The following is a 57396-nucleotide window of genomic DNA, read 5'->3' as shown; positions in this document are numbered from 1 at the left end:
AGCAGGGCTCCTGCCAGCACCAGCGTGTACAGGGCCGGAGCGGTGGCGCCCTGGTTGAGGAGCCCGTTCAGGCCCACCGTCAGCGGGAACAGCGTGTCATCGCCCAGCATGATGTACGGCAGCATGAAGTTGTTCCAGATGGCCACGAACTGGAACAGGAAGATCGTCACCAGGCCTGGCAGCATCATGGGCAGCGCGATGCGGTTGAAGATGTACATGTCCTTGGCGCCCTCCGTCCGGGCAGCCTCAATGACGTCCCCGGGAACCGACGCCGCAGCGTAGATGCGGGCCAGGTAGATCCCGTAGGGGCTGATGATTTGCGGCAGGAGAACGGACCAGTACGTGTTGGTCAGGCCCAGCTGGGCCAGCATCAGGTACTGCGGGATGGCCAGGATGACGCCCGGAACCAGCACGCCCATGAGGAGGACCTTGAACACGCCGTTCTTGCCGGGGAAGTCGTACTTGGCCAGGACGTAGCCAGAGAGGGCGGACACCCAGGTGGAGAGCAGGGCACCCACCCCGGCGTAGAGGGCAGTGTTGAGCATCCACCGCCAGAACACGCCGTCGCGGTAGGCGGTCAGCTCCACGATGTTGTTCCACAGGTGGACGCTCGGCGCAAAGGTGAAGGTGGAGAAGAGTTCGTCGCTGCTCTTGCTGGCCGCAGCCACCACCCAGATGACCGGAAACAGGCAGTACAGCGCGCCGAGGATCAGGATGCCGGTGGAAAGGAAGCTTGGCTTCTCGCGGATCTCAGTGGGAGTGGACACGGTCAGTTCTCCTGTCCGAAGGCCCGCTTCTGCACAATGCGCAGGAAGAGGAAGGAAATGGCGAAGGTGGCGAGGGCGATGATGATGCTGGTTGCGGCCGCGGAGTAGATGTCATTGCGGGTGAAAGCATCACGGTAGACGAGCATCAGAGGGGACCAGCTCGTGGAGAGGCTGTTGGCCAGCGGGCGGAGCGTGGTGGGTTCGGCGAAGACCTGCAGCGTGGCGATCATGGAAAACAGGGCTGTCATCACCACGGAGGGGGCAATGATGGGGATCTTGATGCGGAGTGCGGTCTGGATCTCCGAGGCGCCGTCGAGTTTGGCGGCCTCATAGATTTCCTGGGGCACGGCCTTGAGCGAGGTGTACATGACGATCATGTTGAAGCCCACGCCGCCCCACAGGGCGATGTTGGCGATGGCAAAGGTGATCAGGTCCGGGTTCAGCAGTGACGGCAAGGCGATTCCCAGCCTGTCCGCCACGAAGTGGAAGGGGCTGACGCCGGGCAGGTACAGGAAGCCCCAGAGTAGCGAGCTGATCACGGCCGGCACGGCGTAGGGCAGGAAGATGGCCGTGCGTGAGAAGTTTCCGGCGCGGGTGCGCCGCGAGTCCAGGAGGAGCGCGAACAGCAGCGCGAAGCCGAGCATCAGCGGGATCAGGATGGCGCCATAAGTCAGGACACGGAGGACGCTGGCGGTGAATTCGGGGTCAGTCACGGAGCGGATGTAGTTGTCGAACCCGGCAAACACTGTGCTTTGTGCGCCTTTGCCGAGGCCCAGCCCGCTGACCTTCTTCTGCTGGAAGCTCAACACCAGCGTGTAGGCGATCGGCGCCGCCATGAACACCAGGAACAGGACAATACCCGGCGCCAGCATCGCATACGGGGTCAGTGCCCGCTGCTTGAAGCTTCGGGCCTTCCGGGGACTCCCAGGCCCGGCAATGGCGGTCTTGTCCGCCTGGGTTGGCGCGGTGGCTGTCGCTGCCATGTTGCACTTCCTTGGGTGGGGTGGTTTGGGGCCAAAACCGGGAGGGTGCCGCTGCACCCTCCCGGCAGGCGGGACTACTTGACCGTGAATCCGGTCTTCTTGAGGTCGTCAACGGTGACCTGCTGCATGCCGGCTACGGCGTCCAGGAACGCACTCTTGGTTTTGGCCTGGGCAGCCTTGGCGAACTGGTCGTTGTAAGCGTTGTAGGCAACGTTGACGTTGGGGCCGTAGCTGAACGATGTAACGCTCTGCGCAGCTTCGCCCACCACATCGTAGAAGTCGGGCTGGTTGCTGAAGAACTCCGGCGCCTTGGTCAGGGCTGTCTTGGCACCTTCGGTGTCGGCCGGGTAGATGCCGGCCACGTCCACGAGTGCCTTGACGGCCTCCGGATCGGTATTCAGCCACGAAGCGAACTTGGAAGCCGCGGCAACGTTCTTGGACTGAGATGTCACTGCGGTGGAGGAGCCGCCCCAGTTGCCGGTGGCGGGCTTGGCGGAATCCCACTGCGGCATGGGGGCCACCTTCCACTTGCCGGCCGTTGCGCCGGCATTGCCGGACAGCACGCCCGGTGCCCAGGCGGCGCTGAGCCAGCCCACCTGCTTGCCGTTGTTCAGGGCGGCGTTCCATTCAGGGGTGTACATGGGCTTGTTGTCGATGATGCCCTGCTCCACCAGGCCTCCCCAGTAGCCGGCCACCTTCTCTGTGGGGTCCTCGGCGATCTTGACGCTCCAGGCGTCACCGTCGATAGCCCACCACGACGCGCCGGCCTGCTGGGCCAGGCCGGTAAACCAGCCGGCGTCGTTGGACGAGAACGTGCCCAGGTAAGCCTCGGGGTCAGCGTCGTGCACGGTCTTGGCCGCCGCAGCGTATTCGTCCCAGGTTGTGGGGACTGCGAGGCCCAGGCGCTCGAAGATGTCGGCGCGGTAGTAGAAGGCCATGGGCCCGGTGTCCTGCGGAACCGCATAGAGAGCGTCGCCGCCGAGGGTGACGGAGTTCCAGACGGCCTCGGGGAACGCCTCCTTGGTGTCCTTGGCGTCGGTTCCGGAGAGGTCCGCGAGCGCATCTGCTGCCACCAGGGTTGGGATCTTCTGGTATTCCGCCTGGATCAGGTCCGGCGCGCCGGAACCGGCGTTGACGGCGGTCAGCAGTTTGGTGATGGCGGGATCGCCGCCGTCCTGCTTGTTGACCGTGACGTGGATGTTGGGGTTCTTCTCATTCCAGATGTCCACCACCTTGTCCAGGTTCGGGGCCCAGGCCCAGTAGGTGAGTTCCACCTTCTGGTTGGGATCGGTGTTCTGTTCCACGGTGCTGGTGCCCGAACCCGTGGAACATCCTGCGGTAAGCAGGGCTGCTGCGGCCATCATTGCCGCTGCGCCTGCACGAAATGAGCTGCGCATTCCGTCCTCCTTGTCGAAAAAGCTGGCTGTGAAAGAGCTGGCGGGGACCCGGTGGGGGATCCGCTGTGCTGCGGTGGAGGCGAACGGACAACGTCAGCCAAATCCTGTGAGCGGTTCCAGTAATTCACACAGTTGTGATCTATGTCAACAAAATATTGCCTGTATCACTCCAGTAAGAGCTGTGATAATACTGGGAGCGCACACAGTTCTAAGGAGATCACCCGATGACAGACGTCCTGCAGGCCCCAGCACCCGGACTCGCGCCGGCACCGTGGGTCCAGCGCCCGGCGGGCCTTTGCTACGGCGGGGACTACAACCCGGAGCAGTGGCCCCGCGAGGTGTGGGTGGAGGACATCGCCCTGATGCGCGAAGCCGGCATCAATTTGGTCAGCGTAGGGATCTTCTCCTGGGTACTGCTGGAACCACGGGAAGGGGAGTACGACTTCGAGTGGCTGGACCACCTTGTTGACCTGCTGACCGATGCCGGCATCAGCATCGACCTGGGCACCCCCACCGCCGCCCCGCCGGCCTGGTTCTGGAAGAAGTATCCTCAGGCCCGCCCCGTGACGCGGGACGGACTCGCCCTGGGGCACGGCTCCCGGGGGATGGCCGCCCCCAGCTCCCCGGACTACCGCCGGGCTGCAGCGAACATCACCGAACAGTTGGCGCGGCGCTACGGTTCCCACCCCGGCGTCGTCCTCTGGCATGTCCACAACGAGTACGGCGCCCCCGTCAGCGAGTCCTACGACGACGCCTCCGTGGCGGCGTTCCGGACCTGGCTGCAGGCCCGCTACGGCAGCCTTGATGCCCTGAATACGGCCTGGGGAACCCTTTTCTGGGGCCAGAAATACAACGCTTGGGACGAGATCGACGCCCCGCGGACCTCCGCGAGCGTCAGCAACCAGGGCCAGCGGCTGGACTTCGCCCGGTTCACCTCCAACGCCATGCTGGAGTGCTTCATCGCAGAACGCGACGTGATCCGCCGCTACGCCCCCAACGCCCCGGTGACCACCAACTTCATGGCCACCAACTGCCTGTCCCCGGACTACTGGGCCTGGAGCCGGGAGGTGGACATCGTGGCCAATGACCACTACCTCGTGGCGCAGCGGACGGACAACCACATCCTCCTGTCTATGGATGCGGACCTCACCCGCTCGCTGGCCGGGAACAAGCCGTGGATGCTGATGGAGCACTCCACCAGCGCCGTGAACTGGCAGGGCCGCAACATCGCCAAGCGTCCGGGGGAGCTGGCCCGCAACAGCCTGGCACATGTTGCCCGCGGTGCCGATGCCGTGATGTTCTTCCAGTTCCGCGCCTCCAGATTCGGGGCGGAAAAGTTCCACTCGGCCATGCTTCCGCACGCCGGCACGGGCACCCGGATCTGGCGGGAAGTCCTGGACCTGGGCGACGACCTGAAGAAACTCACGGCCGTGAAGGGTTCCACCGTCACTGCCAAGGTGGCCATCCTGTGGGACGTCGAATCCTTCTGGGCCCAGGACCTGGAATGGCGGCCCAGCAACGAGCTGACCCACCGCGAGCGGATCGAGGCCTACTACTCGGTGTTGTGGAACCGTGGCGTTGCCGTGGACTTCGCCCATCCGGAATCGGATCTGTCCGGCTACGACCTGGTGCTCGCCCCCGCCCTGTACCTCGTGGGCGAACCTGCAGCCGCCAACCTGCGCAACTACGTCCGGGGCGGCGGGCACCTCATGGTGTCCTATTTCTCGGGCATTGTGGACGCCACGGACACCGTTCCCCCGGGAGCTTCGCCCGGTCCGCTGCGTGACCTGCTGGGGTTGGAAATCCACGAATTCCTGCCCCTGCGCGAACACCAGGCTGTCCAGCTAAGCACCGGGCGTGGGACCGGCACCATCTGGTCCGAAGAAATCCACCCCACCACCGCCGATGTTGTGGCCCGCTACCAGGACGGTCCGGCGGCTCCGGGACCGGCCATTACCCGCAACGCCTTCGGCAGCGGCACGGCCTGGTACGTCTCCACGGACCTGGACGACGGCGGCCTGGCCGCCATCGTGACGGAAGCGTTGGCCCACGCGGGGCTGGCCACAGGAGACGGACACCCGTCCGGCCTGGAGGTGTCCGTGCGCAGCAACGGCGCAGACCGCTTCACGTTCCTGATCAACCACACCGAGGCTGACTCGTCATTCGCGGTCTCCGGACTGGACATGGTCTCCGGTGAAAGGGTGGACGGCCTCGCCGCCATTCCCGCCGGAACCGTGCGGGTCATTTGCACCCCCGAAGGATCCAGCTAGCCCCAAAGACCGCCGGCCGGGGCCGCCATGGCCCCGGCCGGTTTCCACACCAAGGTTCCACGCAAAGTCGCAAGTCACGGCTCAACGCCAACGATCAACGCCAAAGTTTCACGTCAAGGAGGACGCCCCAGTGATAAATCCCCGCACGACGCGCACTGCCAGCGAAAGACTTACCGGCCGCTTACAACCGTCCGGCCGGGCGTTGCCCTCCGTCCGGGCCCTGGCCGCCGTCACCGCCCTGGCGTTGGCAGGAACGTTGCTGGCTGCCGGTCCTGCCGCGGCCGCCCCGGGCAGGCCGCCTGGCGTTGGACCGGCGTCCGTAGCCAACCCGGGCTTCGAAGACGGGACTGCGGGCTGGTCGGTTGCCGGGCCGGCCGGCGCGGCCACGGTGGAGTCCGGGGGAGCCGACTCGGCGCACCGACTCACCCACTATCTGGCCTCGGACAGCACGGTGACCACCTCGCAGACCGTCACGGGCCTGAAAAAGGGGTGGTGGACCTTCCGCGCCTCGATCAAGTCCGGCGGTCCGGTGGATTCCTCGCGCCTGGTCCTCTCCGGATGCGGCAGCGACGGTTCCGCCGTCCTGCCCTCCACGGAAACCGATGACCAGTGGCTGACCCTCGCCGTCAGCGCCAACGTGGCGGGCAAATGCACCATCTCCCTCACAACCGCGGGCACCGGGGCCTGGGCCAGCATGGACAACGTGACCTTCGCCGAAGGCAGGGTGGAGCGGACCTTCCGCGGCGCCGACCTCTCCGGAGTGCCCAAGAACGAGGACCACGGGGCCGTGTACGCTACGGCGGACGGTACCCGGGTAGACCCGGTAGAGGCTTTTGCCGATGCCGGCGCCAACCTTGTCCGCCTGAAGGTCTGGGTCAATCCGGCCGATGGTTACAACACCCGGCAGCAGGTGGTGGACATGGCCAAACGGGCACAGGCCCAGGGCATGAAAGTGCTGGTGGACTTCCACTACTCCGACCGCTGGACCGACCCCGGGGCGCAGGGCGTTCCCGCCGCCTGGAAGGGCATGTCCGCGGCAGTCATGGCCGACGCCGTGTACGCACACACCAAAGACGTCATGGCTGCCCTGAAGGCCGCCGGCATCACGCCGTACGCCGCGCAGGTGGGCAACGAAATCAACCCAGGCATGCTCTGGCCGCTGGGCCAGACCTGGGACGTTGACCCTGCGGACGGCGTGGACGGCGCCCAGTGGGACAACCTCGCCGCCTTCCTCAAAGCCGGTACCCGTGCCGTCAAGGAGATCAGCCCGGACACCAGAACGGTGCTCCACCTGACCAACATCAACAACGGCATAGGCGGACTGACCTGGTGGTTTGATGAAGCCACCAGGCGCGGCGTGCCCATGGACATCGTCGGCCTGTCCTACTACGGGTACTGGCACGGCACCCTGGCGGACCTGCAGAACGCCGTGACCACCCTGTCCCAGCGGTACGGCAAGGATGTGCTCGTGGTGGAAACTTCGTACCCGTTCACCCTTGAGGACAACCCCAACGCCCCGTGGGAGAACGTGATCGCCAACGGGTCCCAGCTCGTCAAGGGCTACCCGGCGACTCCGGCCGGCCAGGCCGCCAATTTCCGGGCGGTGCAGGACGTGGTGGCATCCGCTCCGGGCGGACGTGGCATCGGCGCCGTCTACTGGGAGCCCGCCTGGACATCGGTACCCGGCAACGGCTGGGATCCGGCCGACCCCTCATCGGGCAATGCCTGGGAAAACCAGGCTGTCTTCGACTTTGCCGGCCGCGCACTGCCGGCGCTCGATGCGTTCGCCGCGGACGACGCCGGCACCTGGCACCGGAAGTAGTCCGTCCGCCCCCTGGGGCGCGGCAGGAAGAAGGACGCCGACGGCGGGAGCCCACCTCCCGCCGTCGGCGTCCTTTTAAATCCTGCTTGTTCCTGTCCGTCCCTGTTTGTTCTGGCGTAACGCTAGTGCGCACCGCCCGCGGCCCACTTGGTGAGGGTGCCGCTGAGGTCCATGTAGGACTGGTCCACGTGCTGCAGCTCCGGGTTGGCGTCGTACCACTGGACGATTTCCCGGGCACCGTCGGCGAACGGGATGGTGGCGGTGTAGTCCGGCACCAGGGACTTGATCTTGGTGTTGTCGAACACCACTGAATGTGACCTGTCGCCCAGCAGGTTGGGCCCGAGCTCCGGGCTGTGGGCCGCGATGGTTTCCGAGGCCACATGCACCAGTTCCGGCTCAGCCACCCCGGCGGCCCGGGCGAACAGCCGGTAGATCTGGTTCCACGGCAGGTACTCGTCTGAGGTGATCGTGTAGCTTTCACCCACCGCCTGCGGCCTGCCGAGCAGGCCCACGAAGGCCTTGGCGAAGTCCCTGCTGTGGGTCAGCGTCCACAGCGAGGTCCCGTCGCCGTGGACCATGACAGGGAGGCCGGCGCGCATCCGGTGGATGTCCGTCCAGCCGCCCACCATGGCGATTTTGGTCCGGTCATAGGTGTGGGAGGGCCGCACCACGGTGAGCGGGAAATCCTCGTCCCGGTAGGCGCGGAACAGCAGCTCCTCGCAGGCGATCTTGTCCCGGGAGTACTGCCAGAACGGGTTCTTCAACGGCGTGGATTCCAGGATGGGCAACCGGGTGGGCGGCTTCTGGTACGCCGACGCGGAACTGATGAACACGTACTGCCCGGTCCGGCCGCGGAAGAGCTCAAGCCCGGCCTGCGCCTGGTCCGGCGTGTACGAGATGAAGTCCGCAACCGCGTCGAACTCCCTGCCACCCAGTACCTCGCGGACCGCCGCCGCGTCGCGGACATCCGCATTCAGGACCTCCGCGCCATCCGGAACCGGGCGGGTGGAACGGCCCCGGTTCAGGATGGTGAGCCGGTGGCCCAGCGCGACGGCGTGCTCAGCCGCCGCCGCGCTGATGACCCCGGTGCCGCCAATGAAGAGGATGCTCCTTGGCGCCACCGTTCCGGCGGCTGCCTGGGCAGGCACCCCGGCACCTGGAGGCGGGGTCACCACGCGTAGTCTTCCGGAGCGGTCTTGTGCCCCGGGAAGATATCATCCAGCCGCTTGAGCGCGTCCTCATCGAGGGTGACATCCAGTGCGCGGATGGCGGCGTCCAGTTGCTCCTGAGTCCTGGGCCCAACGATCGGTGCCGTAACGGCGGGCTGGTGCAGGAGCCAGGCCAGTGCGACGTCCCCGGGTTCGTGCCCCAGGTCGTCGGCGAGGTCCTCGTACTGGCGGATCTGGTCCTCGTGCTTCTTCAGGGTTTCCAAGGCACGCCCCTCGGTGCGGCGGACGCCGTCGCGCTCCTTCTTCAGCACGCCACCCAGGAGCCCGCCCTGCAGCGGCGACCAGGGGATAAGGCCCAGGCCGTACTGCTGCGCTGCGGGGATGACCTCAAGCTCCAGTTCGCGGCGGAACAGGTTGTAGATGGACTGCTCGCTGACCAGGCCGGTGTAGTTGCGGCGGTGGGCTGCCTCCTGGGCCTGGGCGATGTGCCAGCCGGCAAAGTTGCTGCTGCCCGAGTACAGGATCTTGCCCTGCTGGACTGCCACCTCGATGGCCTGCCAGATCTCGTCCCACGGGGTGTTCCTGTCGATGTGGTGGAACTGGTAGACGTCGATGTAGTCGGTCTGCAGCCGCTTGAGGCTGGCATCCAGTGCGCGGCGGATGTTCAGCGCGGAGAGCTTGGACTCGTTGGGCCGGTCCGTCATGGTGCCGTAGAGCTTGGTGGCCAGCACTGTGTGTTCCCGGCGCTCGCCGCCCTTGGCAAACCAGCGTCCGATGATTTCTTCGGTCCAGCCGCGGTGGCCGGCGCCACCATAGACGTTGGCGGTGTCGAAGAAGTTGATGCCGTTCTCCCGCGCGGAGTCCATGATGCTGTGCGCGTCGGCCTCCTCCGTCTGCGGCCCGAAGTTCATGGTGCCGAGGCAAAGGCGGGAGACCTGCAGGCCTGAGCGGCCAAGATGGGTGTACTGCATAGGAAGGTCCTTTCTACATCTGGGTGAAGGCGGCGACGGCGGGATCGGAGCCAATGCGGGCGCCGGACTCCAGTGCTGTGATGCTGGCCAGTTCGTCGTCGGAAAGCTTGAGGGAGGCAGCTGCGAAGTTTTCGCGCATGCGCTCAGGGTTCACGGTTTTGGGGATCACGATGTTGCCTGAGGCGAGGTGCCAGGCAAGCACCACCTGGGCCGTGGTGGCTCCATGGGCGTCTGCGATGGCCGTGACGGCGTTGCCGTTCAGGTCCCCGCCCTGGCCGAGCGGGCTGTAGGCCTCCACCTCGATGCCCAGGCTCCGGCACTTGGCCGCAAGGTCCGCCTGCTGGTAGCTGGGGTGCAGCTCGATCTGGTTCACGGCAGGGACGATTTCGGAAGATTCCAGGAGCGTGTCCAAGTGGTCGGAGAGGAAGTTGGAGACGCCGATGGCCCGGATCTGCTTGTTGTCGTAGAGTCGCTCCAGTTCCTTCCAGGCCTGGACGAAAAGTCCCTGTGACGGGACCGGCCAGTGGATGAGGTAGAGGTCCACGAAGTCCAGTCCCAGTGCCTTGCGGCTGTTCTGGAACGCTTCCTGGGCTTTACCCTGCTCGCCATTCCGGAGCTTGGTGGTGACGAAGATGTCTTCGCGCGGGATTCCCGTTGCAGCGATGGCGGCACCGACGCCTGCCTCGTTGCGGTATCCGGCGGCGGTATCGATATGCCGGTAACCCGCCTCGAACGCGTCCTCGACGATCCGCTGGGTGTCTTCCGGCGGGACCTGGAAAACGCCGAGGCCAAGCTGGGGAATGGTGACGCCGTTGTTCAGTGTCAGCTCTGACATGGTGCTCCTTGGATGATGCTGGTGCTGGGATCGGTGCCGTTAGCTCGACAGAGAGAGAAAGCGGTTTCCGCCGGCTCAGTATTGAGCCTATGCACTTTTGGCCGCCACGTCAGCAGGTAACCGTGATCCTGTTTTTCCTAGGACTGCCAGTCCTACCCTCGGTGCAGGAGGAGTGCGGGACGGACAGGCAGAATAGTCAGCATGGGTCAAAGTGCCGAGTTCGGAAAATTCCTCAAAGCCATGCGGTCGCGCCTGACACCCGAGGACGCTGGCGCCGGGCCCACTACGGGTGCCCGCCGCGTTCCGGGGCTGCGGCGCGAGGAAGTGGCCCGCCTGGCGGGAGTCAGCACGGACTACTACGTCCGGCTCGAACAGGGCCGCAACATCCATCCTTCCCGGACGGTCCTTGACGCAGTGTCGCGGGCTTTGCGGCTGGACGGCAGCGAGCATGCGCACATGATGGACCTGCTGGAGAACTGCGCCGCCAACCCGCGAACGCCGGGCCCGGCAGCCCAGGGAGTGCGGCCGGGGCTGCGGCAGCTGCTCGAGGCTGTGGGCGACGTGCCCGCGCTGCTGCTGGGGCGGCGCAACGACGTCCTCGCCGGCAACAGGATGGCGTTCCTGCTCTTCACCGACTTCCCCTCGCTGCCCGCCGCGGAGCGCAACCTCACCCGCTGGCTTATCCTCGATCCGGCGGCCAGGGAGCTCTTCCGCGACTGGAAGACGCTGGCGGCCGAAGCTGCCGGGGCGCTGCGGCTCGATGTGGGCCGCCACCCGAACGATCCGCAGGCCAACCAGCTGGTGGGGGAGCTGGCGGTTAACAGCGAACAGTTCCGGCAGTGGTGGGCCGGGCACCGGGTGGCCAGACGGTCTGCGGGCATCGTGCGCCTGCATCACCCCACCGTGGGGGACCTTGAACTGAACTTCGAAAGCCTTGCCCTCCCGGACGACCCCGACCAGATGCTGAGGGTGTATTCAGCGAAGCCGGGCTCGCCGTCGTCGGACGCATTGGCCCTGCTGGGCAGCCTGGGTGCGGGTGAGGCACCGTCCGGACAGGAGCGGGCGGCCGAGGTTCCACCATCGGGCCTCGCGGAGCACTAAAACCCTTGTGCGTTTGGCCACACAGGAAAGCATTGTTTGGCCAGAGATCCATTTTGGCGGCCCGTAGGGTTTCGTAGGCTTGGGGAACACACTTCTCCCCAAGGATGGTCTCAACGATGAAACGCATCGCGCTGCTGAAAGAACGCCAGGCCGCTCCCGCCGGCACCGCCTCGACGTCCACCGGCTCGCACTGCCCGGTGTCCGGACTGTGGAGCCCGGACCACGATCCCCATACGGTGCTGTCCTTCTTCGAAGGCCACGTTTTTCCAGCGTTCGACGGCGTTCCCACAGTATGGCGGCGACGCTCGCTGGGTGAGGCGTACTAGACCCACGCTGCAACGGCACGAGGGATGTGCCGCATGAAGAAGGCCGTGACCCCGGGGGTCACGGCCTTCTTCACTATTCGAGGATGCGTCTTACTGTTCTTCGAGGCGGAAACCGATCTTGATGGTCACCTGCCAGTCCGCCACCTTGCCGTCTTCGAGATGGCCCCGGACTTCCTTGACTTCGAACCAGTCAAGGTTGCGGAGGGTCTGGGATGCCTTGGCGATACCGTTCCGCACGGCGTCGTCTACGCCCTCCGTGGAGGTGCCGACAATTTCAGAAATGCTGTACGTGTGATTGGACAACTTCGCTCCTCGTGATCATCGTTGCTCCCGGTTGCGGGCCGTTCCTGAAGACTAGTAGGACTTCAAGAGCCTTGGCCAGACCCTGCTTCCCGGCCAACCCTTTCCCGGGCTGCCGGAGCAGGCTCGATTCGCAGGTGCGGCCCGGCGGTGCCGCTGACTGCAGGGGACAGCGCAGCATCAGGGTTGGCGGTGTTGTAGGCGTCCAGGACGTTGACCTGCCGGCCGTTGACCCAGGTGCCTGCCACGTCGATTCCCGTGCCACCGAAACTTCGGATGATCTGTGCTGCCGGGACGCCGTCCGCAAGTTCAAACGAGTTGTTCCGGGCGATGATGCTGGATTCCACGCCCGCACCCCAGGAGTACTGGTACTGCGCCGGATCCGTCACGCGGTACACGTTGTTGTACACGTGCGCCTGCCCGAACCTGACCCGGGGCGCCCGCTGTCCAAGGTCCACGAATTCGTTGTGGTGGAGGGTGACCCGCAACTTGCCGCGGTCCGCCGTGGCACCGTCTCCGTTGCCCCACAGCATGGACTTGTCGTGTCCCACCAGCCGGCTCCAGGAAATGGTGACCAGGTCTGACTGCCGCACGACGTCCAAGAGGCCGTCATGCCGCAGGAACAGTTCACCGAAATAGCGTGGCTGCGCGGCGTCGGCTGTTTCGCCGTCGTCCAGGGTCAGGTGGTCCAGCCACACATGGGAGGAGCCGGAGACCACCAGGTTGTCCCACTCGGTTTTCCAGGTGTCGCCGTTCCAGCCCGGGAAGCAGTCGTAGGCGTCGGAAAGATGGAGGTTGCGGACGATGACGTTATCCACATTGTCGATGTTCAACGTGAAGCCCGTGAGCTGGACGTCGCCGACGCCCACGATGGTGGTGTTGGCGCCGACATTGACCCGGACGCGCTCGCGCTGCTTCGCGCTGGAGGCCTTGCGGGCATCTTCGAGGGGTCCCGAGGCCGACCCGGTCCAGTGAGCCGGGTCGAAAGCCGCGAGGTAGGCCTCAAGTGAGTAGCCGCCGGTTGCGTAATCCCCGCACGTGATGGCGGTGCCATCCGGGGCGGTGTTTGCGTTGAAGCCCTGCTTCACGTACACGATCTTGGGCTCGTTTCCCGCCACCGCGGCGGCGAGTTCGTCCCTCGTTGAAACTTCGTGGACGTTGGCGGGCACGGCATTGGATCCTCCGGTGGTGCCGCCGTCAGCGGAGGCCCAGCCGTCGCCTGCGGCGAGGACTTGCCGCCCCAGGTCCGGGGTGTTTTGCGAACGCTCGGCGCCGAATGGTGCAGCTGACGGAAGTGGCCCGGCGAGGGCAACCGCGGTGGCCAGTACAACGGATCCAGCCAAGGACATCATCGGGGGTCCTCCTCGAAATAATGGTGGCCGGGCATCTCAACCACGTCCTGCCGGGGTCCAGCCGCCGAGGAAGGCTTCCACGGTCAACTTGGCCGCGTCACCGTCGGACAGTTGCGGGTGGAACTCGTTCACATACGCGCCGGGGCCGGTGTTCCGGTACTCGGCGAACCGTCCCTCCGTCCATGAGTGGCCGCTCATATCCGCCCAGCCCTGGACCGCGATGTGGCTGCCCAGGACCGAATCCCGGATGACCGCCATGGGCAGCGCGTCAGGGTCGCTGCTGGCAAACCAGGGGCGGCCCAGGCTGACGGTGCCGGGTGCGGCATCCGAGGTGAGCGTGCTGTTGACGATCAGGAAGCCGTAAGGGTTGGAGTTCTTGGTGCTCGGGGCCACAATGTAGCCGTTGTTCGTGTCGCTTCCCCGGTCCAGGGAATGGATGGTGCAGCCGTCAAAGACAGCGGTGCCGCGGCCGTAGAGGAAGTCCACGTCGCCTTCGATGTAGCAGTTCTTCAGGTAGGTCCTGGCGGTGGCGTCCCGGCCTGACGTGTCGGCGAGGTAGGTGTCCTGGTTGCCGAGGAAGCGGGTGCCGTCAAACACCACCTTGTCTGCGACGCTGCGCACGGCCAGCGCCTGGCTTGGCCCGTTGGCGGCCTCGTCGTAGTTGTTTTCGACCGTCAGGTTCCGGACGGTGGTGCCCGGGGCAGATACCGTCAGCGTGGCGCTGCCCACGGCTCCCCAGGTTCCGCCGAAGAACTTGGCACCGTTCGCGGGCAGGTCGTAGGTGATGACGACGTCGGCCGGGTTGGCCGAAGCGCCCTGGATGGTGAGGTTGGGGCGGTCCGCCCAGACGTTCACCATTTCGCGGTAGGTGCCGGGCTTGACGGTAATGGTCCGTGGCTGGGTGCTGCCCGCAGGGATAGAGCCGATTGCGGCCTGCAGGCTGCCGAAGTCGCCCGTCCCGTCCAGTGCCACGGTGATGTTTGCGGCCTTGTTCGGTGCATTGTTTTCGCGGGGACCGGCGCCGGCACTGACAATGCCCGGGACCGCCGCGGCGTTGTCCTTGGTATAGGAGTAGTAAGCGGCGGGGTCGAAGGCGGCCCCCACGTTGTCCTTGCGCCCGCGGGTGGAGTCGAAGACGTTATCCCGGTTTACCAGCTGGGTGGCGGGGTCTTTGGCCACAATCGGGTCCTGGACGGCAGTGAAGTAGTTTCCTTCCAGCACCACTTTGGCGTTGTTGCGGCCCATCATGCCGTACTGGCCCACGTCCTGGAGGTAGTTGTTGTAGACGTGCGCGGCAGCGGTGTTGTCCAGGCTGAAGTTCCGCTGGGTGGTGTTTCGGATCCAGTTGTGGTGGATGGTCATCTTCGTGACAGCGTTGTCGGTCCACCCCACACCCAGGGCCTTGTTGTTGTCCGCGAAAACGTTCCATGAATAGGTCAGGTAGTCCGAGTCCTTGCGGGTATCAATCAGGCCGTCGCCCATCCGCTCGAACTTCATGTGGTCCACCCAGACGTGGTGGCTGGTATCGAGCTGGATGCCGTCACGGTCGTTGTCCGGCCGCTTGCCGTCCCAGTCACCCGGAATGTACGAATCCCGGACCGTGAAGTTCCGGAAGATCACGTTGGACACGTTGATCAGCTTGAAGCCGGCGTTGACCACCTCGGCGCCCGCCCCAGTGCCGATGAAGCTCTTGTTGGGCGCCACCGGAATCTTGACGTACTGATCAGCCGTGAGGGAGCCGTTGATGAAAATCACCAGAGGCTCCGCAGCCGAGGCATACTCCTGGAGCTGGGCGATGGTGGAGGCCGTGACAATCCGCCCCGCCTGCCCGCCGGTGGTGCCCGCCAGCCCGTTTCCGGGCAGTGCAGCGAAACCGTCGGGCGTCTGTTTCCACAGCGGCCCGTTGCTTTCGGACAGTGAAGAAGGGGCAACGACGGCGGGTGCCAGGACTGAAGGTGCCTGGACTGAGGGTGCCTGGACCGGCGAGGCCGCGGCAGCGGTACCCTGCAGCGGCGGTGCGGCCGTCGCCGGGGCGCTGGCCAGGGTGGACAGAAGGACGACGGCGGTAGCCGCACCTAAGAACCGACGCAAACTCATGCAAAACTCCTTTGTTCCGGCACCCGGGCAGCCTCCAGCCCGGGCACCGTGCATTGTGTGTTGGTGAGTGGGTGATGCGTGGAGAGACGTGAGCTACTTCAGGCCTGTGGTGGCAATGCCGTTGATCAGGTACTTCTGGCCGGCAATGAAGAAGCCGATGATGGGTGCGATGGACACCACCGACATGGCGAACATGGGTCCCCACATGCTCTGGCCCTCAGAGTCCATGAAGGCCCGGAGCGCCAGCGGGACGGTATAGAGGTCCTGGTTCTGGATGTAGAGCAGGGGGCCGAAGAACTCGTTCCACGTTGAAATGAAGGTGAAGATGGCGGTGGTGGCCATGGCGGGAACGCAGAGCGGCAGGATGACCCGGAGGAACGTGCGGAACGGTCCGCAGCCATCGATCTGCGCGGCGTCGTCCAGTTCCTTGGGCAGGGCCTTCATGAACTGCACCATAAGGAAAATGAAGAACGCGTTGGTGGCCATGAAGTTGGGGACGATCAGCGGCAGGTAGGTGTCCAGCCAGCCGAGCTGGGAGAAGATGATGTACTGCGGCACCAGGAGCACGTGCCCCGGGAGCATCAGCGTGCCCAGCATCAGGGCGAAGAACAGCTTGCGGCCCGTGAACTCCATGCGGGCAAAGGCGTAGGCGGCCAGGGCACAGGAGAAGATGTTGCCGATGATGGAGAAGACCACCACGATCATCGAGTTGATCAGGTAGACGTGGAAGGGCTGGTTGAGCGCGGTCCAGCCTTCGGCGTAGTTGCTGAAATCCCAGTTGTCCGGCCAGAGCCCCAACTGCCGGAAGATGTCATTGCTGGGCTTGAAGGAGCTGGAGATCAGCCACAGCAGTGGGTACATCATCACCAGCCCCACCAGGCAGAGGATCAGGTGCCGGGAAAACCGGGTGCCCCGGGTTCCGGTGAGGGCGTCTTCCGGATCCGCCTGCTTGGGCTGCTTGGCCGGCTTCCCGGGTTTGGTGGCTGATGTGGGAGGTGATTCGAGGAGTGCCATGGGGTTGCCTTAATTGTCGTAGAAGACCCAGAACTTGGATGCGATGAAGTTAATGGCGGTGAAGATCGCAATGATCATCAGCAGCAGCCAGGCCATCGCCGAGGCGTACCCCATCTCGAATTCGGTGAAGCCCTTTTGGTACAGGTAGAGGTTGTAGAACAGCGTTGAATCGGCCGGGCCGCCGGTGCCGCCGCTCATGACGTAGCCCTGGGTAAAGGTCTGGAAGGAGCCGATGAGCTGCATGATGAGGTTGAAGAAGATGATGGGGCTGATCAACGGGATGGTGATGCTGCGGAATTGCCGCCACCGGGACGCACCGTCAATGGAAGCAGCCTCGTAATACATGGTGGGAACCTGCCGCAGGCCGGCCAGGAAGATCACCATGGGTGAGCCGAACGTCCAGACGTTGAGGACGATCAGTGTGCTCAACGAAAAGTCCGGATCCGTGACCCACGCCGGGCCGGCGATGCCGAACAGTCCCAGGAAGCTGTTGACGATTCCGTCGTTGCCGAAGATGTAGCGCCACAGCATCACGATGGCCACGCTGCCGCCCAGCAAGGAGGGCAGGTAGTACACGGACCGGTAGATTGCCAGGCCCTGGAGCCCCCGGTTGAGTACCAAGGCGATCAGCAATGCGACGGCCAGCGAAATGGGCACTGAAACGAACGTGTAGATGAACGTGACCTTCAGCGACTGCCACAGCCGGGGGTCCTCGGTCATCGCCTGGAAGTTCGCCAGTCCCACGAAGTTGGGTTCGGTGAACAGGTTGTAGTCCGTAAACGCCAGGTACAGGGAGGCGAAGAACGGAATGATGGTGAATAGCATGCCCAGGAACCATGGCAGCAGGAACAGGTATCCCGATCGCTGGTTCCTCCGCCGCGCGGTGCCCCGCGTCCGGCGGCCCGGAGGTCCTGCCGCAAGCGAGGCCGCCGCGCCGGGGGCCTGCTTGGTCAGTACTGACATGCGTCAGTTCCTCTCTGCACTCGAAAAGCCTTACTTGTTGATGGCTGCATTGCTCTTCTCAAGGAACGTCTTGGCGGCGTCAGCCGGGGTGATCCTGCCGAACTCCACCTCGGTGGCCAGCTGCTTGAGCGTGTCAGCCACCACGCTGGCGCCCTTGGGGTAGACGTAGGCCGGCGGAAGGTCGTCTTCCTGGATGGCGGCCATCATGTTGACGAAGGTGGTGTCGTCAGTGCTGAGCTTGGATGTGATGGATTCCGCCACATCGGGGTTGATCGGCACACCGCGTTGGGTCAGCGTTTCGGCTGCGCCGTCGGCGTCGTTGGTCAGGAAGTCAAGGAGCTTGGCGGCTTCCTTGGGGTGCTTGGACTTCGCGGCGATGGACCAGAGCATGGTGGGGTCGGCTGAGTAGCCGCGACGCTTCTCAGTGGTTTCACCTGGCATGCGCAGTAGTACCACGTCGCCTTGGACAGCCTCGTTATAGCCTCGGAAGTTGTTGATGGGAATGATCTGGGAAGCTACCGTGCCCTTGGCCAGGTAGGACTGTGCCGGAGAGCCGCCGATCTGCTCGAAGAATCCCGCGGGCGGGTACCCTCCTGCGTTGCGCAGGTCAACGCTGTACTGGAACCACTCGCGGATGGTGTCCTCGCTGACGCCGAGCTTGTTGTCCTCGGTGTAGAAGTCCTCGCCGCGCTGCCGGGCAAGCAGGATGGGGCCGGTTTCTGTCGATACGTCGTAACCTGCGCCGTAGACCTTTCCGCCGGTCTTCTGCGTCACCTCGGTGGCGAACTTCGCGTAGTCCTCCCAGCTCCAGGTCTTGTCGTCAGGGATGGTGACGCCGGCCTGGTCCGTGATGGTCTTGTTCACCACCATGCCGATGGTGGTGACACCGGTGGCCAGCCCGTACAGCTTGCCGTCCACTTCGCCGCGGCTCAGGACCGTTTCCGGGATCTTCTCCAGGTTGAGTTCCGGAAGCCCCTTGAGGTCCGCAAGGGTGCCTCGCTGCGCGTATTCGAGGAGGCTGCGGTTGGCCATGGCCAGGACGTCCGGGGGATTGCCGCCGGCGAACCGTGTGGCCAGCTTGTCCGCGTAGGGGCCGCTGTCCTGGTACTCACTCTTGACGGTGATGCCGGGATTCTTCTCTTCAAAGACCTTGATGGCCGCGTCAGTCATCTTGGCCCGGTTGGAATCGCCCCAGTAGACGAAGTTGAGTTCAACGTTGCCGCCTGCTGCCGGGGAGCCACCTCCAGCGCAGCCGCTCAGGCCGAGGCCCGCTGCCGTGACTGCCGCTCCCAGGAAGATCCTGCGGGAGAACCCGGTGGTTGCTGTCCTCTTCATTGAATGACGCCTCTCTGTGGCTGCCCCCGGTAGGAGCGTTAGCCTGATGTATTTTCCAGAAACTTTCTGATGCCTCTGCAAACGACCTTCGCTGCCCGTGAGCTAGGAACAGGCCCCGAGCAGGGATACGAAAGAAGTGAGTAAACGATTTCTAGCAAGCAGCAGTTGTGACTGTCAACACCTTTTTCAAAACCGATGCTTATCTGGAAGCAGAAAGTTTCTGGAACTATTGCCGATTCTTTTCTGCTTGCCTATGCTGTTCTCCATCGCCATGGATGCCATGCATTGCCCATCGGAAGGAGGCGCCGTTGCCCATCCCCATCCTTGAGTCCGCCCGGCTCATTGCCCTGGTTCCCGGCTTAGGCATTGCGCCGTCCGGTGCACCGAGGCCTTACTTCCACCCGGTGCGCTCCCTGTCCGGAACCGTGCTGACGGACGTCGCCCCAGCTGACCACGTCCACCACCTGGGATTGTCCGTGGCCTTTTCGGACCTGAACGGCACCAACTTCTGGGGTGGGTCCACCTACACGCATGACCGCGGACCAATGGTCCTGCCCAACCACGGCACCCAGGCCCTGGACGGATGGACCGAAGAGGAGGGCCGTTCCACCGGCACCGTGTTGTGGACGTCCAGGCACGGAACCCTCCTGGCAGAGGAACGCCGCACGGTGGAGGTTTCCGCGCACCCCGACCCCGGCACCTGGAGCCTGTCCCTGACATCGGTGATGGTCCCGGCAGGCGGCGTCCCCGCCCTGGAAGTGTCGTCGTCGGCCGTCAAGGGCCGCAGCGGCGCCGGGTACGGCGGCATCTTCTGGCGCTTCCCTGCGGACTGCTCCGGAACCCGCGTCTTCTCCGCGGGCGGTGCTGGTGTGGATGCTGCGCACGGATCCCGCTCACCCTGGCTTGCCATCAGCACCGTCACGGGCGGCGCCCCCGTCACGGTGGTGCTGTCCCAGGACGCACCAGCCCGCCCCTGGTTCATCCGCTCAGAGGGTTACCTGGGAGTGGGTCCCGCCGTCGCCTGGTCCGAAAAGGCGGTGGCCGACGCCGCCCATCCGTTGGTCCAGTCACTGCACGCCGTCATCCACGACGCCGCGGTGGCATCACCGGACCAGGCCCTCCACCTGCTTGAACACCATCCCGCCGTACGCACGCCCAGCCATCCCGACAGGACATCATGACCTCGCGCAACTCCGTCCCCGTGTACGCCAATCCCATCCTCAATGCCGACTGGCCGGACCCCGATGCCGTCCAGGTCCGCGGCACCTATTACATGGTGGCGTCCAGCTTCAACCGCGTTCCCGGGTTGCCCATCCTCAAATCCCGGAACCTCGTGGACTGGGAGCATGCCGGCCACGCCCTGCTGCAGCTTCCGCAGGGCAGCCACTTCTCGCTGGTCCGCCACGGTGGCGGCGTCTGGGCGCCTGCGCTGCGGTACCACGACGGACGGTTCTGGATTTTCTACCCGGATCCGGACCACGGCATCTTCGTGCTGAGCGCTGAGAAGGCTGAGGGCCCGTGGACCGCACCGCACCTCCTGTACGCGGGGCGGGGGCTCATCGACCCCTGCCCGCTGTGGGATGACGACGGCCAGGCCTACCTGGTGCATGGATGGGCGAAAAGCCGGATCGGGGTCAAGAACCGGCTCACCGTGCACCGCATGAGCCCGGACGCCGGAAAGTTGCTGGACCACGGCACCACGGTCATCGACGGCGAGGACCTCCCCGGCTACACCACGCTGGAAGGCCCCAAATTCTACAAACGGGACGGCTGGTACTGGATCTTTGCCCCGGCCGGCGGCGTGGCCACTGGCTGGCAGTCCGTTTTCCGTTCCAGGTCCCCGTTCGGGCCCTATGAGGAGCGCCGCGTCCTCGAGCAGGGGAACAGCCCGGTGAACGGACCGCACCAGGGCGCCTGGGTGACATCGCCGCGGGGAGAGGACTGGTTCCTGCACTTCCAGGACCGCGGGCCCTACGGGCGGGTGGTCCACCTCCAGCCCATGGGCTGGGATGAGGACGGCTGGCCCTGGATGGGGGAGCAGGCGTCCGACGGCGGACCGGGAACCCCCGTGGCCAGCCACCCCTACCCGCGGGGTACTTCGCCCCAGGATGTGGCGCCGCCGGCCAGCGACGACTTCGCCTCACCGTGGCTGGGCCCGCAGTGGCACTGGCAAGCCAACCCCCGGCACTCCTGGTCTTTCCAGCCCGGCGGCGGCCGGCTGATCCTCCGGCCGCAGGCCAACGATCCCGTCAATCTCCGGGAGTTGCCCAACGTCCTGGCGCAGATCCTTCCCGGGACGCCGTCCACCTTCACCACCTCGCTGGAACTGAAGGATGTCCCGGTGGGGACACGGGCCGGCGTGGTGGTGCTGGGGCAGGAATACGCCTGGCTCGGCATTGTCCGGACCGCCGACGGATTCGTCCTGGGAAGCGGGACCGGGGGAGAGGGCCCTTCGGAGCAGGCGCCCGGGCGCAGTATTTCCCTCCCGGCTGCCCGCGTGGAACTGCAGATCCGCACAGACGGCACGCCCCGTTCCACCTTCGCCTGGCGCCTCGGCCCCGGGGAACCGTGGGAGGTCCAGGGCTGGAACTTTGGCGTCGTCCAGGGGAAATGGATCGGCGCTGAACTGGGGATTTTTGCCACGTCGCCGCTGGGATCACAGGAGGGCGGCAGTGTTATCGTGGGACCCGTGCGCGTGGATACGGCGCCCGTTCGCCGGGCTACTGCCGCGCAGCTCGCCGCCGCAACCACATGACCCCAAGGACTGCCCCGTTGACCGCCACCCCGCGTCCCAAGATCGCAGACGTTGCGGCCGCCGCAGGGGTATCCGTCCCCACCGTTTCCAAAGTCCTCAACGGCCGCACCCACGTCTCGGACGCCACCCGCGCCAAAGTGCAGCAGGCCCTGGACGAGCTGGACTACTCCAAGCGGAACGCCGCCGCGGCCCAGCCCGGGATGCTGCAGCTGGTGGTCAACAATTTCGATTCGCCCTGGGTCCTGGCCACCATGGAAGGTGTGGAGGCCGCAGCGGACCGGCTGGGGTATGCCGTGGCGTATGTCCGGGCAGAACATGTGACTGCAGACCGCTGGCGGAAACTGCGTGAACCCTCGGCCAACCGCCTGGACGGGGTCATGCTGCTGGCGCCGCGGAGCGGCTCGCGCCTGGTCACCCTGGTGCGCTCGCTGAAGATCCCGGCCGTAGCCATCGACCCCGAGGGGACCGAAGGCCTGGATATCCCCAGCGTCAGCCCGGCATCGTTCTCCGGGGCGCTCGCCGCCGTCGGCCATCTCCTCTCCCAGGGGCACCGCCGGATCGGAATCATCACCGGACGCAAGCACAGCCCGGGGCACGGCCGGGCGAGGTACGCGGCGTACGCGGCCGCCCTGCACGAGGCCGGCCTGCCGGTCCTGCCGGAGCTTGTCCGGGACGGCGACTTCAGCATCGAGTCCGGCATGCGCCTGGGTGCCGACCTCCTGGACCTGCCCGGGCGGCCCACCGCCATCTTCACCGGCAGTGACCTGCAGGCCCTGGGTGTGATGAATGCGGCGGCGCAGCGTTCACTGCAGGTGCCCGGGGACCTCAGCATCGTGGGGTTTGATGACATCGCCCAGGCTGCGCTGACCTCGCCGCCGCTTACCACCGTCCGGCAGCCGCTGGCCCAGCTGGCCACCATGGCCGTGGGCATGCTCATCGAGCAGCAGGACGGCCAGGGCGTGGTGCCCGCAGCTTTGGAAGTGGCCACCGAACTGGTGGTCCGTGGAACTACGGCTCCGCCGGCAAGCTAGTTCCCGCCGCTACTTGGCGGGGAGCACCAGGTTCTTCAGGTCGTCCAGCGTCTGCTGCATGTGGGCGTCCATGGCCAGCCGGGAGCGGGTGGCATCGCCTGACTGCAGGGCCTCCGCGATGTTCTGGTGGTGGCCAATGGCGTGCTCCTGGATGGCCGGAACGGCGGACGTTTCGGCGCGCCGCTTTTCCAGGACACGGTGCAGCGGCTCGAACAGCACGGAAACGAACACGTTGCCGGAAGCGCGCAGGATCACGTCGTGGAAGGCGAGGTCGGCTTCGACGAAGGACGTGACGTCGTTGATGGCGTGTGCGGCCTTCATCGCCGCAATGTAGGCGAACAGGGATTCGGTATCCGCCTCGGAGATCCGGCCCGCAGCCAGCTCGCAAGCTCCGGTCTCCAGCATGCGGCGGAGCTCGATGAGCTGTACGGAAGCCTCGGCTTCGTTCTTGCCCTCCGATGCCGCGCGGAGCACTGCCTCAAGCGAAGTCCACCGGTTCAGCGGGTTCACAAAGGTGCCGCGGCCGCGCTCAACGCTGAGGATCTGCAGCGCCTGCAGCGTCTTCATGGCTTCGCGGACCGTCATCCGGCTGACTTCGTGCCGGGCACTGAGTTCGTGCTCGCCGGGGACTGTTGACCCGGGCGGAAATTCGCCGTCGATGATGCGGTCCAGCAGTTCGTCGGCCACAACGCCAACCAACGACTTCCTTGCCATGGTTCCCCCGATCCCTGCCCTGGGCGTCTACCCGGCGGATATGTCTGACAAGTCTACTTGCGCGTCTTTTATGTCGTGTGCCACACTAGCATTCAAATGCAAGATGTCAGACATCTTACAGATACATTTACATCTTGATCCGGCCCCCGGATCGCAACACAACGGAGTGCACTGTGACGCTTGAAGCAGACGTCCTGGCCGCCTATCCCGCGGACTTCCCCATCCCCGCAGCACTGGTGGCCAGCACCCTGGCCGCTTCCAACGCGGAGACTCCCCGCGTCCTGGTAGTGCTCGACGACGACCCCACCGGAACGCAGTCCGTGGCAGACCTGCCCGTGCTCACCCAATGGGACGTCGAGGACTTCACCTGGGCCTTCAGCCAGTCCAAGCCCGCGGTCTACGTCCTGACCAACACGCGCAGCCTGGACCCGGCCGAAGCCGCCGCCCGTAACGAAGAAGTGGTCCGCAACGCCCTGGCCGCTGCCGGTTCCAGCGCTGATTCCAACGCTGATTCCAGCCTGCGGCTCGCGTTCGTCAGCCGCAGCGACTCCACCCTCCGCGGCCACTACCCGCTGGAGCCCGATGTCATCGCCGCCACGGTCAGCGAGGTGAGCGGTGAAGCCACCGACGGCGTCGTGCTGGTTCCCGCATTCCCCGACGCCGGCCGCGTCACCATCGGCGGCGTCCACTACATGCGCGGCACGGCTGAGGCCGCCGGCACCCTGCTCCCGGTCTCCGAGACCGAATTCGCCAAGGACGCCAGCTTCGGCTTCGCTACCTCCGTCATGGCGGAGTACGTGGAGGAAAAGTCCAAGGGCCGGTTCGCCGTCGACTCCGTGATCGTCCTGGACCTAAACATCATCCGCGCCGGCTCCGCCGCCCAGGACCCCGCCATCTCCGCCAAGGCCATCGCCGATGCCATCGAGGGAGCTACCAACTCCACCCCGATCGTGGCTGATATCGTCACCGAGAACGATTTCCGCGCACTGGCCCTCGGCCTGGAAGAAGCCGAGCGCCGTGGCAAGAAACTCCTCTACCGCGTGGGCCCGCCGTTCGTCCGCGGCCGCATCGGCCAGGAAGTCCGCACGGCCCTGACCGCAGAGGAAGCCTACGAAGGCAACACGCCCTCCACCGCCGGCGGCCTGATCGTAGTGGGCTCGCACGTGGGCGTCACCACCCGCCAGTTGAACGTCCTCACGGCCGAGCACAGCTCCGCAAGCATCATCGAGATCAACGTCGAGAAGCTCCTCGCCGACCCGACGGAAGCCGCAACCCACCTGGACCAGACTGTGGACACCGTGGTCGAGGCCCTCCGCGGCGGCGACGTCATCGTGCACACCAGCCGCCTGCTGATCAAGACCGACGACGCCGCCGAAAGCCTGCGGATCGCACGCACCGTGTCCGCCGCCGTCGTAGCCGTGGTCAACCGCACCCTGAAGACCTTCCCGCCGCGGTTCGTCATCGCCAAGGGCGGCATCACCTCCTCGGACGTCGCAGCCCACGGCCTGGAAATCCGCCACGGCATTGTCCGCGGCCCCATGCTGCCGGGCATTGTCTCCCTCTGGGAACCGGTGGACGGGCCCGCCAAGGGCATCCCGTACATCGTCTTCGCCGGCAACGTGGGCGACGACGACTCCCTGGCCCAGGTCACCCGCAAGCTCAGCAACACGTTCTAGTCCCCACCGGCTCCCCACCCTCGCAAGCTCGGGCCGGGGCCCTCGCCGGCGTGGGCCCACCCACCGGTGGTTGAGCTTGTCGAAACCGGATTTCGACAGGCTCAATCCCGGGCTTTTCACAGAATTAAACGGAGAACACCATGACCAGCAACTACACCGTCACCGTCCTGGGCCTTGGCGCCATGGGCCTGCCCATGGCCACCCGCCTCGCCTCGCAGGTGACCGTGCACGGCTTCGATATCGCCGAACCCCGCCTGAAGCTCGCTGAAGAAGCCGGCATCGCCACCTTCGGCACCGCCCGCGAGGCAGCCAAGGGTGCCGACGCGGTGCTCCTCGCCGTCCGCAACGGCGAACAGCTCAACGACGTCCTCTTCGGCGGGAACGGCGTGGCCTCCGTCCTGGAGCCTGGCGCCGTCGTGATCCTCGGCAGCACCGTGGGTACCGAAGCCATCCCCGCCACCGTCGAGAAGCTGGCTGCCTACGGCGTCGAACTCGTTGACGCGCCGCTCTCCGGCGGACCCAAGCGTGCCGGCGAAGGCGACCTGCTGATCGTCGTCGGTGCTTCCCCCGAAGCCCGCGAAAAGGCAGCCCCCGCCCTGGAGCTCCTGGCCTCCACCCTCACCGTGGTGGGCGACAAGCCCGGCGACGGCCAGGCCCTGAAGACCGTCAACCAGCTCCTCTGCGGCGTCCACATCGCCGCCGCTGCCGAAGCCCTGGCCCTGGCGGACGCCCTCGGCCTGGACCAGGCCAAGACCCTCGCCGCCCTCGAAGCCGGCGCGGCAGGTTCCTTCATGCTCTCCAACCGCGGTCCGCGCATCCTGGAGGCCTACAACGAAGAGGGCGCCGAGGTCCTCTCCCGCCTGGACATCTTCGTCAAGGACATGGGCATCGTGGGCAAGGCCACCCGCGCCGCCGGCCTGGCGGCCCCGGTTGCCGCCGCAGCGGAACAGCTCTACCTGCTGGGCCAGGCCCAGGGCCTCGCCGCCGCCGATGACTCCGCGGTCATCAAGGTGGTAGCCCCCGCCAAGCGCACCAACTAAGCACCAACCGGCAGCACCCTCCCCAATACGTACGACGGCGGCGGTCCCCCCTCCGCCGCCGTCGTACTTCCCGCGTTACTCCCCTTAGAAACAACCGGCGCCTTATTGCCCGTCTTCTGGAAGACTGGCACGTCAAAGGAGACACCCATCGTGAACCACCTCATTAGCCCGCTGATGGTGCGGGCGGCCGACGCTCCGGCCATCAAACCCGCAGTTGAGCTCGGCACCCCGCTGCTGCTGACCATCGCCGCGCTCGGCATCGCCGTGCTGCTGGTGATGATCATCCGCTTCAAGATCCAGGCCTTCGTGGCCCTGCTGACCGTCAGCATCCTGGTGGCCGTGGCCTCCCAGATCCCGCTCAAGGACGTGTTCACCGTTGTGGCCAACGGTGTGGGCAGCACCATGGGCAAGGTGGCGCTGCTGATCGCCCTCGGCGCCGTGCTGGGCCGGATGATCGAGGTCTCCGGCGGCGTGCAGTCGCTGGCCGCCCACTTCACCGAGAAGCTCGGTGCCAAGCGCGTGGCAGTGGCCCTCACCGCGGTCGGCTTCCTCGTGGCCATCCCCGTGTTCTTCGAGGTGGGCGTCATCGTCCTGGTGCCGATCGTCTACGCCTTCGCCAAGATCGCCAAGGTCCACCCGGTCAAGTTTGGCCTGCCCATGGCCGGCATCATGCTCTCCATCCACGTTGCCGTCCCGCCGCACCCCGGCATCGTTGCCGGTGCAGGCGTCTTCGGCGCCGACATCGGACTGATCACCCTGATCTCGCTGGCCATCTGTGTTCCGCTCGGCTTCCTGTCCTACTGGGTTGCCAGCATCATGAACCGCAAGGAATACGAACTCCTGCCCTCGGTCAAGGCCCAGGTTGAGGAGTTCGGCTCCGACTCGCTGGTCAAGGTGGGCCACGACGGCCCCGGTGCCTCCGCCATCGCCCCGCCGCGTCCCGGCCTCATCATCTTCCTCATCGCCGCCCCCATCGTGCAGATCCTGCTCGGCACCCTGGGCACGCTCACCATCCCCAAGGACAACTCCTGGTACGGCCTGGCCGCCTTCATCGGCAACCCGTTCTTCGCGCTCCTGGTGGCCGTGGCGCTCTCCTTCTTCCTGCTGGCCGTGCGCCGCAACTGGTCGTTGAAGGAAACCGGTGAAATCTTCGAAGGCGCGCTGCCTCCCATCGCGTCCATCCTGATGGTGGTTGCCGCCGGCGGCGTGTTCGGTGAAGTCCTGCGGACCTCCGGCATCGGTGCAGCACTTTCCCAGACCCTGGACCACCTGGGCCTGCCCGTCATTGCCCTCGGCTTCGTGATCTCGCTGGCCCTGCGTGCCGCCCAGGGTTCGGCCACCGTTGCGATCGTGACCACCACCGGCCTGCTGACCTCCGCAGTCATGGAGGGCGGTTACAGCCCGGCCCAGATCGCCGTAATCGTCATTGCCATCGGCTTCGGCGCACTGGGACTTTCCCACGTCACTGATGCCGGCTTCTGGACCGTGGTGCGCTACTACGGCCTCACCGTCTCCGACGGCCTGAAGACCTGGACCGTGCTCACCACCGTCCTGGGGCTGGCCGGCTTCGCCCTGACCTTCGTGGCCTGGATCCTGGTAGGAGGCCTGGGCGTCTGATGCGCACCCGACTCGACCACCTGGTCACCTCCGCGCTGCAGCAGGGCTCAGCCGTTCCCGCTTTCACCTGCTATGACTTCACCACTGCCCTGGCCGTGGTGGGCGCGGCCGAGGAGTCCGGCCGCGGCGTCATCCTGCTGGTAGCCCCCAAGACGGCTGCCACCCCCAACGGGCTCCGCCTGATCGCGGCCCTCCGGGGCCTGGCGGACGCGGCCTCCGTGCCGGTCGCCGTGCAGCTTGACCACGCCACGGACCTTGCAGTGATGGCCGACGCCGTCGCAGCGGGGGCGGATTCGGTCCTCGCCGATGGTTCGTCCTTGCCTTACGAGGAGAACATCGCCCTGGTGGTGGCCGCCCGGGAACTCCTGGCGGCTAACGGGCATCCCGATGTGGTGCTCGAGGCCGAGCTCGGCGGCCTGGCCGGCGATGAGGACCGCGCCTTCTCGGCCGATCAGCCCGCAGACCAGTCCGTCGTTGCCGTGGCAGGGCTGACCGACTCCGCACAGGTTGAAGACTTCGTGGCCCGTACCGGCGCCCAGCTCCTTGCGGTTGCCGTGGGCAACGTCCATGGCAAGTACAAGGGCGAGCCGCAGTTGCGCTGGGACGTGCTGCAGGACATCGCCGTGCGGACCCACATCCCGCTGGTGCTGCACGGCGCCTCAGGCATCCCGGCGGAGGAACTGGTTAAGGCGGCCGCCATGAACGTAGGCAAGGTCAACTTCAACACCGAGCTGCGCACCGGGGTGCTGGCCACGCTGCAGGAGCAGCTCCCGGCGCACCGCGCCGACGGTGAAAACCTGCAGGCGCTCCTGGGCCACTGGAACCGGTCGGCCGGAGAGTTCGCCGGCGCCACGCTGGCCACGCTGACCCGCTAAGCGCAAGACGCGGGGAAACCCCGGGGAGGGAGGCTAGGATCGAGCAATGATCCTGGCCTCCCTCCTTTTCGCGTTCCTTGCTGCCGCGCTGCATGTCTTCATCTTCACGATGGAGTCTTTGACCTGGACCAAGCCGGCAACGTGGAAGCGTTTCAGCATCGAGTCCCAGGAAAACGCGGAGATCACCAAGCCACTCGCCTACAACCAGGGCTTCTACAACCTGTTCCTGGCCATCGGAGCGCTCGTTGGCCTGGGCCTGGTGGCTTTCGGGCCAGACGGCTCGGCGCAGGACGTAGCCGGCTGGACCCTCATCTTCGCCAGTTGTGGCTCCATGTTGCTGGCGGCGCTGGTCCTGGCCCTGTCCGGGCGCAAGTACCTCCGCGCGGCCGCAACCCAGGGCGCCACGCCGTTGCTCGCCGTCGTACTCGGCCTCCTGGCTGTCTCACTCTGACCGGGACGCTGACCTGCCCGGCACTCTATCTCCGGCCGCAGCCGCCCAATCCTTCTCCACCCCAGGGGGCAGGCGCACAATAGTGCTGTGAACAGCGCCGGGACGCTCCGGGGTGCGCCGTGGCTACGGCCGGCAACCTGAGCGGAAGCCTCCGGACGGGAACGGCAGGCCGTGACCCGGTGATCGACCTTGTCCGGTTCGCCTGCCTGGCCCTGGTGGTGGTGGGACATTGCATGATGCTGAGCCCGGTGCTGCACCAGGACGGGACTGTGACCACCCAGAACACCCTGGCGGAGCAGCGCTGGTTCGAGCCTGTCATCTGGATCTTCATGGTCATGCCGCTGTTCTTCGTCACCGGAGGGATGACCGGACTGGAGTCCTGGCGGCGGCTTTCGGGGAGCGGCGGTACGGCTGCCCTGTTCATCCGGGCACGCCTGCTGCGGCTGGTCAGGCCCGCCACGGCCCTGCTCGCCGTGATGTTCCTGGGGCTCGGCGCCGCCCAGCTGCTCGGCGTGCACCCCCAGGTCGTCGGGCTGATGGCGGCCGGTGCCGGGATGCCGCTGTGGTTCCTGGCCGCGTACCTCGCAGCACAGCTGAACATCCCCCTGCTCGCGGCCCTCCATACCCGTGCTCCCTGGCGGACCTTCCTCCTGCTCACGGCGATGGTAGTGGCCGTCGATTGCCTGCGCGGCAGCCTGCCTCTCCTGGCCAACATCAATCTGCTGTTCCTCTGGTGTGCCGTCCAGCAGCTGGGCTTCCTCATCGCCGACGGCAAACTGGCCGGGCTCCCACGGTCAGGGCTGGCAGCGGTGGCCCTGGCAGCGAACGTCCTCCTGGGCGCAGTGACGGGCCTGGCGCTTTACCCCGGGAACATGCTGGTCAACCTCAACCCGCCCAACCTGACCCTCCTCCTGCTCGGCGTATCCCAGGCCGCCCTGATGGAGGCCGCGCGGCCGGTCCTGGAAGGGGTGGCTTCGTGGCCGTGGCTGGGCAGGGTGCTGAAGGTCGCCGGTGCCCGGTCCCTCACGGTGTATCTCTGGCACCTGCCCCTCCTGGCGGCAATGTCCGGGCTGCTGCTCCTTGCGCCTTTTCCGAAACCGGAATCAGGAACGCCCGAATGGTGGTGGGCGCGCGCCGTGGTCCTGCCGGCGCTGCTGCTCCTGCTCCTGCCCGTCATCGGCGCCTTCGGGCGCCTCGAAGATACCCCGACGGCGACTCCGGGCTCCGGCGCCAGGCCCGCCGCGGTGGGGGCCGCCGTCGTGGTGGTCTTCCTGCCTGTGGCGGACGCTGCCCTGGGCGGACTCACGCTCGCCCTGCTGGGGACAGGAGCTGCCTTCTTTGCCCTCACCCAACTGATCCTTGGTGCGGTGCCCTGGCGGAGCCCTGTCCCTCGACGCAGGACGGCCGCCCCTGGCGCGCACTGGCGTGCCGGGCGCAGGAGGGGGCGGAAGGGCATTGCCAGCGGGGTGAAGTAGTGCCACTGTCGAACCATGACCGAGAACACGTTGTCCACCGAGGATAGGTTCGCCCCCGATGTCACGCTGCGGCGCAACGACGCCGAGCACCGGTATGAACTGCTGGTGGGCGGCCGGCTCGCCGTGCAGTCCTTCTTCCGTGACCTGCCGGGCCACATCGACTTCACCCACACCGAGACGGGCCAGGAGTTTGAAGGCCGTGGCTTGGGTAAGGTGCTGGCGCACTTCGCCCTGGACGACGTTGTGGCCACCGGCAAGCGGGTCATCCCGCACTGCCCCTTTATCTCCAGCTACCTCCGCAAGCACGAAGGGTACGAGCAGTTCGTCGACTGGCCCGAGGGGTAGCGCGGCCGTTATGTAACGGCGCCGCGGCGGCCCCGCCAGCGGGTGACGGCCTGGATTCGCCGCAGCCCTGCAGTTGACGGGAGCGGCCCGCTTCCTGTGACTGCTGGCGTCAGCTGGCCAGGGCCTGGTCGCTGACCGTGGCACTGAAGGCGGGATCGTCCAGGGTAAAACCGCACGCGCAGCGGTAGGTCACAGCGGTGCCCGGCTCGCTCCCGGGGCCGGCAGGCAGCACTCCGGTTCCGTCAACGTAGACGGGCTCCCGGACTGGCAGGTCCTGCGGGTCGATCCGCTGCATGGGCATGCGGCAGTGCATGCGCGAATTCAGGGTGACCAGGAGCCCCAGGTCCAGGGGCTCGGCTGTGTGGCCGGCTGACTCTGTGCGCTCCCCGGACGCTGGCAGCCGGTGTTCCATTGCGGTGGTCATGCGATATTCATCCTTGGGCTTCTTCACGAGGCTGGCCTTCCAGCCCCGCCGCGAACTGCTTGCGGAGGTCATTTATCCCCACAAGCAAAGCATGCTTACTAAAGATGTGACAAGCCAGACATTCCCGGCTGCAGCCACTCCTGCCCCAGTTGAGCGGCGGAAATTGTGCACCATGTGCCCGCGCGGGCGCCAGTCAATGACCTTCCGGATAGCTGGAAAACCCCGGGATTCCGCGGCCAAAGAGAAATAGGGCACAAAAGTTTGATTAAAAGGTGAGCCTAAGTAAGGCTTACCTACGCAACTCCCCAATTTGTTGACCGAAGGAAGACCCGTGCCGCTGATGCCCCGACTCGATGAGACGCAAGTGGACCACTCCGCCCGCCAGTACCTAGCTCACCAGGACCCGTCCCGCCAGCACCCGAACAGTGCGGTCCCGCAGGGAGAAGATTTCGGCTCCCGCGTGGAACTGGCCCTCGGGGCAACCAACCACCTCTTCAATGCCCGGAACTCGCCGCGCTACGTTGCGCAGGTGCTGCAGGGCGTCACCACCGTGGCAACCAAGCTGGAGCGCACCGCCCGGCCGTTCACCGGCGTCGGGCCCGCCGAAATGCGGGACCGCGTGGGGGCGGTGGACCTGGATACCCCGTTGCCGGACACCGCTGCGGCCCTGGAAGAACTCGAAGACGTCTACCTCCGCGACGCCGTCTACTTCCACGACTCCAAGTACGCCGCCCACCTCAACTGCCCCGTGGTGATCCCGGCGCTGGTAGGTGAGGCCATCCTGTCTGCAGTCAACTCATCGCTGGACACCTGGGACCAAAGCGCCGGGGCCACCATGATCGAACGGCGCCTCATCGACTGGGCCGCCGAACGGCTCCACCTGGGCACCCAGGCGGACGGCGTCTTCACCTCCGGTGGCAGCCAGTCCAACCTCCAGGCCCTCCTCATCGCACGGAACCACGCCGTGGCAGGCCTCCGCCAGGATCCCGACCTGGCCGGCCGCCGCCTCCCGGCGCTGCTGGACACCCTGCGCATCTTCACCTCCGAGGACAGCCACTTCAGCGTCCAGAAGTCCGCCTCCATGCTGGGCCTCGGCTTCGATGCCGTCATCACCGTCCCGTGCTCCGCGGACCACAGGATGGACCCGGCGGCACTTGCCACGGCCATGGCGGAAGCCCACGGCGCGGGCCTGACAGCCATGGCAGTGGTGGCCACCGCCGGGACCACGGACTTCGGCGCCGTAGACCCGCTCGCTGAGCTCGCAGCCCTTGCCCGGGCCTACGGTGCCTGGTTCCACATTGACGCTGCCTACGGCGGCGGCCTGATGGTCTCCGGGCGGTACCGGCACCTGCTGGACGGCAGCGGCCTCGCGGACTCGGTCACCGTGGACTTCCACAAGACCTTTTTCCAGCCCGTCAGCTCCAGCGCCCTGCTGGTCCGGGAAGCAGCGATGCTGCGCCACATCACCTACTACGCCGACTACCTGAACCCGGAAAGCGCCGCCCTGGCGGAGATTCCCAACCAGGTGGACAAGAGCATCCAGACCACCCGCCGCTTCGACGCCCTGAAGCTCTGGCTCACCCTGCGCATCATGGGGGCCGATGCCGTCGGCGCGCTCTTCGACGAGGCCATCGACCTCGCCGCCCGCGTTGGTTCGGTCCTCGAAACCGACGATGACTTCGAGCTCGCCGCCGCACCACAGCTGAGCACCCTGGTGTTCCGTTACCGCCCCGTGCTGGACTCCGGCGCACGCCTCTCCGATGAAGACGCCGATGCGCTCAACCCCGCCATCCGGGCAGCCATCTTCGCCTCCGGTGAGGCGGTGGTGGCGGGCACCAAGGTGGGCGGACGCCACTACCTCAAATTCACCCTCCTCAACGCTGAGGCCACCCTCGGGGACATCACGGACATCATCACCCTCCTGCGCAGCACCGGCGCCGGACTCCTGCAGAAGGAAGCCACCGCATGAGCACCCCCACCAACGGCACCATCTTCGACTTCGCTGCGATCGGCGTCGGACCCTTCAACCTGGGCCTCGCCGCCCTCGCCGAACCCGTGGAGGGCCTCAACGGAGTCTTCCTCGAACAGCGCGATTCCTTCGACTGGCACCCCGGCATGATGCTCGAACCCGCCCACCTGCAGGTCCCGTTCATGGCGGACCTGGTGACCATGGCGGACCCCACTTCGCCCTATTCCTTCCTAAACTTCCTGAAGCAGACGGGCCGGCTCTACCGCTTCTACATCAGGGAAAACTTCTACCCGCTGCGCGCTGAGTTCAACCAGTACTGCCAGTGGGTGGCCGGGCAACTGCCATCGGTGCGTTTCGGCACCGCCGTGCAGGAGGTGGCGTACGACGACGGCGTGTACCGGCTGTCCGTGTCAGGTCCGGAAGGGCCTGCGGTGCTTTCCGCGCGGCGGCTGGTGCTGGGCACCGGCACCTCCGCGTACGTGCCGGCGGCCGCCGATGGGATCCTCGCTTCCGCGGCCACAGGCACCGGGGGAGTGGCCTTCCACAACGCCGACTACCTGGCGCGCAAGGCCGAACTGCAGCAGCAGCGCAGCATCACCATTTTGGGCAGCGGCCAGAGCGCGGCGGAGATCTACTATGAGCTCCTGCAGGAGGCCGACGCGTACGGCTACCAGCTGAACTGGGTGACCCGCTCCGGGCGGTTCTTCCCGCTGGAGTACACCAAGCTGACCCTGGAGATGACCTCGCCCGAGTACGTGGACTACTTCCACGGCCTCCCGCCCGGGCAGCGCGACCACCTGAACAAGACCCAGAAGAACCTTTACAAGGGCATCAACTCGGACCTGATCGATGCCATCTACGACCTCCTCTACACCAGGAGCCTGTCCGGCATGGTGGACACCCAGCTGCTTACCCACTCCACGCTGACGGCCGCCGAATGGGACGCCGCCGCGGGAACCCACCGGTTGCACCTGGAGCATGGCGAACAGGGCACCTCCTACACCCTGGACAGTGAAGCCGTGGTGCTGGCCACCGGGTACGGCTACCGCGAACCGGCGTTCCTTACCGGAGTGCAGGACCGGATTGCCCGCGATGGCTCCGGCCGCTTCGCCGTGGACCGGAACTACAGCACCGGCGTTGAGCCGGGCGAGGTCTTCGTCCAGAACGCCGAACTGCACACCCACGGGTTCGTTACCCCGGACCTGGGCATGGGCGCCTACCGCAACTCCTGCATCATCCGCGAAATGGCCGGCCGCGAGGTGTACCCGGTGGAGCGGAGCATCGCCTTCCAACAGTTCGGGGCGCCACCTTCTCTCCCGGGACTGCAGCCGGATCCGGCAGCGGGGAACGCGTCAGTGGGGGTGCCGGCATGAGGTTCACGTTCCGCTGCGTCGACCCCGTGGCCGACGCACCCCTCCTGCACAGCTGGGTCACCCAGCCGTACGCCTCTTTCTGGGGAATGCTGTCCGCCACCGAAACCGACGTCATTGACGAATACGCGAAGATCCAGGCGAGCGGACACCACCACGCCCTCCTGGGGCTCGACGGCGGCGTCCCCGCCTTCCTGATGGAGGAGTACCTTCCGGCATCCTCGCCGCTGGCCGCCGTGTACCCCGTCCTTCCCGGCGACGCGGGGATGCACCTGCTGGTGGCCCCGCCGTCGGGCGATCCGGAGCCGGGCTTCACTGCCGCCGTCATGGACGCCGTCCTGGCCCGGCTGTTCGACAGGCCGGACGTGGAGCGGATCGTGGTGGAACCCGACGCCCGCAACACCAAAATCCACGCCCTCAACGAACGCCTGGGCTTCCGGGCCGAGGGTGTGGTGGCGCTGCCGGACAAGGACGCGCTCCTGAGCTTCTGCACCCGGGACGATTATCGTGCCGCCCGTGACGCCCTTCCCTTCACCGGGGACACCGCCAGCAATTCCATCGCCCGCACCGAAAACCTGCAGGGAGCCGCAGCACTATGACCGTCCAGTTTGAATCCACCGTCACGGCGTCCGGGCCAGCCGCAGCAGCACCACACCTCGAAGCGGACCGGTGGGATGCCGCCAACCGGCACCTGCTCCGCAAGGCGCTCGCCGAGTTCTCGCACGAACGGATCCTCGTCCCCGAGCCCGTTCCGGGTGAGCCGGAAGCCAACACTTACCGCCTGGCCAGTGCCGACGGCTCCCACGAATACCGGTTCACCGCCAGGATCCTGGAGCTGGAGCACTGGTCCATCAGCGCCGAATCCATCCGGCATGTCCAGGACGGCACCGAAGCGCCGCTGGACGTGCTGGAGTTCATCACGGTGTTCCACGAGACGCTCGGCATCAACCTCCAGATGCTCCCGGTCTACCTGGAGGAGGTCAGCAGCACTCTGGCCAGCCATGCCTACAAGCAGTGGGCCGGCCAGCCGACCGCCGGTGAACTGGCTGTTGGGGTGACGGGCGGGCAGGACGTTGCCGCCGACTTCCAGGCGATCGAGCGGAGCATGACCGAGGGCCACCCCTGCTTCGTGGCCAACAACGGCCGGCTGGGGTTCGGCATCGGCGACTATTTGTCCTTCGCACCGGAAACCGGGGCCCCGGTGCTGCTGGAATGGATCGCCGTGCACCGCAGCCACGCCGTGGTGAGCACCAGCAGCGGGCTGGACTACACCGCGCACCTGGACGCCGAACTGGGCCCGCTGGCCGGCAGCTTCACCAGCGAACTGCTGCTGCAGGGCCTGGACCCGGACCAATACTTCTTCATGCCGGTCCACCCCTGGCAGTGGGAGAACAAGCTCACCGTCACCTTCGCGGCTGAAATCGCCCGGCAGCGCATCGTCTACCTGGGAACCGGAACCAATTCCTACCAGGCACAGCAGTCCATCAGGACGTTCTTCAACACCAGCCAGCCCTCGCGGAACTACGTGAAGACCGCCATGTCCGTGCTGAACATGGGGTTCATGCGCGGCCTCTCACCCCAGTACATGAAGGCCACACCGGCCATCAACGACTGGCTGCGGAAGCTGATCGCCGCCGACCCCGCACTGCAGCAGCGCGGGTTTACCATGATAGGCGAGATCGCGGCCATCGGCTACCACAACAGGACCTACGAGGCCGCGTCCGCCAACGGCTCGCCATACCGGAAGATGCTCTCTGCCCTGTGGCGGGAAAGCCCGCTGGCACTCCTGGAAGACGGGCAGCAGCTGACCACCATGGCCGCGCTGCTGCACGTGGATTCTGCCGGAAAGCCTATGGTTTCGGCGCTGATTGAGCGCTCCGGCCTCGCCCCGGAGGACTGGCTGCGCCGCTACTTCGAGGCCTACCTGGTGCCGCTGGTGCACTGCCTCTACAACTACGAGCTCGCGTTCATGCCCCACGGCGAGAACGTCATCCTGGTCCTTGAAGACGGTGTTCCGGTGCGGGCCATCATGAAGGACATCGCCGAGGAGATCGTGGTGATGGGGGGCCGGCTGGACCTCCCCGAGGAGGTGTCCCGGATCCGGGCGGACATCCCCGACGGCGAGAAAGTGCTGGCCATCTTCACCGATATTTTCGACTGCATCTTCCGATTCCTCGCGGCACTGCTCGACGACGACGGGACGCTTCCGCAGGAAGCCTTCTGGCGTGCCGCCGCCGACGCCGTCCGGGACTACCAGGCACAGCACCCAGAGCTGGCCGGACAGTTCGCCCGGCACAACCTGTTCGCTGCCGGCTTTGAGCTGTCCTGCCTGAACCGGCTGCAGCTGCGGAACAACCAGCAAATGCTGGACCTCACGGATCCGTCCGGCGGCCTGCAGATGGCAGGCCGCCTGGCCAACCCGCTGGCACGCTTCGCTGGTAAAACCACAGGAGAAGCTGAGTGAAAGACGGAGCCAAGTAGGGGCAGCGGTGGCTAGGCTGGCTGCATGACGCAGACCACTTCACGGACCACTGCCCTGGTCACCGGAGCCAGCGCAGGCCTGGGCGCCGAGTTTGCCCGCCAACTCGCCGCCGAGGGCTGCCACCTGGTGCTGGTGGCGCGCAACAGGAGCCGCCTGGAGGAAGCCGCGGCGGAGCTGGAACGGCGTTACGGGGCCACGGCGGAGGTGCTCCCCGCGGACCTGACGGATGACTCTGCCGTGGCCGCCGTCGTCGAACGCCTGTCCGATCCGCAGCGGCCGGTGGGCATCCTGGTCAACAACGCCGGCATAGGGCTGCTGCACAACTTCGAGGACAACCCGGTGGAGGAGGAGAAGAGGCACCTGAAGCTGCACGCCGAAACCGCTCTGGTGCTTTCGCACGCGGCGCTCAAGGGCATGCTGGACCGTGGCGAGGGAAGGATCATCAACGTGGCCAGCATCGCTGCCTTCCTGCCGCGCGGAACCTATTCGGCGGCCAAGGCGTGGCTGCTCAGCTTCAGCCGCTGGGCCAACCTGGCCTACCGGACCCGCGGCATCAAGGTGACGGCGGTGTGCCCTGGCTTCACGCACACCGAGTTCCACGATCGGATGGGGATGGACAAGTCAGTGGCTCCGAAGTGGACCTGGCTGGCGGCCGAGCGCGTGGTGCGGGAGGGGCTGGCGGACAACGCCAAGGGCAAGGCCGTCTCTATCCCGTCCAAGCGCTACAAGGTGGTGGCAGCCCTGGCCCGGATCGCCCCGCCCAGGCTAATGGCGGGCCCGCCGCGCAAGCCCCAGCAGGAGCGCGGGGGAGCGTGACCCCTGCCGGCGGACGGCCACCACAACGGCAATGCCCATCAGCGCCCCCACCAGGGTCTCGATGGCTCGCTCCAGGATCAGGACGCCGGGATCAGCGGGTGCCGCGAGCTGGGTCATCAGGAGGATCACCGGGGTAAAGGACACCATGGCCAGGCCGTAGTGCCGGGTCATGAACAGCTCGGTGGTGAACTGGAACAGGATCACCAGCAGCGCCAGGACCACGGCCTGCTGGCCCGGGAACAGCCCGGGCAGGGTCCAGGGGGCGGGAAGGATCACGACGGCGGTCACGCCCAGCCCCACGAACGTCCCCACGATGCGGTGGATACCGCGGCGGACGCTGCTGGGTAGGTCCGCGCCGGCGAGCGGAACAGCCGCGGCAGCCATGGCCCAGTGCGGGTGGCCGCTTCCGGTCAGCACGCCGATGGTTCCGGCGGCGCCGACGGCCAGCACGTAGCGGGCGGCGTGGATCAGCATGGCGCGGCGGTCCACGGGCTGCGATGCGGCTGGGACCCTAACGGCCCCGCGCTGCCACTGGCGCCGGCGGACCCACCCGGCGAATCCCACCACGATGGCGAACGCCGCCGAACCCACAGCGATCAGCAAGGCGGTGTACCAGGGGACTGCCATGGGCACGGACGCGCAGGCGCCCAGGGCCTGGATGCCGAAGAACGGGCCGTTGGGCTTGAGCTGCACACGGTCCGAGTAGAGCGAGCCCAGTCCCGCCAGCGCAGCTTCGATGGCCACCAGCGCCCAAGAATGGATGTGGTTGGCGGATAGGAGCACGCCCACCGAAACGCCGCCCAGGAGCACCAGGGCTGCCTGGGACTGGTGGAGGATCCGCAGCTGGTGTGGTTCGGACCGGCCGTACATCCCTGTAAGGGCGCCGAAGACGGCGTAGATGATGAGGTCCGTCCGGCCTGCGGCCAGCAGCAGCAGGGACGGGACGGCGACGCTGAGGGCGACCCGCAACGCGGCGAGGTGGTCCGCGTTGGCGGGCTCTAGCCGGTGGAGGGCGCGCACGTGCTGCAGGACGCGTTCCATGCCGTGCCACCTCCTTCTTGCTTCCGGCCGCTTTGCGGACGACTCAACCTTAAACGCCCGGACCGCCGCACCCGGTATGGGTACGGCGGTCCGTGTAACGGAGCGGAACAGTTGGCCGGTTAGGCGTTGACCGGGGCCTTCCCGCCGTTGTGGTGCGGGTGGGTGTCGAACGGCAGTTCGTCCACGTTGATCAGCGGGTTCTCGTCCTGGGTCTTGACCAGTTCGCGAGCCTCCGCCTCGGTGTCCACGCTGGGCATGGATCCCGGCAGCGGGCGGTTGGCCGATTCCTTCAGGAAGTAGATGGCCACGGCGCCCACCAGGGAGGTTGCCATCAGGTAGTAGGCAGGCATCATGTCGTTGCCGGTCGACTTGATCAGCGCCTCAACGATGAAGGGAGTGGTTCCGCCAAAGATCGCCACCGCGAAGTTGTAAGCGATGCCCATGGCGCCGTAGCGGCTGGACGTGGGGAACTGCGCCGGCAGGGCAGAGGCCAGGTTGGCCACATAGAACGTGACCGGGAAGGCCACCAGGGACAGCCCGGCCAGCGTGGACCAGACCTCTCCAATCCCGATCAGCAGGAACGCCGGGATGGCCAGCACGACGGTGCTCACCGCGCCGATCCACAGGACGGGACGGCGGCCGATGCGGTCGGAGAGCCTGCCCGTCAGTGGAATGCAGAGACTCATGATCACCAGGACCGGGATGGTCAGCAGCGTTCCGTGGACTTCGTCGTAGCCCTTGGAGTCGGTCAGGTACGTGGGCATGTAGGACGTCAGGGCGTAACCGGCGGTGTTGGCGGCGGCAACGACGATCATGGCCACCAGGATGGGGCGCCAGTAGGCCTTGACGATCCCCACAGGGCCCTTGGCAGCGGCGGTGTCGCCGGCGGTGGCGTTCTTGGCGTTCTCTTCCTGGGCATCCAGGGTGGCCTGGAACTGCGGGGACTCCTCGATCTTGCTCCGGAAATACACAGCAATCAGGCCCAGCGGACCAGCCACGAGGAACGGGATGCGCCAGCCCCAGTCCTCCATGGTGTCCTGGCCCAGGGTCAGCTGAAGTACCGAAACCAAGGCGGCGCCGATGGCGAAGCCCATGTAGCTGCCCAGATCCAGGAAGCTGGCAAAGAAGCCGCGGCGCTTGTCAGCGGCATACTCGCTGACGAACGTGGTGGCACCGGCGTATTCGCCACCGGTGGAGAAGCCCTGGATCAGTTTGAGGACGACGAGCAGGGCCGCGGCCCACAGGCCGATCTGCGCGTAGCCAGGCAGCAGGCCAACGGCAAAGGTGCTCGCGGCCATGATCATCAGCGTGGTGGCCAGGATCTTCTGCCGGCCGATCTTGTCACCGAGCCAGCCGAAGACGACGCCGCCGAGGGGACGGGCAATGAACGTGGCGGCAAAGGTTCCCAGCAGGAACAGCGTTTGCGTTGTCGGATCCGATTCGGGAAGGAAGACGGGACCCATGGTGGTGATGAGGTAGCCGAACACGCCTACGTCGTACCACTCCATGGTGTTGCCCACGATCGTTCCGCCGAGGGCCTTCTTGAGCATCGGCTGGTCAACGACGTTGACGTCTGATTCCTTGAGCCGGCGGCGTTGAAGGCGCTTGGGCTTCTTGGCGGCTTTTACTGTTGCTGGGTCAGTTCCGCGGGCGTTCCTGGCGCCTGCTGAAGAGTCGGTGTTGCTTTGGTCTGTGGGCATTTGGTCAGCTCCTGTGGAGGTCATTTGCTTGCGACTACTTGCTGCCCCGCTCCGGGCAGGCCTTCAATTTTACGCCGATTTTGTAGCGTTCGCCCGTTTGATGCCGTACTGTCTACCCCTTTAGGCGCGTTTCAGACCAACTTTTACGGGTTGATTTCTCCGGTTTTCCCTTATGGATACTGGGAAGCATGCTGATTGTGTCCACCGTCACCGAATCTTTTTCCACAACCGTTCGTTGGGGCACCTTTTCGGCCGTAATACGGCGCTGGATGTGACGGCGGACACTGTTGCAGCGGAGGATTTTCGCTGTCCTTTTTGGCGCCTTTAGGCGGTCTCGGGGGTTCACAGGCGCCGGGCCGTTGCCTATGGTTGACCAATGGACACACTGCTTTTCGAATAGTCGGACGCGTGCGGCCGGGATCTCCCCGCTGCCCGGACACCGAGCCAGTCACGCCGGCGCTGCTGCGCCTCACAGCGCCGACCTCACGAACGTGCCGGCATTCCCGGCTATCACGGAGGCCCCGGTGCCTCTTTTCAGGACTTCGTTTCATCGTGGAAAGGAAGAAAAAATGGCTGACGAAAACCGCAAATCCCACCTCAATCCGGAGATGGCGGACCATCTGGCCGCGGCTATGGACTCCCCGGACCTGCCGGCAGCGGCCACCACTGCGCCGGGCGGCATGCCGAGGCAAAACTCCTGGCCTGACGGCAACGGCAAGCGCCGCCACCCGAAGGACCGGGGATCCGGCCACGGGCGGATGGGCCACGAGGCATCCGTAGTGGCCGTCCACCGGACCGGGAAGCCGCAGATGCCGCACTCGTCCTAGGACGGGCGAACCACATATTCACCACCGACACGGAAATTCCCTGGCGCACCCCATATACCCGGTGCGACAGGGAATTTCCGCGTCACGGACGAATTTGCGCGTCACTGGTGAACCAGCGCGTCACTCGAGCCTCCGCATCGGCAGGCAGAGGGCCGTCAATCCTCCCTGACAACCTCTGACGGGTCTTTGTCCAGCCGCCAGCCCCGCCACCGGGGATGCCGCAACCGCCCGGGGCCTGTCCACTCCCCGTAGGTCACCTCACCTACGAGCTGCGGCGTGACCCAGTGCGCGTCCGCAGAGTCGGGCCGGGGAACGTCATGAAACGGTGACGTTTTCCGGGCCAACTGGTCCACCGTCCGCCGCAGTTCGGCCAGTTCGCGGCCACTGAATCCGCTGCCCACCCGGCCCACGTACTGGAGCTTGTTCCCGTCGGGGATGCCCACCAGCAGCGATCCCACCGATTCCTGGCGGCCGCCCTTGCCCGGGCGCCAGCCGCCCACCACCACTTCCTGGGTGCGCTCGGTCTTGAGCTTGATCCAGGTCCGGGTGCGCTGACCGCTGACGTAACGGCTGTCCGTGCGCTTGGCCATTACGCCCTCGAGCCCCAGCTCCCGTGCGCTGTCCATGATGTGTTCCACGGGATCCTCCAGCACCATGGACAGTTCCACTGGGCAGTCCGAGGGCCGGAAGAACTGTTCAAGCCGTTCGCGCCGCGTGCTGAGTGGTAGCCGCCGGAGGTCTGTGCCGCCGTCGGACAGGAGGTCGAAAAGCATCAGCCGGACTGGAATGGTTTCCCGCGCTTTGGCGACGTCGGCGGCCCGGGTGAGTTTCATCCTGCCCTGCAGCAGGCCGAAGTCCGGCCTGCCGGAGGGCCCGACGGCGATGATCTCGCCGTCGGCCACGAACGGCTGCTCCGGCCAACACCGCCGGTCTGTGAGCTCGGGGTAGGTCCTGGTGACGTCGTTGCCGTTGCGGCTGAAGATCCGCACCGTGGCCTCATCCGCCACGAGGATGGCGCGCACCCCGTCCCATTTGAGTTCAACCTGCCAGTCGCTGCCGATCAGGTCTGCGGGGACCCCCGCGGTGGCCATCATGGGGCGGAAATCGTCGGGGGAAACATGCTGGGCGCGGGCCGCCTGCTCGGCACTGCCCACTTCTTCGGCACTCCCCGCAGGGTCCGTGGGCGCAGGTGCGTGCCGCCGTCGTGCGCCCTGGTCTTCCTTGTCCATCAGGTGGATCAGCCATTGCTTTTCGGCGTCGCTGCCCTGGCCGCGGCCGGTATGGATCAGGGCTACTTTCCTGGTTCCGCCCAGCCCGCCGCCCTCTGAACCGGTGAGGGTAACGATCACCTCCTTGCCGTTGATCCACTTGTGCAGCTCATAGGTGCCGGTGTCCCAAATGGTCATCTCGCCGGCGCCGTATTCACCCTTGGGGATGGTGCCGTGGAAGGTGAGGTAGTCCATGGGATGGTCCTCGGTCTGGACGGCCAGGTGGTTCTTGCCGCCCGACTCCGGCACGCCCTTGGGGAGCGCCCAGGATGCCAGGACACCCTCGTGCTCCAGCCTGAGGTCCCAGTGCAAGCGGCTGGCGTGGTGTTCCTGGATCACGAAGGCATCGCCGCCGCGCGGTGCGCCACTGAACGGCTCGGGCGTGGCCCCTGGGTCGCGCATCGCACGGTACTTCACCAGGCGGGGATTGCCGTCGTGGTGCGTGCCGTCCTGCGCTGTGCCGGAGTCACCTTCCGCAAGCTCTCCGGCTCCTCGGACGACCGCGGCGAACGGGTCCTTGCCCTCCTGCACCCGGCGCAGCACCTCCTGGTAGTCGAGGTGCCTGAGCTTGGGGGAGCTGACCTCCCGCCACGTCCGCGGCGCCGCGACCATCGGGGTGGGCCGGCCGCGCAGGGAGTAAGGCACGATGGTGGTTTTCGCGGCGTTGTTCTGGCTCCAGTCCACCAGGACCTTGCCCTTGCGGAGGGTCTTCTTCATGTCGCTGACGGCGAGGTCCGGGTGGTCGGATTCCAAGGCGCGTGCCAGTTCCCGGGCGAATTCGGAGATCTGGTCCGAGGTCTGCGTGCCGTCCAAAGGCGCGTATAAGTGGATGCCCTTGCTGCCGCTGGTGACGGGGACGGGGTCCAGGCCAACGTCCTGCAGGATGTCGCGGGCCAGCAGCGCCACTTCCCGGCATTCGGCGAGGCCGGCACCCTCGCCGGGGTCCAGGTCCAGGACCAGCCGGTCCGGGTTCAGCTGGTTGCCCTGGGAATCCACCCGCCACTGGGGCACGTGGATTTCGAGGGAGTTGATCTGCCCGAACCAGGTGAGGACGGCGGGGTCGTTGACCATGGGGTAGTGGATGGTCCGGTCCTTGTGGGTGATGGCAGCGCGGGGAAGCCACCCCGGGGCCGAGTCCTCCAGGTTCTTCTGGAAGAAGACCTCGCCGGGCTTCTCCGCGGTGCCCACGCCGTTCACCCACCGCTTGCGGGTGGCGGGCCGGTTGGCCGCCGCCGGGATCAGGACGTGGGCCACGGCGGCGTAGTAGGCCAGCACATCGGCCTTGGTGGTGCCGGTTTCCGGGTAGATGATTTTGTCCAGGTTGGTGAGTGTCAGCTCGCGCCCGGCCACACGGACACGTTCCTTAGAGGCCATGGGTCTTCACCTCCGGCCCGGTGTGCTGTTGACTGTAGGGATGAGAGCCATCTGGAAGGGTGCCATCGCATTTGGGCTGGTCAACGTGCCCGTCAAGGTCTACAGCGCCACAGAGGATCATGACATCAGTCTGCACCAGGTCCACAACGCCGACGGTGGAAGAATCCGGTACCAGCGGCGTTGCGAGGTCTGCGGGCAGGTGATCGACTACTCGGATATCGAGAAGGCCTTTGAAGAGGACGGCCGCACGGTGGTGCTGTCCAAGGATGAACTGAAGGCCATCCCGGCGGAAAACAGCCACGAGATCGAAGTGGTGCAGTTCGTCCCCTCCGAGCAGCTCGAACCGATGATGTTCGAGAAGAGCTATTACCTGGAACCTGACTCCAAGTCGCCCAAAGCCTATGTGCTGCTGCGCCGGGCCCTCGAGGACACTGACAGGGTGGCCATCGTCCAGTACGCCCTCCGTGAGAAGACCCGGTTGGGGGCGCTGCGGATCAAGGATGACGTCCTGGTGCTGCAGTCCCTGCTGTGGCCGGACGAGGTCCGTGAGGCGAACTTCCCCGCGCTGGATACCGCCATCAAAATCTCGGCGCAGGAACGCGACATGTCCGCAGCGCTGGTCGAATCGATGGCCGCGGACTTCGAGCCGGAGTCCTTCACCGACGATTACCAGGTGCAGCTGCGGAAACTGATCGACGCCAAGCTGGAGCAGGGCGAGTCGCTGGACACAGATGAAACGTTCGGTGTGGAAGCGGGCGACGGCGGCAAGGGCGAGGTCATCGACCTGATGGAGGCCCTGAAACGCAGCCTCGACCGGAAGCGCGGCGGCGCGGCAGCGGCCTCGGGCGCAGCGGATTCAGACGAGGAAGAGTCCGACGACGGCGGGACGGAGGATGGGGATAAGCCCGCCAAGCCCGCACGGAAGTCCTCCGGCTCACGGTCGTCAGGAACGGGGACTGCCGCCGCTTCGAAGACATCAACGTCCAAGGCCACGGACACCAAAACCGGTACCCGCTCCACGGCTGCCAAAGCAACGGCATCCAAGGGCGCTGCAGCCAAGAGCACTTCAACCAGGAGCACCACGGCGAAGTCCACCGGTAGCCAGTCCACCGCTGCGAAGACCACCGCCGGCAAATCCACCGGAACTACGGCAGCCGCGTCAAAGAGCACCGAAAAACCCGCCGCCAAGTCAACCACCACGAGGGCACGCAAGCCCGCCTAGGACGGCTCGCGGAACCTGCAGCGGCCCCCAAAATAGCCGCACCACCTTTACAGCCGGTTCCCGCGCGGCCAGAATGAGTCGCATCGCAGCGCCCGCTGTGCCCGCAGCGCGCTGAAACCCAACGGCTCGATGAGGAGCGCGGACCCATGAATGACCAGACCGATGCGGCCGAGGCGGACCGGGCGCTGAAACAGAAGCACCGTGCCATGTGGGCTTCCGGGGACTACCCGGCCCTGGCGGATGAAATGCTCCTGGAGCTCGGTGCCATCCTGGTGGAAGCGTGCGGCGTGCGTTCCCGCCACCGAGTGCTGGACGTCGCCGCCGGGTCAGGAAATGCGGCCATCCCGGCGGCCATGATGGGCGCCAAGGTGGTGGCCTCGGACCTCACCCCTGAGCTCTTCGAAGCCGGGCGGCGCGAAGCCGCCAACCGGGGCGTCAGCCTGGAATGGAAAGAAGCCGACGCCGAGGCGCTGCCCTTCGAGGACGCCGGGTTCGACGTCGTAATGTCCTGCCTCGGTGCCATGTTCGCACCGCGCCACCAGGCGGCGGCGGACGAGATCCTCCGGGTGTGCAAACCCGGCGGCAGCATCGGGCTGCTCAGCTGGACCCCGGAGGGCTTCATCGGCCGGATGTTCGCCACCATGAAGCCCTTCGCTCCGCCGCCACCGCCGGGCGCCCAGCCTGCACCCCTGTGGGGGAGCGAGGACCACGTCAGGGAACTGATGGGGGACAGGGTCATGGAGGTGTCCACCCGCAAGCAGACCCTTGCCGTGCGCAATTTCCACCAGCCCGGCGACTTTGTCCGTTACTTCAAGTCCCACTACGGGCCCACCATCGCCGTCTACAAGTTCATCGGCGCCGACGCGGACAAAGTGAAGGAACTCGACCAGGCGCTGACCGACCTCGCCGAGTCCTTCGGCGACGCCCACGGTGACACCCCGTTCCAAATGGAATGGGAATACCTGCTGTTTACCGCGAAGAAGGCCTGACATGCCCGGAGACTTCACGGCAACATCCAGCACCACCATCGGCGCCCCGCGGGACCGCGTCTGGAGCGTCATCACGGATCCCGCCGCCGCCAAGGAGTTCATGTTCGGGACCGACCTGGAAACGGACTGGGCGGAGGGAAGCCCCATCACGTGGAGCGGCGAATGGGAAGGCAAGCCGTACCAGGACAAGGGCAAGGTGCTGGAGGTGGATCCCGGCCGGAAACTGGTGCACACCCATTTCAGCGCCCTCAGCGGCGAGGAGGACGTCCCGGAGAACTACCACACCCTGACCTGGACGCTGCAGGACGGCGACGGCGGCACCCACCTCACGCTTGCGCAGGACAACAACCCGAATGAAGAGGCGGCAAGCCACTCGAAGGGGATGTGGGACAAGCTGGTGGCCGACGTAAAAGCCATCGCCGAACGCCCCTGACCCCCTTCCTCCCAACCAGGTAGCAGCAGATGTCGTTATGGACCCTCAAAACGACATTAAGTGCTACCTAGTTGGGTGGGGACGCGGGGGAGGTGGCCCGGACGCTAAAAAGCCAGCGGCCGCCGTCGTGCCGTTCCCTTGAAGGGAAGGCGCGACGGCGGCCGCTTGGCTTGGTCCGGCTGCCGGGCAGCCTGCCTGCTACTCGGCGTCGTGGTCCGTTTCCAGGATCTGCACCAGGCGCTCCAGGGCGTCGTCGGCGCCTGCACCTTCGGCGCGGAGCACCACAACGTCGCCGTGTGAGGCGCCCAGGCTCATGAGGGACAGGATGCTGGCTGCGTCCATGGCCTCGTCGGCGGGCTCGCCTTCACGGGCGATGGTGATGTCCAGGTCGAACTCGCCGGCTGCCTCGGCAAAGATGGCGGCGGGACGGGCGTGCAGGCCCACGCGGCTGGCGACGGTTGCGGTGCGTTCTGGCATTGTTGCTCCTTTGTCTTTCGGCGAGCTGACGGTTCAGCGCCGGTGAGGTGTGTGGGTGGGGCCGCGGTCAGACCGTTGCTGGGACGCTCTCCACGGTAGCAGTGGTCTTCGGGGCTGCCCAGCGCTTCAGCGCCACGACGGCCAGGGCACTGACCACCGTGCCGGCGATGATCGAAACGATGAACATCAGCACGTTACCGATGGCGAAGAACACGAAGATACCGCCGTGGGGTGCCTGCGACGTGACGTTGAAGGCCATGGTGAGGGCGCCGGTGAGTGCGCCGCCCAGCATGCTGGCGGGGATGACGCGCAGCGGGTCGGCAGCGGCGAACGGGATGGCCCCTTCGGAGATGAAGGAGGCGCCCAGCAGCCAGGCTGCCTTGCCGTTTTCGCGCTCAGCCAGGCTGAAGAGCTTCTTGTCCAGGACGGTGGCCAGGGCCATGGCCAGCGGCGGGACCATGCCCGCTGCCATCACTGTGGCCATGATCTGCCACGGTGCCTGGTTGGTGGCGCTGCCGGCACTCAGGCCGGCCACGGCGAACGCGTAGGCCACCTTGTTGACCGGGCCGCCCAGGTCGAAGCACATCATGAGGCCCAGGATGATGCCCAGGACCACAGCGGAAGCACCGGTCATGCCGGACAGCCAGCTGTTCAGTGCGGTGGTGAGGCCTGCGATGGGGCCGCCGAGGACCAGGAACATGAGGCCGGACGCCACGATGGAAGCCAGCAGCGGGATGATGACCACGGGCATGAGGCCGCGCAGCCAGCGGGCCACCTGCCAGGTGCCGATCAGGTGCGCGATGTAGCCGGCCAGGAGGCCGCCTACGATGCCGCCGAGGAACCCGGCGCCCATGAATCCGGACACTGCGCCTGCCACGAAGCCGGGCGCGATGCCCGGGCGGTCGGCGATGGCGTACGCAATGTAGCCTGCCAGCGCCGGGACCAGGAAGCCCATGGACAGGGCACCGATCTTGAAGAAGACAGCGCCCAGGTAAATGGCCAGGCCGCCTTCGGGGAGGTTGGCGAAGCTGTTTTCCAGCACCACCTTGTCCGCCACGCCGGTGATGTCATAGCCGCCCAGCAGGAACCCGAGGGCGATCAGCAGGCCACCGCCGGCAACGAACGGGATCATGTAGCTGACGCCGGTGAGGAGTGCGCGCTTCAGCTTCTGGCCGATGTGCTCGCCCTTCTCGGCGGCCGCCTGCTCAGCCTGTTCCTCGGCACCGAAGTGCGGAACGCGGCGTGCGTGGGGATCGTCCGCGGCGGCCAGGGCTTCCTGGACCATCTTGGCGGGCTCATCGATGCCGCGCTTGACGGGAGCGTTGATCACCGGCTTGCCGGCGAAGCGCTCCTTGCCGCGCACATCCACGTCAACGGCGAAGATCACGGCGTCCGCTGCGGCGATGACGGCGGGGTCCAGGGCCTTGGCGCCGGAGGAACCCTGCGTCTCCACCTGCAGGTCCACGCCGGCTTCCTGGGCGGCAGCCACGAGCGAGTCCGCCGCCATGTAGGTGTGGGCGATGCCGGTGGGGCAGGCGGTGACGGCCACGAGGCGGCGGGTGCGGGCGGGTGAGCCTGCGGAAGTCCCGGTGGCTGAGCCTGCCGGAACCGAGCCTGCAGCAGCGCCAGCGGCGACCGTCTCCGCCGGTGCAGTGGCGTGCGCGGCCGGCTTGTCGGCGAGGGCGCCGTCCACCAGCTCCACGATCTCTGCCTCGGAGGAGGCGTTGCGGAGGGCAGCCGTGAAGTCCTTTTTGATGAGGGACCGGGCCAGCTTGGAGAGCAGCTTCAGGTGGGCCTGGTCGGCACCGTCCGGAGCGGCAATGAAGAACACGAGGTCCGCGGGGCCGTCCTTGGCGCCGAAGTCCACCTTGGGGGAAAGGCGGGCCATGGCCAGGGTGGGCTCCACCACCGCAGCGGAGCGGCAGTGCGGGATGGCGATGCCGCCGGGAATGCCGGTGGCAGTCTTCTGTTCGCGGGCGTAGGCGTCGGCAAAGAGGCCTTCAACCTCTGTTGCGCGTCCGGTGGCAGCAACCTTGCTTGCCAGGTGCCGGATCACCGCCTCGGGGTCGTTGCCCAGGTTCCGGTCGAGCTCGACCAGTTCCGTGGTGATGAGCTGAGTCACTGTCAATCCTTTCGAAGGGCCGTGATGGTTACGGCTTCCGGGGTGGTTTGGTGCACTGCCGGAACCGTTGAACCGGGCAGGGAGGCGGCGGCGGCTCCATGGGCCACCGCCTGACGCAGGCAGTCAGCCGGGGCGGCGCCCTGGCTGTGGGCGAGCAGGTAGCCGGCCAGTGCGGAATCTCCCGCACCCACCGTGCTCACTGCGGCGACCGGCGGATGCGTGGCCAGCCACGCGCCGTCGGCCGTTACGAGGACAGCTCCCTTGGAACCGAGAGTTGCCAGCACAGCACCCACACCGGAACGCACGACGGCGGACGCGGCCTCGGCGGCAGCCGCCGGGTCCGCTTCCAATTCGTCAGCGGCGGCCGTGGCGAACCCGGCTGCAGCAGCCAGTTCCGCCAGTTCCTCGGCGTTGGGCTTCAAAAGATCCGGCATGCCCTCTGCGCCGCCGGTCAGGGCGGCGGCGAGTGGCTGGCCGGACGAGTCGACGGCGATCAGCGGCGTACGCCCTGGGGACCCGCCGTCGGCGGCTGAACGCAGGCGGCGGGCTGCCGTCGCGTAGAAATCTGATGGGAAGCCCGGCGGCAGCGAACCTGCCAGGACCACCCAGCTGGCACCCCGGGAGCTTTCCAGCAGCAGCTTGAGGAGCGCCTCCTGCTGGTTGTCGTCCAGTGCGGGGCCGGGTTCGTTGATCTTGGTGGTGACCCCGCCGGGTTCGGTGAGGGCAACGTTGGTGCGCAGCGGCTCATCGATGGGCAGGGACACGAAGGGCACGGAGGTTGCCCGCAGTCCCGCCAGGACGGGGTCGCTGTCCGCGCCGGGCAGGACGGCCAGGGACTCGAGGCCGGAAGCCACCAGTGCCCGGGAGACGTTGACTCCCTTGCCGCCCGATTCCTGGGTGACGGACACCGCGCGCTGCACTTCGCCACGCTCCAGCGGGCCGGGCAGGGCGACGGTACGGTCCAGGCTGGGATTGGCCGTGAACGTGACAATCATGCGATCACCACGTCTACGTCTGCCTCTTCCAGGGCTGCGGCGAGTTCAGGACTGGGTTCGCTGTCTGTAATCAAGGTGTCCAGGTCTTTCAGGGAGGCGAACTGGACCAGCGTTTCCGCGTCCAGCTTGGAGGAATCGGCCAGCACCACGATGCGGCGCGCCGAGCGGACGAAGGCAGCCTTCACTGCGGCTTCTTCAGGATCGGGAGTGCTGAGTCCAAAGGTGGGGTGGATGCCGTTGGTCCCCACGAAGGCAATATCCGGGCGGATCCGTGCCGCAGCGTCCACCGTGGCCTGGCCGACGGCCACCTGGGTGATGCCGCGGACCCGGCCGCCCAGGATGTGCAGCGCGATGCCGGGAACGCTGGAGAGCCTGCCGGCGATCGGGACAGCGTGCGTGATGGCCACCAGTTCGGTGCCGGCTGCGCCGGATTCGGGAAGTTCGACGGCGGTGCGCCGGGCCAGCATGTCGGCCAGGACTTCGGTGGTGGTTCCGCCGTCGATCAGGACGCTGCCGGGCTGGTTCCGGGGGATGAGCGCCAGCGCTGCTTCGGCGATGCGGCTCTTCTGGTCCGGCCGGCGGATGGCGCGTTCGGTGACGCTTTCCTCGGTGGTGCTGAAGCGGTCTGCCGCGACCGCACCGCCGTGGACGCGGCGGACTGTGCCGGCGTTCTCCAGGGTGGCGAGGTCCCGGCGGACGGTTTCGGTGGTGATGCGGAAGCGCTCAGCCAGCAGGGTCACGCTGACCCGGCCGCTGCCGGCAACAAGCTCGGCAATCTTCTGCTGGCGTTCCTCGGCGAACACGTACCCTCCGTTGCGTAGCTTGCTGGTGTTGTGGTGTCCGGCGCCCTGCTCGGCGTGACTGGCATCACATGATGTTGAGTTACTTGACTTTATCTTTGCTTATGTTGGTTTGTCAACGGAAACCAACACGAAACAATATCCAATACCCACCGCGCAAGTTTTTGGGCAGATAACGGGACTATGGACGCACTGATGTCCCGTTATCTGCCCAAAAACTCCTGGCGGGTGTGGGGGCTCTGTGGGTGCGAAAAAGCCGGACCGGACGCTGTTGTCCGGCCCGGCTTCCCGGATTCATGGTCTGTGCTGGTCCTGATGACCCGCACGCGGCTGGCTAGATGGTTCCGTCGCGGCTTTCGTTCCGGGTGATCCGCTCGCCCGTGTTCGGATCCACGACGGACCGGGTCTCACTGACGCGGCGGGTCCGGCCGGGGGAGGCCAGGACCAGGGACGCAATCAGGCCGATGACGCCTACGGCCATCAGGATGTAGCCCACCAACGCCTGGTCCACGAAGGGGATGAGTCCCGGGGCCACCGCCCAGGCGAGGATGGCGCCGAGGGCGATGAGGAAGATTGACGAGCCGATTCTCATGACTTGCTCCTTTTGCTGGCCGCGGGTTGCGGCTCCTGTGGGGCGGTGCACGGTATTGCGGGTAGGTCACTGCCCTGCTTTTGATACTGCTGTGTCTTTTCACTGCTTGCAGAGCCACTGGTCAGCATGCTGATAGTAGGCGTCACGCTACAGGGCGCCCACACCCGATTCAATGAATGATGCCGAGTCGTTGCCGGGGAATTCTGCGTTGCTGCTGTGATTGCCGTGGCGCGTGGGTTCAGCAAAAGTGTGGCGTAGGCGCCCGGCTGCCTCGCTAGTCTGGTCCGATGGAAACAGTTGTGTGGTCCAAGCCTGAGGACCAGCGCGCCGGGACGCCCCTGCTGGTGATGATGCACGGCTACGGTACGGATGAATCCCGCATGGTCCGGCTGTTCGAGTACCTGCCTGCGGAGTTCACCTTCGCGGCCCTCCGGGCGCCGATGCCCATTGGGGACCACTATGGCTGGTTCCTCCTGGACTATTTCCTTGCCAACGACTTTGCCGACGTCATTTCGGTCACCGGCACCGTGCATGGCTGGATCAACTCCGTCCGCGGCCAGCACACCAGCGTGAGCCTGATGGGCTACTCGCAGGGCATGGCCATGGCAAGCACCCTCCTGCGGCTCCACCCCCGCGACTATGCCGCCGTCGTTGGCCTTTCCGGATTCGTGCTGGATAACGACCTCCTGGCCCTCACCGATGAGTTCGATGCCAGGCCGCCGTTCTTTTGGGGGCGCGACAAGGCGGACCTGGTGATCAACGAGAATGCCACGGCCTATACGGGCGAGTGGCTTGAAGCCCACACGCTGCTGACCGCCCGGACGTATCCCGGGATGGGTCACGCCATGTCCAAGGCTGAGATGGCGGATGTCGGCGCGTTCCTTCGGTACTACGTGCTCCGTGCCGGTGCCGCCGGAGCCTGAGGCGCCGTCATATTCGGCCGGCTTGGCGGGGCGGGCGCAAAACAGTTGCGGGCGAAATATGCAAGCGTTTACACTCATCCTCGGCGCTGCCGTACGCCGCCGCCGGGTTGTCCTGTGCGGGCAATAAGTTCAAGATGGAAGACGAATGTAGATCAGCAAGGCCCCGGAAATGGCGCCGGTTCCCCCGCCGGCACGGCCCGCTGCATGTGCAGATTCGACTGGCGCCGACGCCACATCTATCCCGCGCCCGTCGTCTTCGCTGCCCGCTGCTTGAGAGGATCCCCACCTGCCGATGAACAACTCCGCCCACGAAGCACCCGCCAACGAGCCCTCCACCGCAACGGCCCCCGGAAAAAACGCCTGGACTGGCGCATCCGCCATCCTGTTCGACCTTGACGGTGTGCTGACCCCCACGGCCACCGTTCACGAGCAGGCCTGGAAGGAACTCTTTGAAGGCTTCCTTGCCGGGCACCCCGAGGTCCAGGGCTACCGCGAAAGCGACTACTTCGACCACATCGACGGCAAGCCGCGCTTCGACGGCGTGCGGGACTTCCTCGCCTCACGCAGCATCGAGCTTCCCGAAGGGCCGCTGGACGACGATCCCGCGAACATCACGGTCCAGGGCCTCGGCAACCGCAAGAACCGGATCTTCAACGACATCGTCAGCACCGGCGTCGCGCCGTTCGAAGGCTCGGTGCGTTTCCTCGAAGCCGCGCTGGACCGCGGACTGAAGGTCGCCGTCGTCTCCTCCTCCCGCAACGCCCCCGCAGTCCTGGCCGCGGCAGGCCTCAGCCACCACTTCCCCGTGGTGGTGGATGGCGTGGTGGCCGCCCGCGAAGGAATTCCCGGCAAACCCAGCCCGGCGACCTACGCCTACGCGGCCCGGCTCCTGGAACTGCCCAGCGAGGAATGCGTTGTGGTTGAGGATGCTGTCTCCGGAGTCCAGGCCGGCCAGGCGGGACAGTTCCATTCCGTCATCGGCGTGGACCGCGGCGCAGGGCGCGAAACCCTCCTCGAAGCCGGGGCAACCCTGGTGGTCAACGACCTTGGAGAGCTCCTGCCCTGACGGCAACCCCCGTTCCACACCGGAGACCGCTGCCACCCCCGGGCAGCACCCATCCGGGCAAACCTTCACTTCGAATCCCCTATGCCGGACTTGTGCCGGCTGCACAGCATGCCTAAAGGACCCAACACCATGGCTATCATCTCTGCGGACCGCGAACGGTTCCCCAATACTCCTTGGCAACTGGTGGAAACCCGCCACGAGCCGGGAAACGCAGGGACGCTTGAAACGCTCTTTTCACTGGGCAACGGCCACCTCGGAATCCGTGGCGCCCACTGGGCAGCGGCGGATACCGAACTCCCCGGCAGCTTCATCAACGGGCTGCACGAAATCTGGGACATCAAGCATGCCGAGAACGCCTTCGGATTCGCGCGGACCGGCCAGCGCATCCTCTATATCCCTGACGCGAACAACTTCAGCGTCGTGGTGGACGGGGAATCCTTAAGCCTCGCCGAATCGGAGGTCCTGGACTACCGGCGGAGCGTTGACTTCTCCACCGGCATCTACGAGTGCCGCATCACCTGGCAGTGCCGCTCCGGATCCGTGGTCACCACCACCGAGCAGCGAGCGGTGGGGTACGAATCCCGCGGCAGCCTGGGCCTTTCCCTCGAGGTTGCGGCGGACCGCGACATTTCGCTCGACGTCACTTCGTCCGTCATCAACCGGCAGGACCAGCCGGTAGAGGACCACTCCGTCCACGATCCCCGCCGCGCCGGCCGCCACGCCGGGCGGGTCCTGCTGCCCCTGCGCGTGGATGGCGGCGACGGATCGCTGCGTCTCTCCTGGGAAGCCGCCGAATCCAAGCAGCGCGTGGGCCTGGCCGTGGACCACTGGACCTCCGCCGGCCACCAGCCCTTCGAAACCGTGGTGGACCAGGACGACAGCAGCGTCCGCTACGTGCTGGCCGTCAGCCCCGGGGAACCCTTCCGCCTCGAGAAGAGCGTCAGCTACGCCGCCGGCCGGACCATGCAGGACGAGGGCGTCGATGCCGCCGCCGTGGCCGAAGCGGGCCTGCGGTCTGTGGCGGACGTCTTCGCCGAAAGCGAGGCGCATTACCGCGGCTACTGGGCAACCTCGGACATTGTGGTGGATGGCGGCAAGCCGGAACTGCAGCAGGCCATCCGCTGGAACCTGTTCCAGCTGGCCCAGGCCACTGCCAGGGCCAACGTGGCCGGCATCCCGGCCAAGGGCGTGACCGGATCCGGCTACGAGGGCCACTACTTCTGGGACCAGGAGGTGTACCTGCTGCCCTACCTGACGTACACCAACCCCGACGGCGCCCGCCAGGTCCTGGAATTCCGCCATGCCATGCTGCCCGAAGCCAAGGTCCGGGCCAAGGAACTCAGCGTGGACGGAGCCCTGTTCCCGTGGCGGACCATCAACGGCCTGGAAGCCAGCGCCTACTACGCCGCGGGCACCGCACAGTTCCACATCGCGGCCGCCATTGCGTTCGCCACCAACCGCTACCTGTGGGCCACCGGCGATTCCGCGTTCCGCGAGGGCATGGGGGCTGAGCTGCTGATGGAGACAGCGCGCATGTGGGTTTCGCTGGGATTCTTCGGCAAGGACGGCCTGTTCCACATCCACGGCGTCACAGGCCCGGATGAGTACACCGCAGTGGTCAACGACAACCTCTACACCAACGTCATGGCCCGGTTTAACCTGCGGGCTGCCGCTGCGCTGGACCACCCGGGCGTCACCCAGGAGGAGCGGCAGCTATGGGCGGCGGCAGCCAACCTGATGCACCTGCCGTTCGACAGCCGCATGCAGGTCCACTCCCAGGACAACGACTTCATGACCCTGGAGCCATGGGACTGGACCACGCCGCGGTCCAAGTATCCGCTCCTGCTGCATTTCCACCCGCTGGTGATCTACCGCCACCAGGTGCTCAAGCAGGCAGACACGGTCCTCGCCATGTTCCTGCAATGGCAGGATTTTACTGCGGGCGAGAAGCAGCGCGCCTTCGATTTCTACGATCCCATCACCACCGGCGACTCCACGCTGTCCGCATGCGTGCAGGGCATCATGGCGGCCGAAGTGGGGTACTCCGGGGAAGCCCTGAAGCACTTCACCAACGCGGTGTTCATCGACCTTGACGACACCCACGGCAACACCATTGACGGTGTGCACATCGCCTCAACGGGCGGGGTGTGGAGCTCCCTGGTGTGCGGTTTTGCGGGCCTGCGTGACCAGGGCCCGGTGCCGTACTTCGATCCGCGCCTGCCGGAGGAGTGGGACGGACTGACCTTCCATCTCAGGATCAGCGGCCGGCTTTTGCTGGTCCGGCTTTCCACCGGCGCCATCACCCTCACCGTCCAGGAAGGGGGCCCGCTCGACGTCAACGTGCGGGGCCAGGTAGTGGCCGTAGGCTCCGCTCCAGCCAGGGTGGAGTTGGAGCCCGTCGCGGAACCGGAGCCCACCGTCTTCCCCAGCGGACTTCCGACGGCGAGCATTCCGGTGGTCCTCGCCAACAGCTGATCTGCCCCGAAGCTAGGACACGGCAGCTTCGGCCGCCGTGTCCAGGGGGTGGGCCAGTTCGTCGCAGGGCATCCGGGCAGCGGCGGATGCGATGACGGCCATGACGGGGCAGACCACGCCCGCCACCAGGAAGATCAGCCAGATGGGCAGCACCTCAGCTGCAGGCCCGGCCAGCGCCATGGACACCGGCATCAGCGCCAGGGACACGAAAAAGTCCAGGCTGGAGATGCGGCCCAGCAGGTGGGGCGGGACGCGGCGCTGGAGCAGCGTGCCCCAGATAACCATGCCCACGCTGCCTGTGGCGCCCCAGATGAACAGGGCTGCTGCCATCAGCCAGAAGTTGTCCATAAGGCCGACGGCGGCAATCGGCAGGCTCCCTACGCCCCAGGACACCATCATCACCGTGAGGTAGCGGCGGGGCAGGCGGAGTGATGCCGTCACGAGGGATCCAAGGGCTGCACCGACCCCCATGACCGCCAGCAGGAAACCGAACATGCTTGAATCCCCGCCCAGCTGGTCGCGCACCAGGAATGGCAGCAGGACCTCGATGGGGCCGATCAGGAACAGCACCGAAATGCAGGCCCAGATCAGCGTCCAGAGCAGCCAGGGCGTCCTGATGGTGTAGCTGACTCCTTCGCGCAGGTCCTGGACGAGCGACGATTTTGGCCGGGGCCCGCCGTCGGCTCCGGCTGCCAGGGCGTGCTGGCCCAGGAAGTTCAGGACAATGAAGGCCAGCAGGTGGCACGCAGCCACCCCGGTCACTGCGAGCGACGGCGAGAGGGCTGCCACCAGGATGCCGGCCACGGCCGGTCCCGCCGCCTGCTGCAGGACGGGGCGCATGGTCCCCTCCATGCCGTTGGCGGCCAGCAGGTCCTCGGCCGGAAGGATGCGCGGCAGGATCGCGGAGTAGGCAGGGAAGAAGAAGGCCGCACCCACGCCCAGCACGAAGGCCCCGGCCGCTACATGCCACAGTTGCAGCCAGCCGGCCATTGCCAGGCCGCTGACCGCCGCGATGACTGCCAGGTTGGCGCCCTCGACGGCGATGATCAGGCGGCGCTGGGGGACCCTGTCCGCCGCGATCCCGCCGGCCAGGACAAAGGCCACCAGCCCCACGCTTCCGGCGGCTGCTACCAGCGAGAGCTCCAGGGGACCGCCGCCCAGGTGGATCACCTGGTAGACCATGGCTACGGCCCACATGCCGGAGCCGAAGATAGAGATGGCCAGCGCTGCAATCAGGACCCTGTACTCGCGGTGGATGAACGGGCGCAAGGCTTTGGGGGCGGGCATAACCCCCAGTTTAAGCCCGGACGGCGGCCGGCCTGATGCCCCCCAATCAGCATCAGGCCGGCC

The 57396-nt window shown here is 66.3% G+C and carries 49 protein-coding genes (1 of these 49 only partly in view); 26 read left to right on the top strand and 23 right to left on the bottom strand.

Annotated elements, in window-relative coordinates; genetic code table 11:
- The 3 genes from UC32_RS15555 to UC32_RS15545 all read right to left on the bottom strand — a co-directional run.
- Positions 1-767, bottom strand: the 5' portion of a protein-coding gene (locus tag UC32_RS15555) for a carbohydrate ABC transporter permease (RefSeq protein ID WP_412178028.1). 85 nt of this gene lie to the left of the window's left edge; 767 of the gene's 852 nt are visible here — the first part of the coding sequence; the start codon lies at positions 765-767; its stop codon lies off the left edge, out of view.
- 2 nt (positions 768-769) lie between these two features.
- The gene (locus UC32_RS15550) at positions 770-1750 is read right to left on the bottom strand and encodes a carbohydrate ABC transporter permease (RefSeq protein WP_082072166.1); all 981 of its coding nucleotides are present in this window, start codon (positions 1748-1750) and stop codon (positions 770-772) included.
- A 74-nt stretch (positions 1751-1824) separates the two neighbouring features.
- Positions 1825-3147, bottom strand: coding sequence for an ABC transporter substrate-binding protein (locus tag UC32_RS15545; RefSeq protein WP_045732101.1), 1323 nt, complete (start codon positions 3145-3147; stop codon positions 1825-1827).
- Between the two features lie 224 nt (positions 3148-3371).
- Here UC32_RS15545 and UC32_RS15540 point away from each other — a divergent pair, with 224 nt between their 5' ends.
- Both UC32_RS15540 and UC32_RS15535 read left to right on the top strand, forming a co-directional pair.
- A complete protein-coding gene (locus tag UC32_RS15540; RefSeq protein ID WP_045732100.1) occupies positions 3372-5417 on the top strand; it encodes a beta-galactosidase in 2046 nt (681 codons plus the stop codon).
- Between the two features lie 130 nt (positions 5418-5547).
- Complete coding sequence (locus tag UC32_RS15535; protein ID WP_235423685.1) at positions 5548-7239, top strand: glycoside hydrolase family 53 protein; 1692 nt, start codon at positions 5548-5550, stop codon at positions 7237-7239.
- A 122-nt stretch (positions 7240-7361) separates the two neighbouring features.
- On the opposite strand, the gene UC32_RS15530 is transcribed toward UC32_RS15535, so the two are convergent.
- The 3 genes from UC32_RS15530 to UC32_RS15520 are packed head-to-tail and all read right to left on the bottom strand — an operon-like array spanning position 7362 to position 10214.
- Positions 7362-8411, bottom strand: coding sequence for an SDR family oxidoreductase (locus UC32_RS15530; protein ID WP_412178027.1), 1050 nt, complete (start codon positions 8409-8411; stop codon positions 7362-7364).
- A complete protein-coding gene (locus UC32_RS15525; protein ID WP_045732097.1) occupies positions 8408-9379 on the bottom strand; it encodes an aldo/keto reductase in 972 nt (323 codons plus the stop codon). Before UC32_RS15525 ends, UC32_RS15530 begins: the two co-directional genes overlap by 4 nt.
- Before the next feature lie 13 nt (positions 9380-9392).
- Positions 9393-10214, bottom strand: coding sequence for an aldo/keto reductase (locus UC32_RS15520; RefSeq protein ID WP_045732096.1), 822 nt, complete (start codon positions 10212-10214; stop codon positions 9393-9395).
- A 201-nt stretch (positions 10215-10415) separates the two neighbouring features.
- Between UC32_RS15520 and UC32_RS15515 the strand changes: the two genes are divergently transcribed.
- On the top strand, positions 10416-11315 hold the full coding sequence (locus UC32_RS15515) for a helix-turn-helix transcriptional regulator (RefSeq protein ID WP_045732095.1): 900 nt from the start codon (positions 10416-10418) through the stop codon (positions 11313-11315).
- Positions 11316-11431: 116 nt separating this feature from the next.
- Positions 11432-11641: a hypothetical protein gene (locus UC32_RS15510; RefSeq protein ID WP_045732094.1), complete on the top strand. Its 210-nt coding sequence runs from the start codon at positions 11432-11434 to the stop codon at positions 11639-11641.
- 90 nt (positions 11642-11731) lie between these two features.
- Here UC32_RS15510 and UC32_RS15505 read toward each other — a convergent pair whose 3' ends face one another.
- The 6 genes from UC32_RS15505 to UC32_RS15480 form a co-directional block, all read right to left on the bottom strand.
- A complete protein-coding gene (locus UC32_RS15505) occupies positions 11732-11944 on the bottom strand; it encodes a dodecin (protein WP_015935720.1) in 213 nt (70 codons plus the stop codon).
- Between the two features lie 62 nt (positions 11945-12006).
- A complete protein-coding gene (locus UC32_RS15500; protein ID WP_052690602.1) occupies positions 12007-13293 on the bottom strand; it encodes a pectate lyase family protein in 1287 nt (428 codons plus the stop codon).
- Between the two features lie 36 nt (positions 13294-13329).
- Positions 13330-15390 carry a pectinesterase family protein gene (locus tag UC32_RS15495; RefSeq protein WP_045732093.1) on the bottom strand — a complete coding sequence of 687 codons (2061 nt, stop codon included), beginning with the start codon at positions 15388-15390 and terminating at the stop codon, positions 13330-13332.
- Between the two features lie 93 nt (positions 15391-15483).
- Positions 15484-16404 (bottom strand): carbohydrate ABC transporter permease, encoded by a 921-nt coding sequence (locus UC32_RS15490; RefSeq protein WP_045732092.1) that lies wholly within the window; start codon positions 16402-16404, stop codon positions 15484-15486.
- Between the two features lie 9 nt (positions 16405-16413).
- Complete coding sequence (locus UC32_RS15485; RefSeq protein ID WP_045732091.1) at positions 16414-17367, bottom strand: carbohydrate ABC transporter permease; 954 nt, start codon at positions 17365-17367, stop codon at positions 16414-16416.
- Positions 17368-17397: 30 nt separating this feature from the next.
- Complete coding sequence (locus UC32_RS15480) at positions 17398-18702, bottom strand: ABC transporter substrate-binding protein (protein ID WP_045732090.1); 1305 nt, start codon at positions 18700-18702, stop codon at positions 17398-17400.
- 308 nt (positions 18703-19010) lie between these two features.
- On the opposite strand from UC32_RS15480, the gene UC32_RS15475 reads away from it, so the two are divergent.
- Genes UC32_RS15475 through UC32_RS15465 form a run of 3 tightly spaced genes read left to right on the top strand, consistent with a single transcriptional unit; the run spans position 19011 to position 22488 of the window.
- Complete coding sequence (locus UC32_RS15475; protein ID WP_052690601.1) at positions 19011-19883, top strand: DUF6807 domain-containing protein; 873 nt, start codon at positions 19011-19013, stop codon at positions 19881-19883.
- Complete coding sequence (locus tag UC32_RS15470) at positions 19880-21457, top strand: glycoside hydrolase family 43 protein (RefSeq protein WP_045732089.1); 1578 nt, start codon at positions 19880-19882, stop codon at positions 21455-21457. The genes UC32_RS15475 and UC32_RS15470 overlap by 4 nt, the downstream gene beginning before the upstream one ends.
- A gap of 17 nt (positions 21458-21474) precedes the next feature.
- Positions 21475-22488, top strand: coding sequence for a LacI family DNA-binding transcriptional regulator (locus tag UC32_RS15465; protein ID WP_235423684.1), 1014 nt, complete (start codon positions 21475-21477; stop codon positions 22486-22488).
- A 9-nt stretch (positions 22489-22497) separates the two neighbouring features.
- On the opposite strand, the gene UC32_RS15460 is transcribed toward UC32_RS15465, so the two are convergent.
- Positions 22498-23202 carry a FadR/GntR family transcriptional regulator gene (locus UC32_RS15460; protein ID WP_045732087.1) on the bottom strand — a complete coding sequence of 235 codons (705 nt, stop codon included), beginning with the start codon at positions 23200-23202 and terminating at the stop codon, positions 22498-22500.
- 173 nt (positions 23203-23375) lie between these two features.
- Here UC32_RS15460 and UC32_RS15455 point away from each other — a divergent pair, with 173 nt between their 5' ends.
- From UC32_RS15455 to UC32_RS15425, 7 genes are all read left to right on the top strand, one after another.
- A complete protein-coding gene (locus tag UC32_RS15455; RefSeq protein ID WP_045732086.1) occupies positions 23376-24878 on the top strand; it encodes a four-carbon acid sugar kinase family protein in 1503 nt (500 codons plus the stop codon).
- 140 nt (positions 24879-25018) lie between these two features.
- Positions 25019-25918: an NAD(P)-dependent oxidoreductase gene (locus tag UC32_RS15450; RefSeq protein WP_045732085.1), complete on the top strand. Its 900-nt coding sequence runs from the start codon at positions 25019-25021 to the stop codon at positions 25916-25918.
- Positions 25919-26068: 150 nt separating this feature from the next.
- A complete protein-coding gene (locus UC32_RS15445) occupies positions 26069-27535 on the top strand; it encodes a GntP family transporter (protein WP_045732084.1) in 1467 nt (488 codons plus the stop codon).
- On the top strand, positions 27535-28410 hold the full coding sequence (locus tag UC32_RS15440) for a class II fructose-bisphosphate aldolase (RefSeq protein WP_045732083.1): 876 nt from the start codon (positions 27535-27537) through the stop codon (positions 28408-28410). Before UC32_RS15445 ends, UC32_RS15440 begins: the two co-directional genes overlap by 1 nt.
- 46 nt (positions 28411-28456) lie before the next feature.
- Positions 28457-28861 carry a DUF1304 domain-containing protein gene (locus tag UC32_RS15435; protein WP_045732082.1) on the top strand — a complete coding sequence of 135 codons (405 nt, stop codon included), beginning with the start codon at positions 28457-28459 and terminating at the stop codon, positions 28859-28861.
- Positions 28862-28980: 119 nt separating this feature from the next.
- Complete coding sequence (locus tag UC32_RS15430) at positions 28981-30336, top strand: acyltransferase family protein (RefSeq protein ID WP_082072161.1); 1356 nt, start codon at positions 28981-28983, stop codon at positions 30334-30336.
- A 15-nt stretch (positions 30337-30351) separates the two neighbouring features.
- A complete protein-coding gene (locus UC32_RS15425; RefSeq protein WP_045732081.1) occupies positions 30352-30681 on the top strand; it encodes a GNAT family N-acetyltransferase in 330 nt (109 codons plus the stop codon).
- Positions 30682-30790: 109 nt separating this feature from the next.
- Here the strand turns inward: UC32_RS15425 and UC32_RS15420 are convergent, their stop codons facing one another.
- On the bottom strand, positions 30791-31105 hold the full coding sequence (locus UC32_RS15420) for a hypothetical protein (protein ID WP_045732143.1): 315 nt from the start codon (positions 31103-31105) through the stop codon (positions 30791-30793).
- Positions 31106-31436: 331 nt separating this feature from the next.
- Here UC32_RS15420 and UC32_RS15415 point away from each other — a divergent pair, with 331 nt between their 5' ends.
- The 5 genes from UC32_RS15415 to UC32_RS15395 are packed head-to-tail and all read left to right on the top strand — an operon-like array spanning position 31437 to position 37742.
- Positions 31437-33074, top strand: a complete 1638-nt coding sequence (locus UC32_RS15415) for a pyridoxal phosphate-dependent decarboxylase family protein (RefSeq protein WP_412178026.1) — start codon at positions 31437-31439, stop codon at positions 33072-33074.
- On the top strand, positions 33071-34447 hold the full coding sequence (locus tag UC32_RS15410; RefSeq protein ID WP_045732080.1) for a lysine N(6)-hydroxylase/L-ornithine N(5)-oxygenase family protein: 1377 nt from the start codon (positions 33071-33073) through the stop codon (positions 34445-34447). The genes UC32_RS15415 and UC32_RS15410 overlap by 4 nt, the downstream gene beginning before the upstream one ends.
- A complete protein-coding gene (locus UC32_RS15405) occupies positions 34444-35043 on the top strand; it encodes a GNAT family N-acetyltransferase (protein ID WP_045732079.1) in 600 nt (199 codons plus the stop codon). Before UC32_RS15410 ends, UC32_RS15405 begins: the two co-directional genes overlap by 4 nt.
- Positions 35040-36908 (top strand): IucA/IucC family protein, encoded by a 1869-nt coding sequence (locus tag UC32_RS15400; RefSeq protein WP_045732078.1) that lies wholly within the window; start codon positions 35040-35042, stop codon positions 36906-36908. Before UC32_RS15405 ends, UC32_RS15400 begins: the two co-directional genes overlap by 4 nt.
- Before the next feature lie 42 nt (positions 36909-36950).
- The gene (locus UC32_RS15395; protein ID WP_045732077.1) at positions 36951-37742 is read left to right on the top strand and encodes an SDR family NAD(P)-dependent oxidoreductase; all 792 of its coding nucleotides are present in this window, start codon (positions 36951-36953) and stop codon (positions 37740-37742) included.
- Here the strand turns inward: UC32_RS15395 and UC32_RS15390 are convergent.
- Both UC32_RS15390 and UC32_RS15385 read right to left on the bottom strand, forming a co-directional pair.
- Positions 37692-38783 carry an FUSC family protein gene (locus UC32_RS15390; RefSeq protein ID WP_045732076.1) on the bottom strand — a complete coding sequence of 364 codons (1092 nt, stop codon included), beginning with the start codon at positions 38781-38783 and terminating at the stop codon, positions 37692-37694. The genes UC32_RS15395 and UC32_RS15390 overlap by 51 nt on opposite strands.
- A 119-nt stretch (positions 38784-38902) precedes the next feature.
- Complete coding sequence (locus UC32_RS15385) at positions 38903-40483, bottom strand: MFS transporter (protein ID WP_045732075.1); 1581 nt, start codon at positions 40481-40483, stop codon at positions 38903-38905.
- A 569-nt stretch (positions 40484-41052) separates the two neighbouring features.
- Here UC32_RS15385 and UC32_RS15380 point away from each other — a divergent pair.
- Positions 41053-41310: a hypothetical protein gene (locus UC32_RS15380; protein WP_045732074.1), complete on the top strand. Its 258-nt coding sequence runs from the start codon at positions 41053-41055 to the stop codon at positions 41308-41310.
- Between the two features lie 155 nt (positions 41311-41465).
- Here UC32_RS15380 and UC32_RS15375 read toward each other — a convergent pair whose 3' ends face one another.
- Positions 41466-43952 carry an ATP-dependent DNA ligase gene (locus UC32_RS15375; protein ID WP_045732073.1) on the bottom strand — a complete coding sequence of 829 codons (2487 nt, stop codon included), beginning with the start codon at positions 43950-43952 and terminating at the stop codon, positions 41466-41468.
- A gap of 40 nt (positions 43953-43992) precedes the next feature.
- On the opposite strand from UC32_RS15375, the gene ku reads away from it, so the two are divergent.
- From ku to UC32_RS15360, 3 genes are all read left to right on the top strand, one after another.
- Positions 43993-45174, top strand: a complete 1182-nt coding sequence (ku, locus tag UC32_RS15370; protein WP_045732072.1) for a non-homologous end joining protein Ku — start codon at positions 43993-43995, stop codon at positions 45172-45174.
- A 146-nt stretch (positions 45175-45320) separates the two neighbouring features.
- Positions 45321-46163 (top strand): class I SAM-dependent methyltransferase, encoded by an 843-nt coding sequence (locus UC32_RS15365; protein WP_045732071.1) that lies wholly within the window; start codon positions 45321-45323, stop codon positions 46161-46163.
- 1 nt (position 46164) lies between these two features.
- On the top strand, positions 46165-46596 hold the full coding sequence (locus tag UC32_RS15360; RefSeq protein WP_045732070.1) for an SRPBCC family protein: 432 nt from the start codon (positions 46165-46167) through the stop codon (positions 46594-46596).
- A gap of 198 nt (positions 46597-46794) precedes the next feature.
- Here the strand turns inward: UC32_RS15360 and UC32_RS15355 are convergent, their stop codons facing one another.
- The 5 genes from UC32_RS15355 to UC32_RS15335 form a co-directional block, all read right to left on the bottom strand.
- A complete protein-coding gene (locus UC32_RS15355) occupies positions 46795-47073 on the bottom strand; it encodes an HPr family phosphocarrier protein (protein ID WP_015935750.1) in 279 nt (92 codons plus the stop codon).
- A gap of 67 nt (positions 47074-47140) precedes the next feature.
- Positions 47141-49195 carry a PTS fructose transporter subunit IIABC gene (locus UC32_RS15350; protein WP_045732069.1) on the bottom strand — a complete coding sequence of 685 codons (2055 nt, stop codon included), beginning with the start codon at positions 49193-49195 and terminating at the stop codon, positions 47141-47143.
- Between the two features lie 2 nt (positions 49196-49197).
- Positions 49198-50190, bottom strand: coding sequence for a 1-phosphofructokinase family hexose kinase (locus UC32_RS15345; RefSeq protein WP_045732068.1), 993 nt, complete (start codon positions 50188-50190; stop codon positions 49198-49200).
- Positions 50187-50993, bottom strand: a complete 807-nt coding sequence (locus UC32_RS15340) for a DeoR/GlpR family DNA-binding transcription regulator (RefSeq protein WP_045732067.1) — start codon at positions 50991-50993, stop codon at positions 50187-50189. The genes UC32_RS15345 and UC32_RS15340 overlap by 4 nt, the downstream gene beginning before the upstream one ends.
- A gap of 331 nt (positions 50994-51324) precedes the next feature.
- Positions 51325-51582 (bottom strand): DUF6458 family protein, encoded by a 258-nt coding sequence (locus UC32_RS15335; RefSeq protein WP_045732066.1) that lies wholly within the window; start codon positions 51580-51582, stop codon positions 51325-51327.
- Between the two features lie 287 nt (positions 51583-51869).
- Between UC32_RS15335 and UC32_RS15330 the strand changes: the two genes are divergently transcribed.
- The 3 genes from UC32_RS15330 to UC32_RS15320 all read left to right on the top strand — a co-directional run bounded on the left by UC32_RS15330 (position 51870) and on the right by UC32_RS15320 (position 56046).
- Positions 51870-52505: an alpha/beta hydrolase gene (locus UC32_RS15330; protein ID WP_045732065.1), complete on the top strand. Its 636-nt coding sequence runs from the start codon at positions 51870-51872 to the stop codon at positions 52503-52505.
- A gap of 292 nt (positions 52506-52797) precedes the next feature.
- On the top strand, positions 52798-53571 hold the full coding sequence (locus UC32_RS15325; protein WP_045732064.1) for an HAD family hydrolase: 774 nt from the start codon (positions 52798-52800) through the stop codon (positions 53569-53571).
- Positions 53572-53700: 129 nt separating this feature from the next.
- The gene (locus UC32_RS15320; protein ID WP_045732063.1) at positions 53701-56046 is read left to right on the top strand and encodes a glycoside hydrolase family 65 protein; all 2346 of its coding nucleotides are present in this window, start codon (positions 53701-53703) and stop codon (positions 56044-56046) included.
- A gap of 12 nt (positions 56047-56058) precedes the next feature.
- Here the strand turns inward: UC32_RS15320 and UC32_RS15315 are convergent, their stop codons facing one another.
- Entirely contained in the window at positions 56059-57333 is a 1275-nt protein-coding gene (locus UC32_RS15315) for an MFS transporter (protein ID WP_045732062.1), read from the bottom strand.
- Positions 57334-57396 lie beyond the last annotated feature (63 nt).

The sequence above is a fragment of the Pseudarthrobacter chlorophenolicus genome (assembly GCF_000962805.1).
Classification (GTDB): Bacteria; Actinomycetota; Actinomycetes; order Actinomycetales; family Micrococcaceae; genus Arthrobacter; species Arthrobacter chlorophenolicus_A.
Note: the sequence above shows the minus strand (reverse complement) of the source record. Positions and strands in the feature narration are given on the sequence as shown.

What these genes read in the sequence shown, in the direction of transcription:
- UC32_RS15320 (WP_045732063.1), top strand. Translation starts at nt 53,701, where the DNA reads ATGGCTATCATCTCTGCGGACCGCGAACGGTTCCCCAATACTCCTTGG.
- UC32_RS15330 (WP_045732065.1), top strand. Translation starts at nt 51,870, where the DNA reads ATGGAAACAGTTGTGTGGTCCAAGCCTGAGGACCAGCGCGCCGGGACG.
- UC32_RS15375 (WP_045732073.1), bottom strand. Translation starts at nt 43,952, where the DNA reads ATGGCCTCTAAGGAACGTGTCCGTGTGGCCGGGCGCGAGCTGACACTC.
- UC32_RS15420 (WP_045732143.1), bottom strand. Translation starts at nt 31,105, where the DNA reads ATGACCACCGCAATGGAACACCGGCTGCCAGCGTCCGGGGAGCGCACA.
- UC32_RS15365 (WP_045732071.1), top strand. Translation starts at nt 45,321, where the DNA reads ATGAATGACCAGACCGATGCGGCCGAGGCGGACCGGGCGCTGAAACAG.
- UC32_RS15495 (WP_045732093.1), bottom strand. Translation starts at nt 15,390, where the DNA reads ATGAGTTTGCGTCGGTTCTTAGGTGCGGCTACCGCCGTCGTCCTTCTG.
- UC32_RS15355 (WP_015935750.1), bottom strand. Translation starts at nt 47,073, where the DNA reads ATGCCAGAACGCACCGCAACCGTCGCCAGCCGCGTGGGCCTGCACGCC.
- UC32_RS15360 (WP_045732070.1), top strand. Translation starts at nt 46,165, where the DNA reads ATGCCCGGAGACTTCACGGCAACATCCAGCACCACCATCGGCGCCCCG.
- UC32_RS15325 (WP_045732064.1), top strand. Translation starts at nt 52,798, where the DNA reads ATGAACAACTCCGCCCACGAAGCACCCGCCAACGAGCCCTCCACCGCA.
- UC32_RS15390 (WP_045732076.1), bottom strand. Translation starts at nt 38,783, where the DNA reads ATGGAACGCGTCCTGCAGCACGTGCGCGCCCTCCACCGGCTAGAGCCC.
- UC32_RS15440 (WP_045732083.1), top strand. Translation starts at nt 27,535, where the DNA reads ATGCGCACCCGACTCGACCACCTGGTCACCTCCGCGCTGCAGCAGGGC.
- UC32_RS15485 (WP_045732091.1), bottom strand. Translation starts at nt 17,367, where the DNA reads ATGTCAGTACTGACCAAGCAGGCCCCCGGCGCGGCGGCCTCGCTTGCG.
- UC32_RS15400 (WP_045732078.1), top strand. Translation starts at nt 35,040, where the DNA reads ATGACCGTCCAGTTTGAATCCACCGTCACGGCGTCCGGGCCAGCCGCA.
- ku (WP_045732072.1), top strand. Translation starts at nt 43,993, where the DNA reads ATGAGAGCCATCTGGAAGGGTGCCATCGCATTTGGGCTGGTCAACGTG.
- UC32_RS15395 (WP_045732077.1), top strand. Translation starts at nt 36,951, where the DNA reads ATGACGCAGACCACTTCACGGACCACTGCCCTGGTCACCGGAGCCAGC.
- UC32_RS15345 (WP_045732068.1), bottom strand. Translation starts at nt 50,190, where the DNA reads ATGATTGTCACGTTCACGGCCAATCCCAGCCTGGACCGTACCGTCGCC.
- UC32_RS15545 (WP_045732101.1), bottom strand. Translation starts at nt 3,147, where the DNA reads ATGCGCAGCTCATTTCGTGCAGGCGCAGCGGCAATGATGGCCGCAGCA.
- UC32_RS15380 (WP_045732074.1), top strand. Translation starts at nt 41,053, where the DNA reads ATGGCTGACGAAAACCGCAAATCCCACCTCAATCCGGAGATGGCGGAC.
- UC32_RS15510 (WP_045732094.1), top strand. Translation starts at nt 11,432, where the DNA reads ATGAAACGCATCGCGCTGCTGAAAGAACGCCAGGCCGCTCCCGCCGGC.
- UC32_RS15405 (WP_045732079.1), top strand. Translation starts at nt 34,444, where the DNA reads ATGAGGTTCACGTTCCGCTGCGTCGACCCCGTGGCCGACGCACCCCTC.
- UC32_RS15410 (WP_045732080.1), top strand. Translation starts at nt 33,071, where the DNA reads ATGAGCACCCCCACCAACGGCACCATCTTCGACTTCGCTGCGATCGGC.
- UC32_RS15460 (WP_045732087.1), bottom strand. Translation starts at nt 23,202, where the DNA reads ATGGCAAGGAAGTCGTTGGTTGGCGTTGTGGCCGACGAACTGCTGGAC.
- UC32_RS15550 (WP_082072166.1), bottom strand. Translation starts at nt 1,750, where the DNA reads ATGGCAGCGACAGCCACCGCGCCAACCCAGGCGGACAAGACCGCCATT.
- UC32_RS15425 (WP_045732081.1), top strand. Translation starts at nt 30,352, where the DNA reads ATGACCGAGAACACGTTGTCCACCGAGGATAGGTTCGCCCCCGATGTC.
- UC32_RS15470 (WP_045732089.1), top strand. Translation starts at nt 19,880, where the DNA reads ATGACCTCGCGCAACTCCGTCCCCGTGTACGCCAATCCCATCCTCAAT.
- UC32_RS15520 (WP_045732096.1), bottom strand. Translation starts at nt 10,214, where the DNA reads ATGTCAGAGCTGACACTGAACAACGGCGTCACCATTCCCCAGCTTGGC.
- UC32_RS15335 (WP_045732066.1), bottom strand. Translation starts at nt 51,582, where the DNA reads ATGAGAATCGGCTCGTCAATCTTCCTCATCGCCCTCGGCGCCATCCTC.
- UC32_RS15435 (WP_045732082.1), top strand. Translation starts at nt 28,457, where the DNA reads ATGATCCTGGCCTCCCTCCTTTTCGCGTTCCTTGCTGCCGCGCTGCAT.
- UC32_RS15500 (WP_052690602.1), bottom strand. Translation starts at nt 13,293, where the DNA reads ATGATGTCCTTGGCTGGATCCGTTGTACTGGCCACCGCGGTTGCCCTC.
- UC32_RS15450 (WP_045732085.1), top strand. Translation starts at nt 25,019, where the DNA reads ATGACCAGCAACTACACCGTCACCGTCCTGGGCCTTGGCGCCATGGGC.
- UC32_RS15540 (WP_045732100.1), top strand. Translation starts at nt 3,372, where the DNA reads ATGACAGACGTCCTGCAGGCCCCAGCACCCGGACTCGCGCCGGCACCG.
- UC32_RS15315 (WP_045732062.1), bottom strand. Translation starts at nt 57,333, where the DNA reads ATGCCCGCCCCCAAAGCCTTGCGCCCGTTCATCCACCGCGAGTACAGG.
- UC32_RS15490 (WP_045732092.1), bottom strand. Translation starts at nt 16,404, where the DNA reads ATGGCACTCCTCGAATCACCTCCCACATCAGCCACCAAACCCGGGAAG.
- UC32_RS15480 (WP_045732090.1), bottom strand. Translation starts at nt 18,702, where the DNA reads ATGAAGAGGACAGCAACCACCGGGTTCTCCCGCAGGATCTTCCTGGGA.
- UC32_RS15385 (WP_045732075.1), bottom strand. Translation starts at nt 40,483, where the DNA reads ATGCCCACAGACCAAAGCAACACCGACTCTTCAGCAGGCGCCAGGAAC.
- UC32_RS15525 (WP_045732097.1), bottom strand. Translation starts at nt 9,379, where the DNA reads ATGCAGTACACCCATCTTGGCCGCTCAGGCCTGCAGGTCTCCCGCCTT.
- UC32_RS15515 (WP_045732095.1), top strand. Translation starts at nt 10,416, where the DNA reads ATGGGTCAAAGTGCCGAGTTCGGAAAATTCCTCAAAGCCATGCGGTCG.